Origin of the sequence: Acetobacter sp. DmW_043, from assembly GCF_002153485.1 — a bacterium.
Classification (GTDB): Bacteria; Pseudomonadota; Alphaproteobacteria; order Acetobacterales; family Acetobacteraceae; genus Acetobacter; species Acetobacter thailandicus.
Map to the genome: position 1 here is coordinate 114,406 of NZ_JOMN01000003.1, position 43,401 is coordinate 157,806.

Consider the following 43,401-nt stretch of genomic DNA (forward strand, 5'->3'; position numbering starts at 1 on the left):
CGCTCAATGGCATTGTTTTTTTACTGCTTGGTCTCCAGCTGCCCTCACTTATCGTGCATGCTCAGCAGGTCAGGCTCGATGGTGGATTTTCCCCGTGGGAAATTCCTCTTGCCATCATAGCGCTACAGGTCACCATGAGCCTGATCCGGTTTATATGGGTTGTCCTGTCTGATGGCTGTCAGCACCTTGTCGCACATCTGCGGCAACGCATTTACGCTGTGCTTTCATGGCCCGAAAAACTGGTGCTGGCACTGTCAGGCACGCGGGGAACGATCACTCTGGCCGCAGTGCTTTCTCTGCCGGGAGACACGGAATTTCCTGAACGGGCGTTGATTATCACCATTGCCGCAGGCGTTATTGTTACCTCACTCCTCCTCGCCAGTTTCTCCCTGCCTTATATGCTCAAAATCCTTCCCGCCCAGGGAGAATCCGGCAATGCCGCTCAACAGGAAATAGATGATACCCGCGCGACGCTGGTAACGACAGCAATTACACTCCTGCAACGTGAAGCAACCCGAAACAGCGATAGTGCTAATAAAATCACGCCGGATATGCAGCTGGCTCACGATACAGCCGTTCCTCTGCTTTTACATGAATATCAGGAGCAGCTGCAGTCACTCGACAGCCAGCAGTCTAACCCTGACAAAGAACATGAATTCTCACTGCGCAACCGTCGTGCAGAACTGGCATTACGCCTGATGATTATTCGTGCGCAGCGCGATACGCTTCACCGGCTGCTTCGCAAAGGAAAAATCAATAACTCGACAGAAAGCATTTTTGTTCGTGAAATGGATATCCACGAACAGGAGCTGCATAACGAGGCAAAGGCGCTGCCTCACGCAAGCACACCTTAACCAGGGCTTTACTCAGCCCTGGCCATAAAAACAGTCTCAGACAACACTCAGTTTTACGTCAACATTGCCGCGTGTTGCGTTAGAATACGGGCAGACATGGTGGGCTTTTTCAACCAGTGCCTCAGCTGCCTTACGCTCAACACCAGGTAATGACACAGCCAGAGCAACTGTAATGCCAAAGCCGCCCTCGTCGCGCGGACCGATACCCACCTGAGATGTTACTGACGCATCTGCCGGTACTTTATCACCGTCTTTAGCGGCAACAGCCTTCATCGCACCCAGGAAACAGGCCGCATAACCTGCAGCAAACAGCTGCTCAGGATTATTCCCTGCCCCACCGGCCCCACCAAGTTCTTTCGGTGTTGATAAATCAACCTTAAATGCACCATCTGTCGTTTCAGCATGACCTTCGCGGCCACCTGTTGCCCGTGCCTCTGTACTATAAAGAACTTTGACTGACATAGCTTTTCTCTTTTCAAACAGAATTGAGTGCATAGCGCCTGCACATAGAGGTATCTGAGTTTAAAAACACAGATAGTACCGCTGACAGCAGGATACAGGCCTGAGGGCTGACAAAACAAGCCGCCTCATTGTCAAGATCGTGCGACCTGCCCTGGTGTGGCATAACAGGCCATTTTTACATTATATTATCCGTCCTTCACCTGAATGCAGGGCATAGATTTTTCCTGTAAAACCTGGCAGAGCCCCCTGGCCTGATGGCCATTATTTGCAATCAGCTGTGCACGGTAAAAAGACTTCCCGGCGACTGAGACAGGCATAACCGAAGGAGTAGCCACCACTGAACGGGATGCCAGAACTCTCACACCTTTTTCAGCACTCCGCTTTGCATCAGCATAAGAGGCGAAAGCCCCTATCTGCACCCTGTGGCCCTGCACACCGGCAGTCAGCGCATTATGTGCTGGTAGTGTGGTGACACCAGAGCGCATGGCGGGCGGTGTGGCACTTTTATGCAATGCACCGGCCGGTAACGTCAGCATATGTGGCGCGGGTGACCTGTGCGCACTCGCACCATAAGACACCTCTGCAACCTGCATGGTAGCCGGTGCAACCGGCCGGTAGATAACGGCACGGACAGGCTGCTTTGCTGCGGCTGTTATTGCCGGAGCGTCAAGGTTTGTCTGCGACACAGAGGCCACCATTGCCGGGGCAGCAGGTGCTGCCGGCGCAGTGTCTTCTTCATCAGGCGCGGGGTTCGGGTGTGGGGTGTCACGCTCAACCAGGCATGGTGCGGCAGGGTCATAAGCGGCATTAGCATCACGCAGGCAGCCATCAGCCGTGCGTGTTAACACTGCATTAGTATAGTAAACCTCCGGCGGGCCACTGATGGCATCGGCCTGTGTTGTCGGCCCGGCAACCGAAGCCCACGGGCCGCGCAAAACAACATCACTCCCCAGATTGGGAGTGATAGAAGCTACATAATTCACTGTTTCATCAGGCAGCGGATCACCATTATTCAGGTAAGCTGTCACTCTGTCAGGCCCGGCATTATAGGCAGCAAGAAAACCCGGAGCACCAAATTTGTCATACATCAGGCGGATATAGGCCGTGCCAGCCTGAATGTTGTCATGCGGGTCATAAGGGTCACTGCCCAGACCGTACTGGTCCCGCATATCAGAATATGTGCCCGGCATAAGCTGCATCAGCCCCATTGCCCCGGCATCTGATGTTGTCAGCCCGCCATTGAGATACTGCTGCCCACCTGATTCCTGATGCATGACGGCACGGATCCACTTCTCAGGTAATGAGAAACGCTGCGCCGCCTCCTGTATATAAGGCCCCCACGGGTCACTCGCCGGGCCGGGTGTACTATATGATTTGGTTGCACGTGGCGGATTAATTTCAAACCCTCTCGCTGCCCAGGCCTGTGAAACCGAGCGATAAAGGCGATATGAAGCTGCATCAGCGCTGTCAGAGCCTGTAGCCCACAGCCCGGCACTTACAATCAGAGCAAGCCGGAGCATCAATCTGCACCCGAAAACACTGCCAGACTCTGAAAAATAAGCGCGATATTTCATATGTATATGCCTTACACTCCGACATAACCCGATATGATATTCAGACTATTTTACGGCATAAGTAAGACCGGGTATCTATAAAAATTATGCCATATTCATTTATTTATATAAAATACACACCAAAAAGAAAAATATTATTTATTATTTTACAATAAATAATGATTTATACTTTTACCAGATAAACAGCCCTGCCCCTCAGATGCCCTGCGCCCCCTGAGGCATAAGGCGGAGTATGTGGTTTTTGGCAGGGCACGCCGGTGTTTAAATCATATCCAGAGGCATTTTCCTGACCGGCGGAGGAAAAGCTGCATCCAGCTCAGCAAGGTCATCCTGGGTCAGATTAATCTCCTGCGCTGCGATATTAGCTTTCAGATGCGCAAGAGAAGACGCTTTAGGAATAGCGAGAATATTACGCTGCCTCAGCACCCAGGCCAGGGCAATCTGTGCCGGAGTTGCCGGCCCTGCTGATGTGGTATGCCGTGCAGCAATTTTTTGCAAAGCCGGATGCTGCAGCAGAGCCATCCCCTGCCCCAGGGGAGAGTATGCCATTGTCACAATATTACGAAAACGGCCGGCATCGAGCAGGTCATACTCCACACCACGATGCTCCAGATTATATAAAATCTGGTTAACGGCGCACTCACCCGGGCGGATGTAACGCTCAAGCTCCATCAGGTCATCAACGTCAAAGTTTGAAACACCCCAGCGCTTAATAAGCCCTTTTTCTCTGAGCCGGCGAAAAGCTTCAACCGTCTCGCGCAGGGGCACCGTACCACGCCAGTGCAGCAGATACAGGTCAACACAGCGCAGGCCAAGGCGGCGAAGAGAGGTTGTGCAGGCTGCCTCCATACGTTCAAAAGACGCATTTTCAGGCAGGACTTTGGTAACAACAAAACGGTCAGCTTTGTTGTAGTGCAGCACCTCACCCACAAGACTTTCAGAACGGCCGTGGCCATACATCTCGGCGGTATCAACCACACTCAGACCAGCTTTAAGACCATAACCCAGACTTTCGCGCTCGCGGTCCATCTGCTCACCCTGAATACCCCCCATATTCCATGTGCCCATACCAAGGGCGGGGAGTACAGTGCCGTCAGAAAGTGTGACTGTCCGGGTCATGACGCTCTCTCTTTTGCTCTTCAGGAATGTATCCTGTCACGATAACGCCGGAAATGCTGCTGTATAGGGTACTTTTCAGGTTTTTTCAGGGAGGCTATTTGACTAACACATAATAATCGCTGAACTCCGGCCCGCAATAACAGACCGGAAGACAATAACTCTGCTCATTTTTTTAAATATTTGAAAATACGGCCATCAATAGAGGCAAGACCAAGACCAATGACAGCCATACCCAGTAACGAGCGTGCGGTAATAACCTCCCCCAGTATTCCCCAGCCCAGTAAAAGAGCTGTGACCGGCACAAGAAATGTCACAAGCAAGACGTTTGTTGCACCTGCAACTGCCAGAATATGGAAGAACAGAATATAACCAATAACAGTGCTGAAAAATGAAATGCCGATCAAAGCACCCCATACATCCAGGCCCGGCATGGGCAGCTGCCACGGATGATCAAATAACAAAACAAGCGGCAGCAAAACGAGGGCCGCGCTCGTAATCTGCCCGGTTGCAATTTTAAGGGGCGGTATCGCACTGAAGCGTTTACCAAACACACCGCCAATAGCATAACTTACAGCCGCACCAAGGCTTGCCAGCTCACCCACCAGGCTGTGACCACCCGGCGCGCTAAAGAGGTCACCGCCGACAAGGATCATCACCCCGGCAAAACCAGCCGCAATACCAGCAATTTTAGGCAGAGATAATTTTTCTGTCTCTGTATAAAAATGAGCCACAATAATTGTAAAAACCGGTGTTGTCGCATTCAGAATACTGGCCAGGCCGCTTGAAAGCCTTTGCTCGCCACACACTATCAGCGCAAAAGGCACTGCATTATTAAAAATACCCAGAATAATAAAATCGCGCCACATAGCCCACGAATGCGGCAGCATGTCACGCTTTATCATCAGCCAGATATTAAGAATAAGTGCGGCTATAAACACACGCCCGAAAACAATCAGAAAGACAGGCAGATGAGCCGCAACCATAATCTTGAAAAAGAAGAAGGAAGCACCCCACAAAAAGGCCAGAACAGCGAGCATGATCCATTCACGCCCTCCCATGACAGGCGCGGCAGAAACGCCATTTTCAGGCTGCATACAACACTCCGGACATCAGCTCACTCCCTGAGGGGAACATAAGCCGACGTTCCCCTTTCTTTTCACTGCTCGCCTGCCTACCAGAAGAGCGCGGGCTTTTCATGCGATTTATTTCAGCACAATCCCCTGTTTCATCAGGCCCACACGTGGCATGAGAAGACTCACAGGTCTTTATCAGACAGGGCAGCAAAAGATTTATGACGAAAGTTGGCTTTTATCACCTGACACGCACCAGCGCAGCAGAGGCCCTGCCTCAGCTTTTATCGCGCACGCTTGCCAGTCATAATAAAGCGGCCGTGTGGTGCAGCAGTAAGCCTTTTCTCGAAATGCTCGATAAAGCTTTGTGGGCTGTCTTTACCCCCACATGGCTGCCCCATGGCAAAGCCGGTATTTTAAGGCCCGACCTGCAACCGATATGGCTGACGACCGAAGACGATGTACCCAATGCCGCAAAATTTCTATTTTTGCTTGAAAACCGCACCTGTACAGAAACCACGCCCTTTGAGCGCATTTTCGATCTGTTTGACGGTCATGATGAAAACGCGGTTGCTGCAGCCCGCATACGCTGGAAAACGCTGAAAGACGCAGGACACGAACTCGCCTACTGGCAGCAGCAGGATAAAGGCTGGAAGCAAATGCGCTGAGCCAGAAGGCTCAGCACATAATATGAACTGACGAGATGTATCAGTTCTTTTCGTAATATTTGTGAACCAGAGTGTTCAGCAGGCTCACACCAAAACCGGTTGCGCCCTTAGCCTGGCCAAACTTGCCCTTATCGAGCCATGATGTGCCAGCGATATCAAGATGTGCCCAGGGGGTTTTCTCAACAAAACGGCCCAGAAACTGCGCTGCCGTAATCGCGCCACCTGCACGTCCGCCGATGTTTTTCATATCCGCGATGTCAGATTTAATCAGCGCATCATACTCTTTATGCAAAGGCATACGCCAGACTTTATCACCTGACTTCAGCCCCGCATCAGTCAGCTCAGCAGCCAGCTCATCATTGTTTGAGAACAGACCGGCATATTCTGTGCCCAGGCCCACCACAATGGCACCGGTCAGTGTTGCAAGGTCGATCATGAAAGCTGGTTTCACATGCTCTTCAGCATACCAGAGCAGATCAGCCAGAACCAGGCGGCCTTCGGCATCAGTGTTCAGCACTTCAATCGTTTTACCTGAAGCACTGCGCACAATGTCACCAGGGCGCTGGGCATTGCCTGACACCATGTTTTCAACCAGGCCAACAACACCAACAGCATTAACCGCAGCTTTACGCTCTGCCAGAGCCGCCATCAGACCAACAACGGTCGCAGCCCCTGCCATATCTCCCTTCATCTCATCCATGCCGGCGGCAGGTTTGATAGAGATACCACCTGAGTCAAAGGTTACACCCTTACCAATGAAGGAGAGAGGGGCATCGCCTTTTTTACCGCCGTTCCAGCGGATAATAACGGTGCGGGGAGCATTTGCACTGCCCTGCGCCACGCCCAGAAGCGCACCAAAGCCAAGGCGCTCCATAGCCGGCACATCGAGCACTTCAACCTCAAGCCCAAGGTGACGAAGACCCTGAATGCGTGCGGTGAACTCCTCGGGTGTCAGTACGTTAGCTGGTTCTGTCACAAGGTCACGTGTCAGTGCCACACCATGAGCAACAGCCGCGCGGGCAGCCCATTTTTTCTGCACCTTCTCTGCATCAGCTGTAATAACTGTCACGCTGCTGAGCGCGTGAGCCTTACGGCTTTCAACCGGGTTAAGGTAAACAGAGAAATGATATGCACCATAGGTTGCCCCTAAAGCAACGTCAGCAGCATGAGGCAGCTCACCGGTGGCAATGGTAATTTTCTCGGTTTTTCTGAGAGCTGATGCTGCCAGGCTGCCTGCCTGCTCAGCTTTAAGAGCATCAAAAGCTTCAGCTTTACCCACACCGGCCAGTACAACACGGTCAAACTTACCGCCAGGCGCCAGCACGGTAACAATCTTACCTTCTTTGCCGGTAAATTCTTCTGCCTCTGCTGCCCGGGTGAGAACGCCACCGGTCATGTCATCAACGGTTTTAAACAGCGGAGATGTCGTCTGCCCTTCTGCCACCAGCAGAACAAGCGAACCACCAGGCGCGATTGCCTCGGAAGAAAATGAAATATTCAACATAAAATTAAGGTCCTCATAACGCATAACGGTAGCCCCAACATGGAGATGATCGGCACGACTGACAAGGTACCTGTAAAAACTGTTATCGCCCGCAAACAGCCCCTGATGCAAAAAAGACGACCCGCTTCAGCGCATACCCCAACCCGTTTACCTGACAGCGAAACAGCCTGTGCAAAGGATGAAATATTGTTTGCAGAATGCCCGCACCCGCTTCAGCCAGGCAGAAACCATGAAAGCTGCGGCTCCGCTCTGACTGAGGCTCATACAACGCAGGCTGCCTGATAATCAGATATTCCTGCCGAATTGAGGGCATGACGGTTCGGTTAATTTGCCGTATAACCGCTGGCATGAACACGCACACTGACGCACACCTCCTGGCTCTGGCTGCACAGCTTGCTGAAGAAGCCGCCGACATTATCCGCACAATCCGTGCCCGCGGCTTCGAAATTCAGACAAAGGCTGACACCTCTGTCGTGACCGAAGCTGACCATGCCGCCGAGCGCCATATCCTCAGGGGGTTGCGTGCGGCGTATCCTGATATCCCGGTTATTGCAGAGGAAGAGGTGGCTTCAGGCCTGCATGGTGAGGTCTCCCCCGTATACTGGCTGGTGGACCCGCTGGACGGCACACGTGAATTTGCTGCCGGGCGTGACGACTTTACCGTCAATATTGGTCTGGTACGTGACGGGCAGGCCCACCTGGGCGCAATGGCCCTGCCTGCCTATGACCAGCTTTATACAGGTGGCGTCGGCCTGCCTGCACAGCGTAAAGACAAAACCGGCACACACGCCATACACACACGCCTGCCCCCGGCTGAGGGGCTGCATGTCATGGCATCGCGCCATTATGCTGATGACCCGCGCCTGGCAGACTATCTGGGCGGGCGCAAAGTCGCCTCTGTGCGCAACCTGGGGTCAGCTGTGAAATTTGCCCGCGTTGCTGAAGGCGTAACAGACCTTTACCCCCGCCTTGGCCCGACAATGGAGTGGGACACCGCAGCCCCTCAGGCTATTGTTGAAGCGGCAGGCGGACATGTTACACTGGCCGACGGCAGCCCTCTGCTCTATGGTAAACGCGGCTGGAAGAACCCTGAGTTTTTTTGCACCGGCACAACTGTCTCTTCATAATTTATTTCAGACATTTCAGACACAGCACTTTAAATAAAGCATGACAAAACGTCTTACAGCTAACCAGGCCGGCCTCGAAACTGCTGCGCACATTCTGCGTCAGGGCGGGCTTGTCGCCTTTGGCACGGAAACCGTGTACGGCCTGGGCGGAGATGCCACACAACCTGAAGCTGTATCGCGTATCTTTCAGGCCAAAAACCGCCCCAGGTTTAACCCGCTCATCAGCCATTTTCCCTCCGCCGAAGCGGCTTTTTCTCAGGTTATCGCCAGCCCGCTGGCTCATCTCCTTGCTGAAACGTTCTGGCCTGGCCCATTAACGCTCATTTTGCCACGGGCACCGGGCAGCACCATCTCTGATCTGGCGGCTGATGGCCTCAGCACCCTGGCGGTGCGTGTGCCGCGTGGCGAGCATGTGCTTTCACTCCTGGCGCTTACCGGCCGGCCGGTTGCGGCCCCCTCTGCCAACCGCTCAGGGCGGATCAGCCCCTCAGCAGCTGAACATGTCTTTGACGAGCTTGATGGCAGAATTGATGCGGTTCTTGATACCGGCCCCTGTGCCGTCGGTCTTGAAAGCACCGTAATTGACCTGACTGCCCCTGGCAGCCCTGTGCTTTTACGCCATGGTGGCATTCCGGCTGAAGCACTCGAAAAAATCTGTGGCCCCCTCGCCTTTCCTCAGAGTGAAGCTGACGCAGCCCCCCTTTCCCCCGGGCGCATGCTCTCGCACTACGCCCCCGCTCTGCCAGTGCGCCTGAACGCAACCAGTGTTGAAAAACATGAGGCCCTGCTGGCTTTTGGCCCGACCCCGCTCACCGGGGCGGGGGCGGTATGGAACCTGAGTGAAACAGGCAACCTTGAAGAAGCTGCTGCCCGCCTCTTTCAGGGCCTGCGCTATCTTGACACACTGGGCGCGCAGCACGGCTTTACTGCTCTTGCTGTGCAGCCTGTTCCGGCCAGCGGCATCGGCCTTGCCATACAGGACCGCCTGCGCCGCGCAGCAGCCCCCCGCCCCGGACAACCCCAGGCATGACAGCGTTTGACCCCAAGGAGCTTAAAACGCTCTCTGACATTCTCGCGCTGATTCTTGATGAGGAACAGGGGCAGTCAGCCTCTGCCCTTGATGCCATTAAGGCGCGGGCAAGACGTAATAAAATTACGGGCGGAGCACTTAAAAACCTGTTTCAGACTATCACTGACGATCCTTCATGGCGTAGCAGTTTTAAAAATACGAAAGCACAAACCCAGGATAAGTCAGAAGAGTATCTTGCCCGCCTGGGGCAGATGCGCACCACGCTCAATGAAACCAGCGAAGAGCTGACAGCCACGCGCAATTATACGCACAAGCTGCACGCGCAGCTGCAATATGCCATAAGCCTGCGAAAAGAAACTGAGATGGAGCTGGCGGAGCAGATTACCAGAAGGCACTACCCCAGCAGGGTGATGATCTTTGCTCTTTTTGGTGCTGGTCTTATCGTCGGAGCCGCCACAGCCGAGATCCTTCACGTCCTCCTTCATACAGCAACGCATGTTGTCACAGATAATGCCCGCTATCTCTACTGACTGATTGCCGTAACGTCTCTTTTGCGCATTATGACCCGGCTTTTTTATATTTCTCTGGATTCACTGCTCTTCGACAAGGTTAAACTATGCCTGACTCATCTCTGCCTCCCTCTCTGCATACCGCCCTGAAAGATCTGCTCGGCCCGGCAGGTTTGCTGACCGGAACAGATGATACAGCATCATACTGCACAGACTGGCGGATGCTCTATCAGGGCCGGTGCGCTGCTGTTTTGCGCCCCGCCTCGACCGAAGAGTGTGCAAAAGCTGTTGCTCTGTGTGCAGAGCATGGTGTGCCTATGGTGCCTCAGGGCGGTAATACCAGCATGGTCGGTGGCGCCACCCCTGACGACAGTGGCAGAGCCGTTATTATATCAACCACACGTATGAACCGCATTCGCCACATTGACCACGGCGACCTGACAATGACAGTTGAAGCCGGTGTCACTCTTAAAGCCGCTCAGGAGGCCGCAGCCCGCGAGGGGCTGATGCTGCCACTCTCTATATCCTCTGAAGGGTCAGCTGATATTGGTGGTGTTATCGCCACAAATGCAGGTGGCAACAACACGGTGCGCTATGGCAATGCCCGCGAGCTGACGCTGGGCCTCGAAGTTGTTTTACCCGACGGCAACACACTCAACCTGATGCGCAGACTGCGCAAAGATAATACCGGTTACCCGCTGCGTCAGCTTTTCGTCGGAGCAGAAGGCACCCTGGGGCTGATTACCACCGCTATTATACAGCTGCAGCCCAGCCCCCGCTCGCGTGAGACGGCGCTGTGTGCCGTGCAGAGCCCTGAACAGGCCCTGGCGCTTTTTGCTGCTTTTCGTAAACATGACCCGTCAGCCGTTCTGGCTTTTGAGTATATGTCAGGCACCAGCATGAACCTGGTAACAACACTGATCGATAACTGCACGCTGCCTCTGTCTGAACCTGCACCGGCTTATGCCCTGGTTGAACTGGCCAGCACACGTAGTGATGACAGTCTGCGCACCCTGATGGAGAGTGTGCTTGAACAGGCTTTTGAAGAAGAGCTGATTTCAGATGCTGTGCTGGCTGAAAGTGAAACCCAGCGTCAGTCACTCTGGATGATTCGCGAAGAACATGCTGAAGCACAAAAACGCGCAGGGGCTTCGGTTAAAAACGATGTTTCTGTCCCGCTTTCCGCTATTCCTGCTTTTATCACCGAAGCCACGCAGAGCTGTGAAGCCCTGATCCCTGGTATTCGTGTTGCACCCTTTGGTCATATTGGTGATGGCAACATTCACTTTAACCTGGTGCAGCCTGAAGGCGGAGACTCGCAGGCTTTTCTGAGCCAGGACCACGCGATTATGGACACAGTGGCTGAAATTGTACGCAAATATGACGGCTCATTCTCAGCAGAGCACGGCGTTGGCCAGCTTAAAACCTACATGATGCCGTCATGGCGTGGCGGGGCTGAACTCGCGACCATGGAAAAAATTAAAGCCGCTCTGGACCCGCACAACCTGATGAACCCTGGCAAAATTTTTCCGGCTGCCTGAGGCGAAATATAAATAAAAACAAACATCCCCCGGCCTGTTCTCCCTGACCTGAGGGAGAATAACGCCGGAAAACTGCGCTGCTACGGGCAGTATTACTCACCCCTGATGGGGTCATGGCAGCATTGTTGCGTTTAACGCAAAGGTCATTTACCTCTGATGTGCGTAGCAAAACACTCTGTTGTGACTATGTTTGTTGACGAAATAAACAGACATTCAACAACATTGAAGGTTAGTATGAGCGCATCAGTGAAATCCGACAAGGAAGCAGCCATGGCGCTAGCCGAATCAATTATTGGAACGTGGGAACTCGTTTCATACCAGGTTGAACTGCAGTCAACCGGTGAGTTTATTGACGCTATGGGAGATCATCCCCGCGGGCGTGTTATTTTCACCAATGATGGCTGGGTTGCCTTCAACCTTGAAGGCACCGGGCGCACCCCTGCTCAGACAGACCAGGACCGCGCTAAACTTATGAACACACTGGTGGCTTACATCGGCCGTTACCGGATTGAAGGTAATCAGTGGGTTACAAAAGTGCAGACAGCATGGGCACCTGAGTGGGTGGGCAGCGAACAGCGCCGCACCGTGACACTGCTTGGTGACACTATTCAGGTTGTAACTCCCTGGCGTAAAATGCCAAACTGGGCAAAGGATCAGATGTCACGCAGTATCATTAAATTCCAGCGCGCCAAATAACGTTCGTAGCACGCGCTATGACTTCATCTGACGACATCACACTCTCAGTTGTTAAAGGGGCCGGGCTTCAGTCTGCCCTGGCAGAAATCAGGCCGTTTCTTGCGGCCCGTGATCTGCAGACGGATGAAAATATTGATACTTTTGTTCTGGCACACACTACCGCAGACCACCGGCTTGCGGGCTGTGCGGGCCTGGACCAGAACGTGATAAAATGTGTCTGCACCAGCGAAGAGTTCCGCGATGCAGGCCTGAGTCTGAAGCTTGCAACCGAAGTCATCAAATGTGGCCTCACGGCAGGATATGATGACCTGTTTCTTTATACCAAATATAGTAACATCCGCCTGTTCCGTGGATGGGGATTTTCAACGCTTGTAGAAATCCCGGGTGCTGTAGCCTTTCTGCATTATGACCAGGCTGCTTTCGAACACTATATCGAAGCACTCCGCGCCTTCAGAAAAGAAGGAGCGCTGACCGGCAGCATTGTGCTTAATGCTAACCCGTTTACCAACGGGCACCGTTATCTGGTCGAACAGGCCAGTAAAGACTGTGACATAGTGCATATTTTTCTGGTGAAGGAAGATGTTTCTCTCTTCTCATACCAGGATCGTCTGACACTGGTGCGCAAGGGTGTTGCTGACCTTAAAAACGTGATTGTTCACGAAGGGTCAGACTACATCATCTCTCACGCCACTTTTCCGGGCTATTTTCTTAAAGACCGCGCCGCAGTGAACGAACAGGCCTCTGCGGTCGATGCTCTTATGTTCCGTCGTTATATCGCCCCTGCTCTTAATGTCAGTGTGCGCTATGTCGGTACAGAGCCACTCGATAAAACAACAGCTATGTACAATGTTGTCCTCAGAAAATTTCTGAGCACATACCCCTGCGACAGTAAGCCGGTTGAACTGAAAGAACTGGAAAGAAAGACATGTGGTACTGCTGTTATCTCAGCATCGCGCGTCAGAGAGCTTATCAAAGCCGGTAACTTTGAAGCAATCAAAGAACTGGTTCCTCCATCTACATTTGAATTTATCAGACGTACACACACTCAATCCTAAACGGAGAAGGAGATATCGTTGTGAAAGTCATACAAAAGGGCATGGCCGGCACTCTGGAGTCCAGTGACGTCCTTGTTGTTGTGAGCCCCAACGATGCTGACGACATTAAGCTCTCATTACAGAGCAAGGTCGAAAAGCAATATGGCAACGCCATCAGAAAAGCGATCAGCGAAACTCTGGCGAAATGTGGGGTAACAGGTGCCAAAGTCGACGTCAGAGACCAGGGCGCACTCGACTGCGTTATAAGAGCTCGTGTTGAAGCGGCTGTCTATCGTGCAGCTGATGAAAAAAACGTGAAATTCGGGGGGCAGTCATGAAGCTGCGTCGAAGCATGATGTTCATTCCCGGCTCTAATGCCGGGATGCTGTCTAACTCCTACATTTACAAACCTGACTCTGTCATGTTTGACCTTGAGGATGCTGTCAGTCTGACCGAAAAAGACACAGCCCGCCACCTGGTGTTTAACACATTACAGACGAACCTGTATGACGGCATTGAAACCGTTGTGCGGATCAACGGCGTTGATACACCTTTCTGGGAAGACGACCTCGACATGGCTGTGCGCGGCGGTGTGCAGATTGTGCGCCTGCCAAAAACAGAAAGTGTCGATGACGTTAAAGAAATCGAACAGCGCATTGAGAAAATCGAAAAAGACTGTGGCCGCAAAGCAGGCGACACCAAAATTATGGCCGCTATTGAATCGGCCTGTGGTGTTGTAAACTCGGTTGCTATTGCACGCTCAACTCCCCGCATGGTGGCTATTGCCCTGGCCGGGTTTGACTATCTGGTTGATATGCAGACCTCACGCAGTGCAGGCAGCGAGCCTGAACTGTTTTATGCCCGTGCAGCCGTGCTGCATGCGGCGCGGGCAGCAAAGATTGATGCCTTCGACGTTGCCTATGGTGATGTCAATGATGATGCAGGCTTTCTGCGTGAAGTAGAGATTGCCAAAAACCTTGGCTATAACGGCAAGTCACTCATTCACCCACGACAGATCGACCTTCTGCACAAAGCCTACGCCCCCGCGCAGAAAGATATCGACCATGCCCGCCAGGTTCTTCAGGCCGCAAAAGAGGCACAGGAGAAAGGACTGGGCGTTGTCTCCCTTAACGGCAAGATGATTGACCCGCCCGTTATTCACGAAGCACAACGCGTTATTCTGCTTGCTGAAAACGCCTGAGGGAGGATCCTATGTCATACGATAAAAAACGCGCTCAGGATTATGCCGCACAGCACAACCTTCCCGAATTTGAAGGTGTGTATGCAAAATCCCCTCAGCTGGCGAATACAAACCAGAAATATCACCGCAAGCTGATCCCTTCCCTTGAGGAAGCCATTAAAGCTTCCGGCCTGAAGGACGGTGACACCGTCTCCTTCCACCACGCTTTTCGTGAGGGTGACAAGGTCGTTATGCAGGTGATGAAGACCATTGCTGAAATGGGCTTTAAAAACCTGACTATTGCTCCCAGCTCTCTGCTTAACTGCCATGACGGGCTGCTTGAGTATATCCGTTCAGGTGTCATTACCAAAATCTTTACATCTGGTCTGCGTGGTGAGCTGGGTGAAGCCATCTCTAATGGTGTGATGGACACTCCGGTCCAGATTCACTCACACGGTGGCCGTGTGCATCTGCTGCAGACAGGCGAGCTCTCGATCGATGTGGCTTTCCTTGGGGTTGCATCAGCTGACGAGTTTGGCAATGCAAACGGCAGCCATGGCGCTCTGAGCTGCGGCTCTCTGGGCTATGCCAAGGTTGATGCCCAGTTTGCCCGCTATGTTGTGGTGCTGACGCAGGAACTGATTGACTACCCTAACTACCCCACCAGCCTGTCGCAGGATCAGGTCGATGCAGTTGTTACGGTTGATGAAGTGGGCGACCCTTCTCTGATCAGTGTTGGTGCGGCCCGTCTGACCAAGAACCCCCGCGACCTGATGCTGGCACGTATTGCAGCCTCGGTTATTGAAAACTCAGGTTTTTTCAAGAGCAACTTCTCATTGCAGACCGGTTCAGGCGGTGCAGCAACGGCAACGACGATCTTCCTTGGTGAAAAGATGGTCGAGAAAAACATCAAGGCAAGCTTCGCCCTTGGTGGTATTACCGGGCCGATCGTTGACCTGCTCAATAAGGGCATGATTGAAGCGATTGCCGATGTGCAGTCGTTCGACACCGTTGCTGCTCACTCACTCAGAGACAACACAGCTCATACAGAGATTTCGGCTAACGAATATGCAAATGCCACATCAAAAGGGGCATTTGTTGACCGTGTTGATGTTGTGCTGCTCAGCGCACTTGAAGTGGATACAGACTTCAACGTTAACGTGCTGACCGGCTCTGACGGTATAATGCGCGGCGCTTCAGGCGGGCATTGTGACGTTGCTGCAGCAGCAAATCTGACAGTTATTGTCACACCGCTGCTGCGGGCCCGCATGCCCTGTATCGTTGACAGCGTGAACACGGTTGTTACCCCGGGGCAGACAATTGATGTGGTTGTCACCGACCACGGCATTGCCGTGAACCCTAACAACCCTGATCTTGAAAAACGCCTCCGCGATGCAAAACTGCCGGTAACAACTATCGAAGAGCTGAGAGATCTGGCTATTGCACGGGCCGGCAAACCTGACCCCATCGCTTATACTGACAAAGTGGTCGCCGTCGTGCGCTACCGCGATGGCAGCGTGATGGATGTTGTGCGCCAGGTTGCGCCATAACGAACAGAAAAGGGCCTTCATGCTATGTCACAGGGCCTTGATACTTTTCATACTGTTTTGCGCGCACGGGAGGACCGTGCGCGCAGGCAGCATGAGCTTTTAAACCAGTTTAACCTCCCCCTGATATCTGCAACGGTTGTGGCCCCGGGCCCCAATAAATCAACCGCTTTATACCGCGACGTTCTTGATGTCGCACAGCAGACATTACGCGAGGTCTTCAGCGCCCCCCCCTGGAAAATTGTGCACGAAGAGGCTTATCACAGCCCTGCCGGGCCTGAAGCTTTTTTTGTCATCAGCGGCTCTTCTGCCAGCGATATAAAAAACGCTGTTGTACAGCTTGAAGAAACACACCTCATCGGGCGGTTATGGGACCTGGATGTTATACTGCCGGATATGACCATACTCTCGCGGCAGCAATTCGGCCTGCCACCCAGGCGCTGCCTTGTATGCAACAATGAGGCACTGGGCTGCGCCCGCAGCCGGGCTCATACACTGAGCCAGCTTAAAGATAAAATTAAAAGTCTTTTCGAACTCTACAGAAAAGAGAGGCACATGTGATAAATGCAGCCACTATATCTGACCTGGCACGTTATGCCCTTTTAAGAGAGGTCAGCCTCTCGCCCAAACCCGGCCTGGTTGACCGTTATAATAACGGTGCCCATACCGACATGGATTACGCCCTGTTTCTGCTCAGCATTGATGCTATCAGTCCTTTTTTTAAACTGTTTTATGAGCAGGGTTCTGTTACTGCAAACCTCTCCCCTCCCCTGGCACTTCAGGCATTACGCAAAACCGGCATAGCCTGTGAACAGGCTATGTTCAAAGCCACGGGGGGCGTTAACACACATAAGGGCGCAGTGTTTGCCCTTGGCCTTTTATGCGGGGCCGCAGGCCGCCTTACAGCAAAACACCACACTGTAAATGTTGCTACCTTATGCGCTGAAGTATCAGCCATTTGTCACAACCTGACAGAGAAAGATCTGGGGCAGGCAAAACGTAACAATACTTTAACTGCCGGTGAAAAAATTTATCTGACATATGGCCTCAGCGGTGCACGGGGCGAGGCAGAAGGGGGGTTTGCGACAGTACGCCGCTATGCTCTGCCCGCTTATACCGGGGCTTTAACACAGGGAATGCCCGCTGATCACGCAGAGCTGATTTCCCTGCTCACGTTGATGTCATACAATGAAGACACCAATGTCATTTCGAGAGCGGGACTATCTGGCCTGAAATTTGTTCAGCAGCAGGCGCAGAAGATTTTGTTCGCCCTGAAGGAAGAAGGAGATTTTGACCTCAGACATCAGACAGAAGCTCTTAATGCTGCTTTTACCAGCCAGGGCATAAGCCCCGGCGGAAGTGCCGACCTTCTGTCTGTTATGTTATTCCTTTACTATATACAGGTCGCATTCTCTAAAGGAGAGGGCGCATCAGCTGAAAGAGAAAGCGTATGTTAGAGACTATTTGCGGGGCAATTTTTCCCGTAGTTTTGTCAATGATGCTCGGATATCTTGGCGCTTACCTTGGAATGTTTAACCGGGACCAGGCAACCGCTATTAACCGTATGGTCCTGAAATTTGCCTTACCTATGGACCTTTTTGTTGGCATTGCCCGCATTAATCGTGACCAGATTCTGAATTCAGGCCGTTTTGCCTCCATTATTATTGCCTGGATGATTCTCAGCTTCCTGCTGACTTACTGGTTCTCACGCTTTGTCTTTAAACGCTCGGTCTCCCTCGCTGCCCTTCAGGCTATGGCTGTGGGTAACCCTTCCGTGCCTTTTGTCGGCTCAGCCGTGCTTGGGTTTCTCTTTGGTGGACAGAGCGCGCTTGCCGTATCACTGGCCAGCCTGACAATTAACGTTGTGCTCATCCCTATCCTTTACTTCCTGCTTGCCAGCGACAATCCAGAAACCATGGGGCAGTCAGACAACTGGATGTCACACCTGGTACAGGCCGGCAAACAGCCTGTGGTTCTTGCCCCTCTGGCTGCCTTTGTGTGGGTTCTCTCAGGTTTTCATATCCCTCACCTGCTCACCACATCGTTTGTTATGCTGGGCAAAACAACCGGCGGTGCAGCCATGTTCGCCGCAGGTATTCTGCTCTGCCTCATGAAACCTGTTCTGAACTCTATGGTGCTGACCTCTGTTACCATCCGTAACATTATCGCACCGGTTGTCGCATGGGGGCTGGCTATCGCAGCACATCTGTCACCGTTCTATCTGCGTGAAGTTGTCCTGACATTTGCTATGCCTTCTGCTTCTGTCATTGTTATGCTCTCAAGCCAGATCAAAAAAGGAGAGAGAGAGGCTGCTTCAACGGTCTTTTTCTCGACGGTCGCGTCCGTATTTACGATGGGTGCCCTGATCGCACTGACAGCGGAGTAAAACGCTGTGCAGCCCCTGTCACACCAGTGACAGGGGCCAAACTACCCTGATTATAAAAAATCTTATCTGACTTCTGGCCATATTGCGCAGTTAGCAACTGATCAGACCCTCTCAAGCCCGACAGCAATTCCCTGCCCGTCATCAGTTTCTGTCGCTGCCAGAGCCAGTTTACCAGCCATCAAAGAAAGCTCTAAGGCAGCAGTGCCGACAAGTCTGGCACCTGACATGCCTGGCGAATGCCCCATAGCAATCGCGCCACCATTGGGGTTAACCCGCAAATCATCATCAGCGATCCCCATAACGCGCAATGTCGCCAGCGCCTGAGAGGCAAATTCTTCATTAATTTCTAAAAGATCAAGCTCGGTAGGATTCCAGCCCAGCCGCTTCAGAAGTTTTTTTGCGGCACCAGCGCCGCCGGCTCCTCCCGCCCGGAAAGAAGCACCCGCAGCAAAAGCCCCGGTTATGCGCGCCAGAGGGGTAAGAGCATATTTTTCTACAGCATGTTCTGACGCAATCAGTAAAGCACATGCACCATCACTCAAAGCGGCTGAGTTCCCTTCGGTAACGGTTGCGCCCTCGCAGCTGTTAACAGGTTTCAGCCCCGATAAAAAATCCTGGCTGACCGGATGCGGCATTTCATCTTTGACGATGACATGAGCCCCCCCGCCTTTTTGTCGCACTGTGACAGACACTGTTTCTTTAAGCAGGCGCCCCGTTGTCTGTGCCACAGCTGCCTTAATCTGGCTTCTGACAGCAAAGCCGTCCTGATCCGCGCGGGGGATATGATAATGAAGAGCAACTTTATCAGCGGTAACAGAAGAAATAAAATCTCCGTACATCTGACTGATTTTCGGATTAAGGAAACGCGAAGCCAGACTGATGTCGTGTTTTTCGCTGCGCGGAAATATAATATCTGCCTCCGGGAGCAAAAGAGCTGCACGGCTCATACTATCAACACCACCGGCAATAATCAGCTCCGCCTCTCCCGCCTTAATCGCCCGGGCTGCAGCCATGACAGCCTCCATCCCTGAGCCAGACAGCCGGTTCACTGTCGTGCCACTAACCTCCACAGGTAAACCTGCCAGCAGCAAAGCCAGGCGGGCAATATTACGGCTGCTTTCACCCGTCTGACTGGCACAACCTGTAATCACATCATCAACGGCCGCCCAGTCGACTGTCTTATTACGAGCGGTAAGAGCTGCGAGCGGAACAGACGCAAGCTCATCAACTCTGACACAGGATAATACGCCCCCAAAACATCCGACAGGTGTACGCACATAGTCACAAATAAAAGCCTGGGCCATCACATTATCCATCACACTTACACCAGAGGAGCACGTAGCTGTGTAAACAGCCCTTACCGGCGCCCCTGCACTATAGTAAAATCTATAATATAATTTTCAAAATAAATAACGAAAATAAAATAACAAATAAAACAACTATAAGTATTATTTATATAATTATTTATGTTAGCATAAACATAATTTTTTATAATTATTATTAAAAAACAAGCACATTTTATTATTTTCTCTTACGCATAAAATCAGGAGTGTAACAATAACGCACTCTGTCTGTTTGATTTTAATGCAGAGACATGCTGCGAGGTGAGAAGCTCTCAGGCCTCTGATACCCTCGGCCCTGATGGCCGAAAGCCTGAAAATATGCGACTGTGCACCGAAGTGATTAAACGCTGACAGGCCAGAGACAGCATGTTCTCTGACCCGTCAGCTCATGATAAAACCTGAAAAATTATGACAGCTGTGTTGCTGCCAGTCGCTCGCGCGCTTCACCGATGTGTTTACGTTTTAATGTAAGAAACACCAGAGCCGTTACCGGCGGTGCGATAAAGCAACCAATATCAATACCGTTAAAGAGATGTGCCAGCGGGCCAGAGAAAAACGCATTACTGGTCACTGGCAGCTGCACAACGACGCCCGCAAGAAAAGCCAGACAGGCAGGCACATCAAACAAACCGTAAATGCCGCCATCTGCACGGAAAAAGGAATCAATATCGTATGATCCTTTTTTAACAACATAGAAGTCGAGAATATTCACTGTCACCCAGGGGACCAGCACACTGAGCAAAGCAACCACGATATTAATAAAAGTAGAAACAATGTTTTTTTCAAACACAGTCGCTACAGTCAGGCAGCCTGTCAGCACAACAGCTGACATAATCACCCGGGCCATACGCTTAGGCTGCCACGAGGCAGAGAATGTCTGAATAATTGTAATCAGTGTGAGCACACCACCATACACATTCAGCGCGTTATGACTGATAATATTAAGCACAAACAGACACAGCAGAACTGAACCAAGACTACCGCCAAGAGCAGCCACAGCTGACATCGGGTCAGACGACGCATAACTGCTTGCTGCCAGCACTGCCCCGAAAACAAATGTCACTGATGCACCAATAGCTGCACCGGCAAGACTGGAAATAAAGGGACGTTTCAGCCCGACTGTCTCAGGAAGATAGCGTGAGTAATCAGACGTATAACAGGCGTAAGATGTGTTCCAGACTAAAGCCGTGGAAAAGCATAGAAACCACCCGAAAAGATTGCATGGCCCGATTGTCCAGACCGTATCAGGCAGACTATGCACCGCCTCAACAAAAGCGATGAGGATAGCTGCCCCCATAAACCACATACCAACACGGTTGAGAAAATGAATGGTATTATAACCAAATATACCAATAGCAACCGCAGCAAGCGCTGCAATGGCTGCACCATAACCAGGGTCAATCTGCGGTATCAGACCATGCAGAGCCCGCCCGCCAAGAGCTGTATTGGATGTAAAAAACCCAAGATAGAGAAGAGAAGAAATTAAAACAATCAGCAAAGCACCATAGCGCCCAAACTGGCCACGGCTCTGAATCATCTGGGGCAGCCCCATACGTGGCCCCTGCGCTGAACAGGCTGCCAGAACACAGCCTCCCAGAAAATGCCCGCTGAAAATAGCACTGGCGACCCAGAATAACGACAAATGGGAGGTCACTGCGATTGAAGCCCCGGTTACAATCGGCAAGGGGGCAATGTTGGTTGTAAACCACAGGGTAAAAAGGTCTGAAACCCGGCCATGGCGTGCACTGAGTGGCACATAAGAGGCACTGTTTTCTTCGATAAGCGCACTGTTATCTGAAAGATCATGAGCTGCTTCGGTCATGACTTCACCTCACTTTCGAGAAAAGGCATGCCTTTCATAATCTTATTATCCATCGTCTCTATATGCGCCTGAAGACGTGGTATGAACGCCGCCCATTGCGGGTCTCGCGCCAGGGTATCCCGGCGCTTTTCACGGTCATCAAGAGAAGTAAAGGCCCATATATGAACAATCTGATTAAGCTGGCCTATTTCAGAAAAATAATAGCCGATAAGTGTTCCAAGATGTTTCTTCTGAATGGCAATGCCTTCTTCTGTTACATCTTTGATGTAAGCTGGTAGTGATCCGGTCCTGAGCCTGTAAGTCCGAATTTCATAAAACATGCTACACCTCACCTCATGACAAAGGGGTCACCGATTGGCTCATCCGATGTGTAGATCCACACTGATTTCGTACGAAGGTAGTCATAAATGGAGGCAACGCCTCCCTCCCGGCCGTAGCCGGTATCGCCGTACCCGCCAAAAGGCATAGAAGGTGCAATAACCCTGTAGGTATTGACCCAGACAATGCCTGCTCTGATACGTTTGACCATACGACTGGTACGACCAATATCACGCGTAAACAAACCCGATGCGAGACCGAAACGAGTTGAATTCGCCTGTGCAACTGCATCATCTTCATCATCGAACACGGAAACCGCCAGAACAGGGCCAAAAAGCTCTTCTGTCAGGGCTGATGCTGACGTGTTGCGACAATCAAGAATAGTGGGCAGATAGTAATTGCCCTTTTGTGGCATATCCTGCGGCACAGCCCCACCAGTAATCAGTGTGGCACCGGCTTCGAGGCTTTCTGCCACCACGCGCTCAATTTTATCGCGCTGCTGACGCGTCGCCAGGGGGCCCATCTCTGTCGCAAAATCTGACGGCACACCAATGCGAATACGCTTTGCTTTTTCGACAATGCGCGCCAGCAGGTCATCATAAACGCCACGCTGAATAAGCAGACGTGAACCCGCTACACAGCTTTGCCCGGTTGCTGCAAAAATACTGGCAATAATCGCATTAGCTGCACTGTCCAGGTCTGCATCATCAAAGACCATGACAGGAGATTTTCCACCCAGCTCAAGAGTCAGGTGAGCAAAATTGTCTGCTGTATTACGCACGACATGACGGGCTGTTTCTGGTCCGCCGGTAAAAGCTACGCGTGCCACCAGCGGGTGAGACGTCAGAACACGCCCGCACTCTGCACCAAAGCCGGTGATGATGTTAATAACACCGGGCGGAAAGCCTGCTTCATGCACCAGCTTTGCAAAAGCCAGAAGCGGTGCCGGGGCTTCTTCTGATGCTTTGAGCACAACCGTGCAGCCTGCTGCAATTGCGGGTGCAATTTTAACAGCTGAGAGAAAAAGCTGCGAGTTCCACGGGACAATAGCAGCAACAACCCCGATAGGCTCATTATGCGTTGTGGCATCCATGTCTTTTTTATCGACAGGAACCACACGCCCTTCAATTTTATCAGCAAGACCTGCAAAATATCTGTAATATTCAGCAACATAAGCAATCTGCGCTTTTGTCTCGCGCACAATTTTTCCGGTATCCTGCGTCTCCAGATCAGCAAGATCAGAAGCATGCTGCTCTATCAGGTCACCAAGGCGATAAAGCAGTTTGCCACGTGCCGCAGCGGTAAGACCACGCCAGGCCGCGTCATTTAACGCACGGTCAGCAGCTCTAACAGCCCGGTCAGTATCAGCCGTGCGGGCTTCTGGCATATTTGCCCAGACTTCACCGGTTGAAGGGTCAACACTGTCAAAGCGTGCCTCCCCATCTTCAAACCGCCCGTCAATATAATAATGAAACGTCTTCATCAGGTCAGCCCTTATGCTGCAAATGCAGGCATCACGTCGCGCACAAACCGCTCAAGAGAGGCTTTTTTGCGCTCGAACGGCATCAGGCTGTCAATCCAGAAGCTGAACTGGTCATAGCCCATTTTTTCATATCCGCGAATGCGCTCAATCACCTCATCAGGGGTGCCCACAACCAGATTTTTCTTCATATTCTCTGGTGTATAGCGAGGGTGAGAGGCAATATGCTCTTCGCTCAGTGCTTCGATAAAACCATTTTTAATCGGGGCTTTATTCTGAAACCATGATTCGAAATAACAATAGAATTTAGCAAGGTCTTTGACAGCTGCTTCTGTGTCTTTTTCATTTTCAGCCACATAACCATGCATCAGCAGCATAATGTCAGGGCGGGGCACATCGGGGCTGTTCTGACAGGCCTGGTTAAAACGCTCCATGAGCGATTCAACTTCTTCATCACCTGCGGCAAGCGGGGTCACCTGCACATTGCAGCCATTGGCCACGGCAAATGCATGAGAATTGGGGTCACGCGCGGCAACCCATACCGGCAGCTCGGACTGAACAGGTTTTGGCACTGACGTAGAAGAGGGGAAACGCCAGAATTCACCCTCATGCGTCACGTCACCTTTCCACAAAGCGGGCAGAAGCGGCACCATTTCGCGCATCTTTTTGCCGGCTTCCATAGCATCAAGACCGGGAGAGAGGCGTTCATATTCAAACTGGTAAGCACCGCGTGCAATGCCAAGGTCAAGCCGCCCCTGGCACGCAAGGTCAGCCAGAGCGGCCTCACCTGCCAGACGGAGCGGATGCCAGAAAGGCGCAACAACCGTGCCCGTACCCAGCCTTATGCGCTTCGTTTTTGCACCAAGATAAGCAATATTAATAAAAGGGTTGGGTGCAATAGTGAACTCCATACAATGATGTTCACCAATCCACGCTGTTTCCATTCCGCCGTCTTCAGCGATTTTCACCAGCGTTTCGAGTTCGCTGAACAGCTCACTATGCGACTTTTCAGGAGCCGTGCGCTCCATATGCACAAAGAGTGAAAACTTCATAAACTCCAATCTCCTTAATGGGATTGCTCATTTTCGTCCGTCTTATGAAAAGAGGAGTATGTGCAATCAGTCAGTCATGGACGCGGCATCCACCTGAGCGAAAAATTGTGAAAGAACGGCATCGGTCGCGGCCGGAGAGATAAAGCTCATCATATGGCGCTCCCCTGGCAGAGAGACGGCGTAACCCTGCGGGGCAAGACGTGCCATAGCCTCTGACATAGCCGGGGTAGAATTCGGGTCGAACTCACCGGTCAGAAAACAGGCCGGCATAGCAAGATGTTTAAGACCAGCGGCATGCACCTCATCAGAAGTCGCAAAAAGTGCGTAACTTCTTGAATAGCCAACCGGATTAACCTGCTCCAAAGCCTGTTTGAGTGCCGTAAAGGCCTCTGTCGCCTCAGGAGCCGGCACATCACCAAACCAGCGCTTTAAGGTGACAGACACATCAAGGCGGGCCTCGCCACTATTGAGTTCGGCCAGTCGTTTCAGCACAGCCGCTTTCTGGGCTGCACTGCGCTGAAAAACTGCATTCATGGGCACAATACCCGCAGCACGCTCTGGTTTGGTCAGGGCATACTGCAATGTAACAAGCGCACCCATAGAATGGCCGACGATAATCGCCTTCTCAAACCCGTTTGCATCAAGCACACGATCGAGCTGAGTGGCGTAGTCCTCCAGCTTTGCCTTCTCAGGCGGCAGAGGACTTTCCCCATGACCAAGCATGTCATAGGCAACACAGCTCCGCTGACCGGCAAAAGCCTTCATCTGCGGAGCCCAGAAACGATGAGACATTCCTACTCCGTGGATGAACACCACAGGCAATGCACCCTGAACTTCAGACCGCTCTGCCTGACAGCATGTACCATCCTTAAGGAAGAATGTTTCAGCCATTTGTGCTGCCTAACTCTTTAAGATCAGCATAACGGTCACCGATACGATGATGCGGACGACCACCAATTGAAGCGCCAAGGGCGACAACGATCTCGTCAGGTGCCGGGCTGTCGTTAATAGCAAACTGAAGGGTCAGATAATGTGAGCGGCGGCCCTCATCAGCTTTATCCATCAGCGGAATAGAAATAGGGGCATTTGGCCCGCCACGTGTGTTGGTAAAGGCCAGGTATGACTTAGCACCAACAGCTGTGCGGAAATGATTGCCAAATCGTAACGTATGGATCAAAGCAGAAGCATGTTCAACTTCACCGGCAGTGCCCACAATGGCTGCTTTGCCATATGCCTCAACCGCATCACCACTGCCTGCCATAGCAATGATCTCAGCAGTCAGCAGCTTGCCAAGCTCAGGGGCAATGGCATGAATTTCAGGTTTAAGGTCTTCAACATAACCACGGCCATGCCATGGGTTGGTCAGCACTGCAGCCGCACCGAACATCTGCAGTGGCTTTGGGGCAGAACGCCCGCCTTCGATAAAGGTCGTCTCTGAATAACGAACCACTTTGCGTAATGACAGCATTATCGCACTCCCCTGTGTTTTGATGACTGGCACCAGAATTCGTTACTGGTTCACAATAATATGGTATACCATAGTATCGACGATAAAAAAGCAACCTTCTTTGAGATATATTCGACTAAAATTTAGGAAAGCTGATAAATCACATAATCAACAGATTTATTTATGCTTTTCATAAGTAAATATGATAACCATGGCACCCGAAATGAATACAGAAACAGACCTCGCATTTGCGCCTCCCCCCTTGCCTGATGAGCCATTTATCAAGCCTGTGCCTCGCATTCAGCGCACATTACGCGAGATAGCAGCCGAGCATTTGCGCGAAGCCATTCTGCGCCTTGAGCTGCGCCCGGGTGACAGGCTTGTTGAAAGAACCCTTTGCGAAAAACTCAATGTCAGCAGATCAATTATCCGAGAGGTACTGCGTGAGCTTGAGGGAGAGGGGCTGGTCAGCAAAGATAATCGTGGCCCTATTGTCAGACAGCCCACCCGTGAGGAACTTGAACAGATTTATGAACTGCGTGCCCTGCTCGAAGGCACAGCCGCGGCACACTGCGCCAGCCGTGCCAGCACGACACAGATAAAAGAACTTTCAAAATTTCTGAAAAATATAGAAATTTCTTATAAAAAACAAAATTTCGTCTCGGTTATTGAGCAAACCGATTCTTTTTACCGGCAGATGTTTCTTGCCGCACAATGTGATGTTGCCTGGGAACTTGTGCAAAAACTCAAAGGGCGCATCAGTGTCTATCGTGCCATAACGATTGCTTCAGCCGACAGGCAGACAACGGGCCTGGCAGAAATGCATGCTATTTTAGAGGCTATTAAAAACAAAGATGCCGCAGCGGCCTCTCTCGCCTCATCCCGGCATGTGCAGAGTGCGGGGCGCATTGCCCTCTCCAGACTCGGCCCGTCTTCTCCGCTGGCAAATAAGAAAAACCCCTGAAAATTACAAAAAAAAGCCGCCCCTGTTGCATAAACAAACAGAGACGGCCTTTTGTAATCTCAATAATTACGAAAACGTAACAAATAGATTAGCAGTCAAGCGTTACAGCTCTCTCCCACTCAGAGAGATGGCTGCAATGTGCATCCCACTCACCCTGTTTAAGCTGCAGGTAAGGGTCAACAACACCATCGCCAATAACACTGCGCAAACCTTTATCTGCGTCGAGTGCGCGCATCGCATCAAGCAGGTTCAGAGGCAGTTTTTTCGCGTCTTTAACCAGGTGACCTTCGGTATACATGTTGATATCGAGCGGCTCGCCGGGGTGGATCTTCTGCTCAATGCCATTCAGACCTGCTGCCAGCAAAGAAGCCTGAAGCAGATAAGGGTTAGCTGCACCATCTGGCAGACGCATTTCAAAACGACCTTTACCAGGTACGCGTACCATGTGCGTTCTGTTATCGCCCGAATAAGTGACTGAGTTAGGAGACCACGTTGCACCTGACACTGTGCGCGGTGCGTTAATACGCTTGTAGGAGTTTACAACCGGATTGAGGAACGCACACAGGGCATCCGCATGATGAATCAGACCACCAACAAAGTGATATCCTTTGTCAGACAAACCAAGTTTGTCATTCGCATCATAACAGACGTTTGTTTTACCATCCCACAATGAAATATGGGCGTGGCAGCCGCTGCCTGTCAGGTTCATAAAGGGCTTAGGCATAAAGGTTGCGCGCAGACCATGCTTTTCAGCGATGGAGCGGGCCATAAATTTAAAGAAGACATGACGGTCAGCCGTAATCAGGGCGTCGTCAAAAATCCAGTTCATTTCAAACTGGCCATTCGCGTCCTCATGGTCGTTCTGGTAGGGCTCCCAGCCGAGGTCGAGCATCGCGTCACAAATTTCTTTAATGACCTCATAACGGCGCATCAGTGCTGAAGCATCATAACAACACTTGGCTGCGTTATCGTGCTCGTCAGATACCGCTTTCCCGTCGGGAGTAACCAGAAAGAATTCACACTCTACGCCGGTTTTAACTGAAAAACCTGCATCGGCAGCGCGTTTGACCATGCGTTTAAGGGTGTTACGCGGCCCCTGGTCAATATACTCGCCGTGCATTTTCAGGTCAGAAGCCAGCCAGCCTACTTCGGGCTTCCATGGCAGCTGAATAAGTGTTGAAGCATCAGGCACAGCAACGAGGTCGGGGTCAGCGGGGGAGAGCACAAAGCTCGCAGCAAACCCGGCAAAACCTGCGCCGTTTTTTTGCATACCGGCAATAGCTGCAGCCGGCACCAGCTTTGCTCTCTGCACACCCAGAAGGTCTGTATAGGAAATCAGAAAATACTTAATTCCACGCTCAGCAGCGATCGAGGCAAGATCAGGAACGGTAGTGGTCTGAGACATGTCTTGAATCCTGTCAGTCATAACCTGAAAACAAAAAGTCCCTGACGCGCATCAGCGCCAGGGATACGCTTTAAATCAAAAACCGCCTTTGCCAGGGTACCAGTCGGTGCCTGCCAGTGGGATTTTGGTCATAGCGGCGGCTTCCATCGTCAGAGAGACGAGGTCTTCCGGCTCAAGGTTATGAAGGTGGCTTTTGCCACAGGCACGAGCAATGGCCTGTGCTTCCATTGTCATCACTGACAGATAGTTCGCAATACGACGCCCGCCCAGAATGGGGTCAAGACGTGCGGCAAGCTCCGGGTCCTGCGTGGTGATGCCCGCCGGGTCACGGCCTTCCTGCCAGTCGTCATAAGCGCCGGGCACTGTGCCCAGTTTTGCATATTCAGCAGCAAGATCTGGGCTCTGATCGCCAAGAGCGATAAGTGCTGCCGTGCCAATAGCAACAGCATCAGCCCCCAGGGCCAGTGCTTTGGCCATGTCAGCACCGCTGCGGATACCACCAGAGACAATCAGCTGAACCTGACGGTGCAGGCCGAGGTCCTGCAATGCCTGAACGGCTGAACGGATAGCAGAGAGAATGGGCAGGCCGACATGCTCAATAAAGACTTCCTGCGTGGCAGCCGTGCCGCCCTGCATACCGTCAAGCACAATCACGTCTGCACCGGCTTTAACAGCCAGAGATACGTCATAATAAGGGCGGCTTGCACCAACCTTAACGTAAATCGGCTTTTCCCAGTTGGTGATTTCACGCAGCTCTTCGATCTTGATTTCAAGGTCGTCAGGGCCGGTCCAGTCAGGGTGACGGCAGGCTGAGCGCTGGTCAATACCTTCTGGCAGGTTACGCATTTTTGCAACGCGCGGAGAAATTTTCTGCCCCAGCAGCATACCGCCGCCGCCTGGTTTTGCCCCCTGCCCCACAACAACCTCAATCGCATCAGCACGGCGCAGATCATCAGGGTTCATACCATAACGTGATGGCAGATACTGATAAACCAGTGTTGAGGAATGACCACGCTCTTCAGGTGTCATACCGCCGTCACCTGTGGTGGTTGATGTGCCAACAGCACTTGCACCACGGCCCAGAGCTTCTTTTGCCTGAGCGGACAATGCGCCGAAAGACATACCCGCAATAGTGACAGGTGTTTTCAGGCGAATTGGCTTTTTGGCAAAACGCGTGCCAAGCACAACATCTGTGTCACAGCGCTCACGATAGCCTTCAAGCGGATAACGTGAAACAGATGCACCCAGAAACAGCAGATCATCAAAATGAGGCAGCTTACGCTTTGTGCCTGCACCACGAATATCATAAATACCCGTGGCAGCAGCGCGCTGGATTTCAGAAATGGTGTTAACGTCAAACGTTGCTGAAAAGCGTGGTGCTGTGCGCGGAGGAGAGTTTTTATTCTGTGACATTATAACCTCAGTAGGCTGAAGCGTTATCGACATTGAAGTTATACAGACGGCGGGCTGAGCCATAACGACGGAAGCTCTCAGCCGGATAGTCTGTAATGCCGGCTTCTTTCAGCAGGTCTTTCAGAATAGCCAGATCTTCATCTGTCATTTTCTTTTCTTCGCAGTCTGCACCAAGGCTTTTCACTGTGCCACGCACAAACAGACGGGCTTCATACAGGCTGTCACCCAGGGCTTCGCCCGCATCGCCACACACAACGAGATTGCCAGACTGCGCCATAAAGCCGCTCATATGCCCGACAGAACCGCGAACAACGATGCTGACACCTTTCATAGAAATACCGCAACGTGCACCGGCATCCCCGTCGATCACCAGCAGTCCGCCCTGTGCCGTTGCACCGGCAGCCATACTGGCGTTGCCTTCAACATGCACTGAACCGCTCATCATGTTTTCAGCAACACCCGGGCCGGCATTACCTTTAATGACAACATTAGCACGCTGGTTCATACCGGCTGCATAATAACCAGCCTGCCCGTCAATCGTGACATCAAGCGGTGCGGTCAGACCAACTGCCAGGGAATGGCGTCCTTCAGGGTGAAGGATAGTCCATGCGCCTGTTACATCTTCTGACTGAAGGGTTGAGTTCAGGACACGAACGGTAGAGGTGTGCAGGTCAATAACCTGTTTTTCCAGGGTCGCGCTCATGCTGCATGCTCCCAGTGGTAAACGCGCTGTGGTTCAGGCTCAAAAACGGTTGCTTTTTCAATACCTGGCAGACCGGCAAAAGCACGATATTCAGAGGCAAAAGCAACGTAATCTTCTGTCTCAGCCATAACAGCAGGCTTACAGGCGACCGGGTCGCGCAGCACAGCAAAACCATCACGTGTGCCAACCACAAAAGTGTAAAAACCATCGAGGTCAGAAAGAGAAGCTGTCAGTGCTTCGTCAAGGCGTTCGCCTTTTGACAGACGCCATGAAAGATAACCGGCTGCAACTTCTGAGTCGTTTTCGGTTTCAAAGCTCAGGCCATCACGCACCAGCTGACGACGCAGGGTGTTGTGGTTTGACAGTGAGCCATTATGCACCAGACACTGGTCAGGGCCGGTTGAGAACGGATGCGCACCAGCCGTTGTAACAGCTGATTCAGTTGCCATACGTGTGTGACCAATAGCATGAGTGCCGGTCATTTCTGAAAGACCGAAGCGTGCTGCCACATCTTCAGGCAGACCAACGCCTTTATACAGCTCAATGCTGTCACCGCTGGAGACAAACACAACACCGTGGCCAAAACCTTCAACAAAGGCGCGCACAGCTGGCTCAGCCTCGTCAGAGCAGGTGATAATGGCGTGGTCGTCACGAAAAACAAAAGTTGCTTTTTGTGAAACTGCAAGAACACCAGCCTCAAAATCCTTACGCTGGATTTCTTCAAGGCCGCGTACCGTAATTTTAGACTGACCATGCTGTGCACCACCATAAACAGCAAAACCTGCGCTGTCGGGGCCACGTTCTGTCATGGTTTTAAGCATCTGCGCTGTCAGAGCGCCGAGCTGAGGCTGAAGCCTGGGATTTTTAAGAAATAATCCAACAATGCCGCACATCGTACTTCTCCGCGACGAAAGGAAATGATGACCTTATAAAGCTCACCATCCTCTCCATAAGTCAACGGAAAAGAATATTACTTTCTTCTTAGGAAAGTCTTCTGAGGTCGGTATATGCCGCCTCTCACTCGTTTTCTGTGTCGCGGGGATAAATGATAATAGACAGGTAACGCATTGGTTTTTCTAATAATTCTTCAGGTCCATGTGGTGCCTGGCTATCAAAAAGAAGTGTATCACCGGCTGACATGTCATATCGTTCATCTCCGTGACGGTAGATGACTCGCCCGCTCAGCATGTAAATCAGTTCGACTCCGTTATGACGGAAACTGCTATACGGCTTTGCCTCTTCGTGCAGGGTAATCATATAAGGCTCAACCACGTTTGGCCCGCCCAGCAAATGACCTAACAGCTCATATTCGTGCCCGGCTTTTGTGCCGCGCCGCTCTATCACCACACCCCGGCCTGCTTTGACAAAAGAGCAGTCACGCTGCTCCTCAAACGTTGCAAAAAGCTGACTCAGCTGCACATTCAGCGCACGGCACACAGCCTGAAGCGTTGCCAGAGAGGGTGAAATCTGCCCGTTTTCAATTTTTGACAACATACCAAGAGAAATGCCCGCAGCACTGGCCAGGTCTGCCCCTGTCAGCTCGAGCTTGCGGCGCATCAGCCTGATCTGCGCACCCAGCGATTCCTCAAGCGTCAGCTCCCGTATCGGGGCTGCGGTAGACCCTGTTTGCAGGTCTTCAGATGCTGCATCCTGCTCAGCAGCAGATACTGTGCGCGGTCCGGCCAAAACACTTACTCCATATTGTATAAAAAATGCTGCATAAAACAGCAGATTCCACCATTTTCTCAGGTCAGTACAGTCATCTCATCAGCAAACGCGGCAAAACGCTGCCTTAACAGGGGCAGGCACTCCTCTTTCAGCACAGCACGCAGAGTCTCGGCAAAATCGAGCGGCAGGCGGCCAAATTCACGACGACGCGCCACAAGCGTTAACCGCCGGCGAAAGGCCCCCAGAGGCAGCGGGTGCACTGCCAGCCCCATACCAGGCTCGTAGCCTGCCTCGCTCAGGCAAAGCGGTGTCGAAATTGCCACCCCGCCATTGCGACACCCGGCCAGCACACCCTGCGGCAGATCGAACTCCTGCCCGGCGGGCAGTTCAATACGCACACGCCGCAAAAACCGTTCAATCTCAGCACCTGAGCGCGACCGCAGGGTAAAACGAATAAACGGTAGTGATGTCAGTGTTTTTTCAAGTTCATCGCGGTTTTTTGGCGCTTTAACTGTGTCAGGGCAGACCAGAAAATAAGGCTCCTCAAACAGGGGCCAGCGCTCAAGCCCCGCGACATCCTCAAGGTCATCAACACCCAGGATAAAATCGATTTTACGCGTCAGCAGTGCTGTTGCATGAGATTCGGTCAGCCCGGCCAGCACCACAAGATGCTCAACCCGCCCGTGCATAAAAGACGCCGTCTCCTGCATCACAGCGCGCGAGAGAGAATCGACAATACCAATACGCAGATGCGATACACGACCGCGCTGCATTTCACGCAGGCGGCCTGAAATCTGTGCCATGTCAGAAATAAGATTTTCAGCAAACTGTCGTAACACTGTGCCGGCCGCGGTCAGCGCCAGTGGTCGCACAGCGCGGTCAAACAGGACAGAGCCTATGCCGGCCTCAAGGTCAGCAATGGTTTGTGACACGGCCGGCTGCGTGATACCAAGATGGCGACCTGCCGCAGCCATACTGCCATTTTCACAAACAGCAAGAAACGCCCGAAGCGCATTAACATCGAAGGGAAGAGGTTTGATTGCCATACTCACACCATAAGTAATATTTATACTATCGCCAGCTATGGCCACCTTATGCTGACCTCATTAACCGGATGAAGAGTCAAAATGTCCAGTAAGCATTACTCACTTTTTTCTCTTTTGCGTGAAACCCTTCGCGGTAATACAGGCTGGAAACCGGCCTGGCGCAAAGCATCTCCTCAATCCTCCTATGATGTCGTCATCGTGGGCGGTGGCGGGCATGGTCTGGCGACAGCCTACTACCTTGCAAAACGCTACGGCATGCGCCGTATCGCCGTGGTGGAGAAAGGCTGGATTGGCGGCGGCAATGTAGGGCGCAATACAACTATTGTGCGCTCGAACTATCTGCTGCCAGGCAATGTGCCTTTCTATGAATGCGCCATGAAGCTGTGGGAAGGGCTCGAGCAGGATATCAATTATAACGCGATGGTCAGCCAGCGCGGCATCCTCAACCTCTTCCATAATGATGCGCAGCGTAATGCCTATATCCGGCGCGGCAACTCCATGCGCCTGCACGGAGTTGATGCAGACATACTCGACGCGGCGGCTGTCAGAGAGAAACTGCCTTTTCTCAATTTTGATAATGCACGCTTTCCCATTCAGGGTGGCCTGCTGCAACAGCGCGGCGGCACGGTGCGGCATGATGCCGTCGCCTGGGGCTATGCCCGTGCTGCTGACCAGCTCGGTGTAGACATTATTGAAAACTGCGAAGTGACCGGTATCCGCATCGAAAACGGGCGCACAACCGGGGTTGAGACCTCACGCGGGTTTATTGGTGCGGGTAAGGTTGGCCTCGCCTGTGCAGGTAACTCCTCACGCGTGGCCGCTATGGCCGGGCTGCGCCTGCCGATCGAAAGCCACGTTCTCCAGGCGTTTGTCAGTGAGGGACTGAAACCCTTTATCGACTGTGTGGTCACTTTTGGTGCCGGTCATTTTTATGTCAGTCAGTCTGACAAAGGTGGCCTGGTGTTTGGTGGTGATATTGACGGCTATAACTCCTACGCTCAGCGCGGCAACCTGCCTGTGGTTGAGGATGTTATCTCCGGCGGCATGGCCCTTATGCCCCGCATCGGGCGTGTGCGCCTGCTGCGCCACTGGGGCGGACTGATGGATATGTCGATGGATGGCAGCCCCATCATCGACAAAACGCCTGTCGAACAACTCTATCTTAATGCCGGCTGGTGCTATGGTGGCTTTAAGGCCACCCCGGCATCAGGGCTGTGCTTCGCACACCTCCTCGCGCGTGATGAACCGCATGAGGTCGCCACCGCCTTCCGTCTCGACCGTTTTGGTCGTGGCGCGGTTATTGACGAAAAAGGTATGGGCGCACAGCCCAACCTGCACTGAGGTTCTCGCCATGCGTATCACCTGCCCTCATTGCGGCTCACGCGGTCTGGAAGAATTCACCTACCGAGGTGATGCCACCGTGCGCCGCCCTGCACCCGACGCCCCTCATGACGCCTGGGTTGACTATGTGTACCTGCGCGACAACCCCGCCGGCCTGCACAAAGAGCTCTGGTATCATGGTAATGGCTGCCGCTCCTGGATTGTGGCTGAGCGTAACACCATCACGCATGAGATTCACAGCACGAGGCTGGCCACCGAGGCTCTGTCAGAAGAGAAGTCCGGATCATGAACACTCCCTCAAAGCTTTCCCCGCCAAAGCGCACACACGCGAACGGGGTCGATACGAGCAAAGCGCTCACCTTCACGTTTGATGGCCGCGCCTATACGGCTTATGAAGGAGACACCCTGGCCTCAGCCCTGCTGGCAAATAATGTCAGGCTGACAGGCCGGTCATTTAAATATCACCGCCCGCGTGGCATTCTCTCTGCCGGGCCGGAAGAGCCAAATGCTCTGATGGAACTGCGTACCGGCGCACGCCGCGAGCCCAACAGCCGCGCTACGGTGACTGAAGTTTTTCATGGTCTTTCAGCTGCCAGCCAGAACCGCTGGCCCAGCCTGGCGTTTGATGCGCTGGGGGTGAACGGCCTGCTCTCACCTGTTTTCACCGCAGGGTTTTACTATAAAACCTTTATGTGGCCGGCCTGCTTCTGGGAAAAAGTCTACGAGCCCATGATCCGCAATGCGGCTGGTCTTGGCCGTGCTGCCAAAGAAGCAGACCCCGACCACTATGAACAGGCTAATGCTTTTTGCGATGTGCTGGTTGTGGGCAGCGGCCCGGCCGGTCTTGCCGCAGCTCTGAGCGCTGCTGAAACCGGTGCACGGGTTATTCTGTGCGAGCAGGATTATCTGACCGGCGGCCGCCTGCGCGCAGAAAATATTACACTTGATAACAAACCCGCATGGCAGTGGGGCGAAGAGGTGACTGCGCGTCTGCGCGCTATGCCCAACGTGCGCCTTATGACCCGCAGCTGTGTGTTTGGCCGCTATGACGGCGGCACATTCGGTGTGATCGAACGCGTTGCAGACCACCTGCCGCAGCCAGAAGAAAACCAGCCCCGCCAGCGCTACTGGCGCATTGTGGCAAAACAGTGCGTTGTGGCCACCGGGGCTATTGAACGCCCTGTCGTGTTCCCCAACAATGACCGCCCCGGCGTGATGCTTGCTGGTTCTGTCCGCACCTATATTAACCGCTATGGTGTAGCACCCGGCCGCAAAGCTGTAATCTATACCAACAATGATGACGGCCTGCGCACCGTTACCGACCTTTACCAGGCCGGTGCTGACATTGTGGCTATTGTTGATGCCCGCCCTGTGCCCTCACCTCTCGCACAAAGCCTGGCACAGCAAACGGGGGCTTTCCTCTTCCCTGGCGGGCGCATCAGCAACACGCTGGGTCGCCTTGGTGTTGCGGCTGCCGTTATTGGTAACAAAGCCGGCAAAGACCAGCGCTTTGCCTGTGACCTGATTGCTGTCTCCGGCGGGTGGAACCCCGACCTGGCGCTGACAACGCATCATGGCACACGCCCTGTCTATAATGAGCAGATCGCTGCTTTTGTGCCCTCCATTAAAGCACATGACCTGCATATTGCAGGTATGGTAGCCGGCACACTCACCACGCGTGACACCCTGCATGAAGGGGCCGAAGCTGGCCGCAAGGCTGCTGCTGCCTGTGGGTTTGACAGTGCGGGTACAACTGAGCTGCCCTCTGCCGGAGTGGATGAGACCTATGCCATTCACCCCACCTGGTCAGGTATTGATCAGACCGCGCCTCAAAAAGCTGGTAAAGCATTCATCGATTTTCAGAATGATGTGACCGCTAAAGACGTTAAACAGGCCGCGCAGGAAGGGTTCCGCTCTGTTGAGCACCTGAAACGTTACACCACACTGGGTATGGCAACCGATCAGGGTAAAACCTCGAATGTAAACGCCCTGGCAATGCTGGCTGAGTTTACTGACCGGACTATTCCTGAAACCGGCACAACCCTCATCAGGCCGCCGGCACAGCCCGTCACCCTGGGGGCTATTGCCGGCCCCAACCGCGAAAAACACTTTAAACCCACCCGCCTGCCCCCGACCCACCAGTGGGCAACGGAGCAGAATGCTGTCTTTACCTCTAACGGGCTGTGGCAGCGTGCGCAGTGGTATCCACGCGCGGGGGAAACGCACTGGCTTGAAACGGTAAACCGTGAAGTCAACACTGTGCGTAATGCCGTCGGGTTTTGTGATGTTACGACTTTAGGTAAAATTGACATTCAGGGGCCTGATGCAGCCAGCTTCCTTGAGAAGCTTTATGTTAATGCCTGGCAGAAACTGGCCGTTGGCCGGGCCCGCTATGGCCTGATGCTCAGGGAAGACGGTTTTGCCTTTGATGACGGCACAACTGCACGCCTCAGCCCCACCCATTATGTCATGACCACAACCACCGCCAATGCCGGCCCTGCTATGCAGCACCTTGAGTTCTGCCATCAGGTGCTCTGGCCTGAGCTGGATGTGCAGTTTATCTCAGTGACAGACGAATGGGCACAGATTGCTGTAGCCGGCCCGAACTCACGCGAGGTTATCCGCCAGCTGGTCGACCCCGCGTTTGACATCTCAAACGAAGCGTTTGGCTATATGGCCGCAGCAGAAATAACCATCTGCGGCGGGCAGCAGGCCAGGCTGTTCAGGCTCTCTTTCTCCGGTGAGCTGGCCTATGAGCTGGCAGTGCCCGCACGCTTTGGCGATGCGCTGGCCCGCAGGCTGATGGAAGTGGGTGCCCCTTATGGCATTGCCCCCTATGGCACAGAGGCCCTGGGTGTGATGCGTATTGAAAAAGGCCACCCTGCCGGGCCTGAACTCAATGGCCAGACCACAGCTCATGACCTTGGTATGGGGCGTATGCTCTCATCCAAAAAAGAGTTTATTGGCAAAGCCATGGCGGCCCGCCCGGCACTGACAGACCCACGACGCCCCACACTGGTTGGCCTGCGCCCTGTTGTCGCAACAGACGCACTGGTTGCAGGCTCGCACCTGCTGCCAAAAGGCAGCCCTGCCAGTGCAGAATACGACCAGGGGTGGATCTCCTCCTCCGCATGGTCGCCCACCTGCAACAGCTGGATCGCTCTGGGCTTCCTGTCTGAAGGGCCTTCGCGCCATGGTGAGATTATTGCCGTGCACAACCCGCTGAGTGGCACTGTCACAGAAGCGGAAATTGTCTCTCCTGTTTTTGTTGACCCCGAAGGGAAGCGTCTCCATGCCTGATCGTCTTCTTGCTACTTCGGCTCTGCCTCAGGAGGCTTACAGGGTCAACGGGATGATGCTCTCCCTCGCGCCACAGCGGGTGACGGTCAGCATCGGCCCGTTTGCCGGCCGCCTGGGTGAGCTGAACGCCGCCCTGAAAAAAGCCTTTAAGGTTACTCTGCCTGAAGACTTTATAACTGTTGCCGGCCCTGATGGCCTGTTATTTACCCGCGCAGCCCATAACCAGTGGCTGTGCAGCGCCCCTGAGGGGACAGACCTGCTGGCCACGCTCAGCACGGCCTGTCAGTCACTTGCCGCCCTGACAAACCAGAGCGACAGCCGCGTTACCCTGACCCTCTCAGGTAAAGGGGCAGAGAGCATTGTGGCCAAACTGGTCGCACTTGATCTGCACCCTTCAGTTTTCGTACCAGGACAAACTGCCCTGACCCTCGCCGGGCATGTGCCGGTCATTCTGACCCGTCATACAGACGCGACTGCATACGACTTTACCGTTTTCCGCAGCCTGGCACAGAGCCTTCACCATGACATTTTTGCCGCTATGAACGGTGGCATCCCGACTTCGGAACGAGTGTGTCCATGATTCGCTTTTCCCATACCAACTTCACCTTCATCCTCACTCTCAGCTGCCCTAACCGGCCTGGTATTGTTGCTGCCATCAGCAAAAAGCTGTTTGATATAGGCGGCAATATCACTGAAGCCCAGCAGTTCGACTATACTGAAGGCGGGCAGTTCTTCATGCGTATTGTCTTTGACATTCCAAAGTCAGAGACAATTCAGAACAGCATTGAAGCCGAAATGGCACCTTTGTCAGAAACATTCAAAATGGAATGGACTCTGACAAATATGGACAAGCCCCAGAAGGTGCTTATCCTCGTCTCTAAATTCGACCACTGCCTGGTTGACCTGCTGTATCGCTGGCGCATCGGGGAGCTGGCCATTGAGCCGGTTGGCATTATCTCAAACCATCCGCTCGAGACCTATAAAGATATCGAGTTTTATGGTGTGCCTTTCCATCATCTGCCGATCACAAAAGACACCAAGGCGGAGCAGGAAGCACGCATCTGGGATATTTTCGAGAAAAGCGGCGCTGAGCTGGCTATTCTGGCACGCTATATGCAAATTCTCTCCAACGAATTTTCTGCAAAGCTGTCGGGGAAATGCATTAACATTCACCACTCTTTCCTGCCTGGCTTTAAGGGCGCACGCCCCTACCACCAGGCATTTGAGCGCGGCGTGAAGCTGATCGGAGCCACGGCCCACTACGTTACCAGTGACCTCGATGAAGGCCCGATTATTGAGCAGGATGTTGAGCGTATCTCTCATGCTGACACGCCAGACGACCTTATTCGTAAAGGGCGTGATATTGAGCGGCGTGTGCTGGCCCGTGCAGTGCGTTCACATATTGAGCGGCGTTCGCTCATTAACGGTAAAAAAACCATCGTTTTTAACGACTGATGAACATGATCACTCCCCTGGCCCCGACCATCATTGATGGTAAAGCCGAAGCCGCTGCGCTGACGCAGCAGGTTGCAGCCGAGACCCTGGCTCTGCGGAGCCAGGGGGTTATTCCCGGTCTTGCTGTGGTTCTTGTCGGAAGCGACCCTGCAAGCGCCATTTATGTGCGCAGCAAAGTACGCAAAACAGAAGCTGCCGGCATGAAGTCTTTCAGCCACACCCTGCCTGCTGAGACAAGCGAGGAAGAGCTTCTGACCCTCATCAGGCAACTGAATGCTGACCCTGAAGTGCACGGTATTCTGGTGCAGCTGCCCCTGCCCGCACATATTAACCGCGATGCCGTGCTCGACACGATCTCTCCTGATAAAGATGTAGACGGCTTTCACACCGTTAATGCGGGCAAACTCGCTGTTGGCCGCACAAACGGGCTTATTCCTTGCACACCGGCAGGCTGCCTCATCCTTCTTAAGCGGGTCATCCCCTCTTTTGCCGGGCTGCATGCCGTTATTATCGGGTGCTCTAACATTGTGGGGCGCCCCATGGGGCGGCTGCTGCTCAATGAAGGGTGCACCGTGGTCATGACACATCTTAAAACACGGGATGTCGCAGCAGAGGCAAGGCGGGCCGATATTCTGGTTGTTGCCGCAGGCCACGCACATCTGGTGCGTAAAGACTGGGTAAAACCTGGTGCTGTGGTAATTGATGTGGGCATTAACCGCATTGACACCCCCGATGGCCCTAAAATTACCGGTGATGTTGCCTTTGATGAAGTAGCCGGGCATGCTGCAGCCATCACACCCGTACCAGGTGGCGTTGGCCCTATGACCATCGCCTGCCTGCTTAAAAACACCTTACAGGCTGCCAGAGCCCTTACAGACAAGGAGGCATCATCATGACAGAACAGGCGCTCTTTCGTGAAGCTATGTCACATGTTGGCGCAGCCGTCAGCATTATCACCACTGACGGCGAAGCTGGCAGAGCCGGCATGACGGTCTCTGCCGTATGCTCAGTCACTGACACACCCCCCACTCTGCTGGTGTGCATTAACCGCAACAGCCGCTCGCATCAGACATTTGTTCAGAATGGTGTCATTTGCGTGAATGTGCTCAACACCACTCACCAGGAACTCTCGGGCCTGTTTGCCAGCAAGGCAGATCAGGAAACCCGCTTTGCTCACACAACCTGGCATACAGGTAAAACTGGCGCACCGGTGCTTGAGGATTCAGTTGTTTCCTTTGACTGCACTATCGACAGTATTTCAGAAATCGGCACGCACAGCGTTCTTTTCTGCAAAGTTAAAGACATTACTATCAAAGCTGACTGTAAGGCTCTGGTCTATTTCCGCCGGGAATACCACGCCCTTGGTGCGGCCTGAACAACACTGAAAGCTCCGCCATCAGCTGGTGGAGCTTTTATGTTTTTACGTTATTTGCACACCATTAATCTTCTGATGGTCTTATATTTTTTACCACGTAATCAGAAGAGTGTTTCTAAAACCTCCCCTCACTAAGTTGTGACTTTCAGGAAACAGTTCCTCTGTTTTTTTGTTAAAATAAACAAAACTGCAACCTCTGCCATTGTCGCAGCACCTCATGTCTGCCAGTTACGCATCTGTAAAATATAACTAAAATACAGATTGGCTTAGAAATGTCAGGTAAAGTTTTAAAAGCATCTCTTATCGGAACTCTGCTGCTACCACTTCTTTCTGGTTGTGCGAGCATTGTAAGCGGTAGTCACCAGACCATTAAAATTTCAACTAATCCAGCCGGCGCAAAATGTTCTGTTTATCGTGACGGCATGGAAATCGGTTCAGTTCAGTCCACCCCAGGCACAGTCACTGTGCACCGCAGAAGTGGTGATATTATTGTAGGCTGTATCAAACAAAACTACGATTTCAGCAAAAAAGAAAATGCCTCTGACCTTAATGGCTGGGTTATAGGTAATATCGGGTTTGGCGGGCTTATCGGCCTTGTTGTCGACCTTTCAACAGGCGCAAACCACGCCTACGACCACAAAATGAAAATTACCCTCACGCCTCTGCCAGAGGGCGTCGCACCGCCAACTGGTCTGCCTGATATCTATCCCGGGCCAATCACCCGCGCTGCTCAGCCAGAAAATCCTCCTGTAGCAACTCTGCCCGGTGCGTTATTACCTGATCATGTTAATGTTAAGGCTGTTACACCGGATACTAAAACAAAAATCACACCATAAATAACCTTCATATCCGTTGCTGTCATAGTGCAGCAACGGACAAGGCCTTTTCCTTACACCGCCATATCAGCAGGCGATGCTCAGATTTTACGCCCCGCCTGGCAGCCATGCCATTTGCGCTATATCAAGGACAAATTAAAAACATAGAGTTATGCCTGAGTTTCATCCGTTTTTCATTCATACGGAAAGGCATATATCATGTTCAGCAGGCAGGCTCGGGTCTCTGGTTTCGGAGCAAACCGTAAAATTGCAACAACGGCGCGCGGCTATGATGTTCTGCGTGACCCCGCACTTAACAAGGGCACTGCCTTCACTCAGCATGAGCGCGATGCGCTGGAGCTGAACGGCCTTCTTCCCCCCGTTATCACAACGGAGATAGCGCTACAGCTTGAACGCGCCTATGCAGCCTATCAGAATGCGCCTGACGACCTGTCAAAGCACATCTATATGTGGCGCCTGCATGATAACAATGCCACCTTATTCTATGCTCTTTTGCAGCACCATATGCTTGAAATGCTGCCTGTTGTCTATGACCCTGTTGTGGGCCAGGCCATTAAAAACTACAGCGAAGTGATGACACGCCCGCGTGGTGTCTTTTTAAGCATTGACGACCCGGACAGTGTTGAACGAAAGCTGGCTGCTTTTGGCGCAGATGCCGACGATATTGACCTGCTTGTTGCCAGCGATGCGGAGGAAATTCTGGGCATTGGTGACTGGGGGTCAAACGGCGTTGACATCTCCATCGGCAAGCTGGCTGTTTATACTGCCGCAGCCGGTGTCGACCCGCACCGTGTTATTCCTGTTATCCTTGATGTTGGCACCGACAACGAAAAACTGCTCAATGACCCGCTATATATTGGCTACAAACATAGTCGTGTGCGGGGCAAACGCTATGATGACTTTATTGATGCATATGTCAGTGCGGTAAAAAAACTCTTTCCTAAAGCCATGCTGCACTGGGAGGATTTCGGGTCAACCAATGCAAGGCGCATTCTCGACCGCTATCGCTCTGTCGTTCCGACTTTTAACGATGATATGCAGGGTACCGGCTCAATTGTTCTGGGAGCTTTGCTAAACGCTGTTGCACGCAGCAAAACACCATGGAGCGAGCAGCGCGTTGTTGTGCTGGGCGCAGGCACTGCCGGTGTCGGTATTGCTGATCAGATACGCGACCAGATGGTAAGACATGGCGTAAGTGCTGAAGAGGCCACACGGCGCATATGGCTGGTTGACCTGCCCGGCCTGCTGACCGAAAGCATGCACGATGATCTGCTCGATTTTCAGCGGCCTTATGCCCGCCCTGATGCTGAAGTCGCCGGCTACACCCGCACAGCCTGCGAAACCCTGCCCGCAGCCGAAAGCCGCTGGCCTGCTATGTCGACCCTGCGCGATAAAGCTGCTGCCCATGATGGTATTATTGACCTGGCAACTGTTGTCAGCAACGTGCACCCGACCATTATGATTGGCACCTCTACCATGCCACATCTGTTCACAGAAGAAATTGTGCGCGATATGGCAGCCCACACCGAAAGGCCCATTATCTTTCCGCTGTCAAACCCGACAGAACTGCACGAGGCAACACCCAGACAGCTGATTGAATGGACGGACGGCAAAGTCTTCGTCGCGACCGGGGCCCCTTTTGACGACGTCTCATATAAAAATGTGACCTATAAAATTGGCCAGGCCAATAATGCAGCCCTCTACCCCGGCCTTGGATTTGGAGCGATTGTGGTACGCGCAAAAGCCGTGTCAGATGACATGATTTTTGCCTCCGCCCAGGCTGTGGCCGGCCAGGCGACCGACACCACCGAAGGGGCTCCTTTACTGCCCCCTAACGACAAACTGCGTGAGACATCAGCCGTTGTCGCCGTTCAGGTTGCCCGTAAAGCCATTGAACAGGGGCTGGCGCAGGTGCAGCCTGAAAATGTGGTTGAAGCTGTGAGAGAATATGCCTGGTGGCCGGTCTACTCACCTGTTGAAGCGATTTAAAAAGTATCATACCCCCTCACAGATATCTGTGAGGGGGATGTCATTTACTTTCTGATACGGTGTAGGTCAGCGATATTGAGGCCTGGGTTAAGCTCGAACGTGAAGGTCAGACCGGCCTGTATAGCGTGAGTGATATGAGGGCG

General features: G+C 52.7%; 43 protein-coding genes (1 of these 43 only partly in view). 25 read left to right on the top strand and 18 right to left on the bottom strand.

Going from position 1 to position 43,401, the window contains the following annotated elements:
* A protein-coding gene (locus HK11_RS00820) for a Na+/H+ antiporter (protein WP_086553435.1) crosses the window boundary here: on the top strand, positions 1–854 show its 3' portion. The gene continues 832 nt to the left of window position 1, outside the view; the window shows 854 of its 1,686 coding nt (coding positions 833–1,686); the start codon falls outside the window, past its left edge; the stop codon is at positions 852–854.
* A 36-nt stretch (positions 855–890) separates the two neighbouring features.
* Here the strand turns inward: HK11_RS00820 and HK11_RS00825 are convergent, their stop codons facing one another.
* The 4 genes from HK11_RS00825 to HK11_RS00840 form a co-directional block, all read right to left on the bottom strand.
* Entirely contained in the window at positions 891–1,316 is a 426-nt protein-coding gene (locus HK11_RS00825; protein ID WP_086553486.1) for an organic hydroperoxide resistance protein, read from the bottom strand.
* Between the two features lie 185 nt (positions 1,317–1,501).
* Entirely contained in the window at positions 1,502–2,836 is a 1,335-nt protein-coding gene (locus HK11_RS00830; protein WP_086553487.1) for a lytic transglycosylase domain-containing protein, read from the bottom strand.
* Between the two features lie 315 nt (positions 2,837–3,151).
* Positions 3,152–4,009, bottom strand: coding sequence for an aldo/keto reductase (locus HK11_RS00835; protein ID WP_086553436.1), 858 nt, complete (start codon positions 4,007–4,009; stop codon positions 3,152–3,154).
* Between the two features lie 164 nt (positions 4,010–4,173).
* Positions 4,174–5,103 (bottom strand): DMT family transporter, encoded by a 930-nt coding sequence (locus tag HK11_RS00840; RefSeq protein WP_233127600.1) that lies wholly within the window; start codon positions 5,101–5,103, stop codon positions 4,174–4,176.
* A gap of 197 nt (positions 5,104–5,300) precedes the next feature.
* Between HK11_RS00840 and HK11_RS00845 the strand changes: the two genes are divergently transcribed.
* Positions 5,301–5,747, top strand: coding sequence for a DNA polymerase III subunit chi (locus HK11_RS00845; protein WP_086553437.1), 447 nt, complete (start codon positions 5,301–5,303; stop codon positions 5,745–5,747).
* Between the two features lie 40 nt (positions 5,748–5,787).
* Here the strand turns inward: HK11_RS00845 and HK11_RS00850 are convergent, their stop codons facing one another.
* On the bottom strand, positions 5,788–7,251 hold the full coding sequence (locus HK11_RS00850) for a leucyl aminopeptidase (RefSeq protein ID WP_086553438.1): 1,464 nt from the start codon (positions 7,249–7,251) through the stop codon (positions 5,788–5,790).
* Positions 7,252–7,290: 39 nt separating this feature from the next.
* Between HK11_RS00850 and HK11_RS00855 the strand changes: the two genes are divergently transcribed.
* The 13 genes from HK11_RS00855 to HK11_RS00915 all read left to right on the top strand — a co-directional run bounded on the left by HK11_RS00855 (position 7,291) and on the right by HK11_RS00915 (position 18,301).
* Entirely contained in the window at positions 7,291–7,533 is a 243-nt protein-coding gene (locus HK11_RS00855) for a hypothetical protein (protein ID WP_086553439.1), read from the top strand.
* Between the two features lie 65 nt (positions 7,534–7,598).
* Positions 7,599–8,378 carry a 3'(2'),5'-bisphosphate nucleotidase CysQ gene (locus HK11_RS00860; protein ID WP_086553489.1) on the top strand — a complete coding sequence of 260 codons (780 nt, stop codon included), beginning with the start codon at positions 7,599–7,601 and terminating at the stop codon, positions 8,376–8,378.
* Between the two features lie 40 nt (positions 8,379–8,418).
* Positions 8,419–9,408, top strand: a complete 990-nt coding sequence (locus tag HK11_RS00865; protein ID WP_086553440.1) for an L-threonylcarbamoyladenylate synthase — start codon at positions 8,419–8,421, stop codon at positions 9,406–9,408.
* Positions 9,405–9,938 carry a hypothetical protein gene (locus tag HK11_RS00870; protein ID WP_086553441.1) on the top strand — a complete coding sequence of 178 codons (534 nt, stop codon included), beginning with the start codon at positions 9,405–9,407 and terminating at the stop codon, positions 9,936–9,938. The genes HK11_RS00865 and HK11_RS00870 overlap by 4 nt, the downstream gene beginning before the upstream one ends.
* A gap of 86 nt (positions 9,939–10,024) precedes the next feature.
* A complete protein-coding gene (locus tag HK11_RS00875) occupies positions 10,025–11,458 on the top strand; it encodes an FAD-binding oxidoreductase (protein WP_086553442.1) in 1,434 nt (477 codons plus the stop codon).
* Between the two features lie 270 nt (positions 11,459–11,728).
* Positions 11,729–12,154 (top strand): lipocalin-like domain-containing protein, encoded by a 426-nt coding sequence (locus tag HK11_RS00880; protein WP_233127598.1) that lies wholly within the window; start codon positions 11,729–11,731, stop codon positions 12,152–12,154.
* Positions 12,155–12,171: 17 nt separating this feature from the next.
* Positions 12,172–13,209, top strand: a complete 1,038-nt coding sequence (gene citC / locus HK11_RS00885) for a [citrate (pro-3S)-lyase] ligase (RefSeq protein WP_086553443.1) — start codon at positions 12,172–12,174, stop codon at positions 13,207–13,209.
* A gap of 20 nt (positions 13,210–13,229) precedes the next feature.
* Positions 13,230–13,526: a citrate lyase acyl carrier protein gene (citD, locus tag HK11_RS00890; RefSeq protein WP_086553444.1), complete on the top strand. Its 297-nt coding sequence runs from the start codon at positions 13,230–13,232 to the stop codon at positions 13,524–13,526.
* Entirely contained in the window at positions 13,523–14,389 is an 867-nt protein-coding gene (locus tag HK11_RS00895; RefSeq protein WP_086553445.1) for an aldolase/citrate lyase family protein, read from the top strand. Before citD ends, HK11_RS00895 begins: the two co-directional genes overlap by 4 nt.
* Positions 14,390–14,400: 11 nt before the next feature.
* A complete protein-coding gene (gene citF / locus HK11_RS00900; protein WP_086553446.1) occupies positions 14,401–15,918 on the top strand; it encodes a citrate lyase subunit alpha in 1,518 nt (505 codons plus the stop codon).
* A gap of 24 nt (positions 15,919–15,942) precedes the next feature.
* Complete coding sequence (gene citX / locus HK11_RS00905) at positions 15,943–16,476, top strand: citrate lyase holo-[acyl-carrier protein] synthase (RefSeq protein WP_086553447.1); 534 nt, start codon at positions 15,943–15,945, stop codon at positions 16,474–16,476.
* On the top strand, positions 16,473–17,372 hold the full coding sequence (gene citG / locus HK11_RS00910) for a triphosphoribosyl-dephospho-CoA synthase CitG (protein WP_086553448.1): 900 nt from the start codon (positions 16,473–16,475) through the stop codon (positions 17,370–17,372). Before citX ends, citG begins: the two co-directional genes overlap by 4 nt.
* A complete protein-coding gene (locus tag HK11_RS00915; protein WP_086553449.1) occupies positions 17,366–18,301 on the top strand; it encodes an AEC family transporter in 936 nt (311 codons plus the stop codon). The genes citG and HK11_RS00915 overlap by 7 nt, the downstream gene beginning before the upstream one ends.
* Before the next feature lie 101 nt (positions 18,302–18,402).
* Here the strand turns inward: HK11_RS00915 and HK11_RS00920 are convergent, their stop codons facing one another.
* From HK11_RS00920 to HK11_RS00950, 7 genes are all read right to left on the bottom strand, one after another.
* Positions 18,403–19,605: an acetyl-CoA C-acyltransferase gene (locus HK11_RS00920; protein WP_086553491.1), complete on the bottom strand. Its 1,203-nt coding sequence runs from the start codon at positions 19,603–19,605 to the stop codon at positions 18,403–18,405.
* A 445-nt stretch (positions 19,606–20,050) separates the two neighbouring features.
* On the bottom strand, positions 20,051–21,466 hold the full coding sequence (locus HK11_RS00925; protein ID WP_086553450.1) for a cytosine permease: 1,416 nt from the start codon (positions 21,464–21,466) through the stop codon (positions 20,051–20,053).
* The gene (locus HK11_RS00930; RefSeq protein WP_086553451.1) at positions 21,463–21,786 is read right to left on the bottom strand and encodes an NIPSNAP family protein; all 324 of its coding nucleotides are present in this window, start codon (positions 21,784–21,786) and stop codon (positions 21,463–21,465) included. Before HK11_RS00930 ends, HK11_RS00925 begins: the two co-directional genes overlap by 4 nt.
* A gap of 8 nt (positions 21,787–21,794) precedes the next feature.
* Complete coding sequence (locus tag HK11_RS00935) at positions 21,795–23,267, bottom strand: aldehyde dehydrogenase (protein ID WP_198943198.1); 1,473 nt, start codon at positions 23,265–23,267, stop codon at positions 21,795–21,797.
* Between the two features lie 11 nt (positions 23,268–23,278).
* A complete protein-coding gene (locus HK11_RS00940; protein ID WP_086553453.1) occupies positions 23,279–24,316 on the bottom strand; it encodes an LLM class flavin-dependent oxidoreductase in 1,038 nt (345 codons plus the stop codon).
* Positions 24,317–24,382: 66 nt separating this feature from the next.
* On the bottom strand, positions 24,383–25,207 hold the full coding sequence (locus HK11_RS00945; RefSeq protein ID WP_086553454.1) for an alpha/beta fold hydrolase: 825 nt from the start codon (positions 25,205–25,207) through the stop codon (positions 24,383–24,385).
* Positions 25,200–25,787, bottom strand: coding sequence for an amino acid synthesis family protein (locus HK11_RS00950; RefSeq protein ID WP_086553492.1), 588 nt, complete (start codon positions 25,785–25,787; stop codon positions 25,200–25,202). Before HK11_RS00950 ends, HK11_RS00945 begins: the two co-directional genes overlap by 8 nt.
* Before the next feature lie 199 nt (positions 25,788–25,986).
* On the opposite strand from HK11_RS00950, the gene HK11_RS00955 reads away from it, so the two are divergent.
* Positions 25,987–26,727 carry a GntR family transcriptional regulator gene (locus tag HK11_RS00955; protein WP_158092771.1) on the top strand — a complete coding sequence of 247 codons (741 nt, stop codon included), beginning with the start codon at positions 25,987–25,989 and terminating at the stop codon, positions 26,725–26,727.
* Between the two features lie 88 nt (positions 26,728–26,815).
* Here HK11_RS00955 and glnT read toward each other — a convergent pair whose 3' ends face one another.
* The 6 genes from glnT to HK11_RS00985 form a co-directional block, all read right to left on the bottom strand.
* Complete coding sequence (glnT, locus tag HK11_RS00960) at positions 26,816–28,132, bottom strand: type III glutamate--ammonia ligase (RefSeq protein ID WP_086553456.1); 1,317 nt, start codon at positions 28,130–28,132, stop codon at positions 26,816–26,818.
* A gap of 75 nt (positions 28,133–28,207) precedes the next feature.
* Positions 28,208–29,545, bottom strand: a complete 1,338-nt coding sequence (locus HK11_RS00965; RefSeq protein ID WP_086553457.1) for an FMN-binding glutamate synthase family protein — start codon at positions 29,543–29,545, stop codon at positions 28,208–28,210.
* Between the two features lie 7 nt (positions 29,546–29,552).
* The gene (locus tag HK11_RS00970) at positions 29,553–30,248 is read right to left on the bottom strand and encodes a protein glxC (RefSeq protein ID WP_086553458.1); all 696 of its coding nucleotides are present in this window, start codon (positions 30,246–30,248) and stop codon (positions 29,553–29,555) included.
* Positions 30,245–31,141: a glutamine amidotransferase family protein gene (locus HK11_RS00975; RefSeq protein ID WP_086553459.1), complete on the bottom strand. Its 897-nt coding sequence runs from the start codon at positions 31,139–31,141 to the stop codon at positions 30,245–30,247. Before HK11_RS00975 ends, HK11_RS00970 begins: the two co-directional genes overlap by 4 nt.
* A gap of 124 nt (positions 31,142–31,265) precedes the next feature.
* The gene (locus HK11_RS00980; protein WP_086553460.1) at positions 31,266–31,934 is read right to left on the bottom strand and encodes an XRE family transcriptional regulator; all 669 of its coding nucleotides are present in this window, start codon (positions 31,932–31,934) and stop codon (positions 31,266–31,268) included.
* 59 nt (positions 31,935–31,993) lie between these two features.
* Positions 31,994–32,962, bottom strand: coding sequence for a LysR family transcriptional regulator (locus HK11_RS00985; protein WP_086553493.1), 969 nt, complete (start codon positions 32,960–32,962; stop codon positions 31,994–31,996).
* Positions 32,963–33,043: 81 nt separating this feature from the next.
* Here HK11_RS00985 and HK11_RS00990 point away from each other — a divergent pair, with 81 nt between their 5' ends.
* The 9 genes from HK11_RS00990 to HK11_RS01030 all read left to right on the top strand — a co-directional run bounded on the left by HK11_RS00990 (position 33,044) and on the right by HK11_RS01030 (position 43,258).
* Positions 33,044–34,303 (top strand): sarcosine oxidase subunit beta family protein, encoded by a 1,260-nt coding sequence (locus HK11_RS00990; protein WP_086553461.1) that lies wholly within the window; start codon positions 33,044–33,046, stop codon positions 34,301–34,303.
* A gap of 10 nt (positions 34,304–34,313) precedes the next feature.
* Positions 34,314–34,592 carry a sarcosine oxidase subunit delta gene (locus HK11_RS00995; RefSeq protein ID WP_086553462.1) on the top strand — a complete coding sequence of 93 codons (279 nt, stop codon included), beginning with the start codon at positions 34,314–34,316 and terminating at the stop codon, positions 34,590–34,592.
* Complete coding sequence (locus HK11_RS01000) at positions 34,589–37,603, top strand: sarcosine oxidase subunit alpha family protein (protein WP_086553463.1); 3,015 nt, start codon at positions 34,589–34,591, stop codon at positions 37,601–37,603. Before HK11_RS00995 ends, HK11_RS01000 begins: the two co-directional genes overlap by 4 nt.
* A complete protein-coding gene (locus HK11_RS01005; protein ID WP_086553464.1) occupies positions 37,596–38,183 on the top strand; it encodes a sarcosine oxidase subunit gamma in 588 nt (195 codons plus the stop codon). Before HK11_RS01000 ends, HK11_RS01005 begins: the two co-directional genes overlap by 8 nt.
* Positions 38,180–39,058 (top strand): formyltetrahydrofolate deformylase, encoded by an 879-nt coding sequence (purU, locus tag HK11_RS01010; RefSeq protein ID WP_086553465.1) that lies wholly within the window; start codon positions 38,180–38,182, stop codon positions 39,056–39,058. Before HK11_RS01005 ends, purU begins: the two co-directional genes overlap by 4 nt.
* Positions 39,058–39,954 carry a bifunctional 5,10-methylenetetrahydrofolate dehydrogenase/5,10-methenyltetrahydrofolate cyclohydrolase gene (locus tag HK11_RS01015; RefSeq protein ID WP_198943199.1) on the top strand — a complete coding sequence of 299 codons (897 nt, stop codon included), beginning with the start codon at positions 39,058–39,060 and terminating at the stop codon, positions 39,952–39,954. The genes purU and HK11_RS01015 overlap by 1 nt, the downstream gene beginning before the upstream one ends.
* Complete coding sequence (locus tag HK11_RS01020) at positions 39,945–40,433, top strand: flavin reductase (protein WP_198943202.1); 489 nt, start codon at positions 39,945–39,947, stop codon at positions 40,431–40,433. The genes HK11_RS01015 and HK11_RS01020 overlap by 10 nt, the downstream gene beginning before the upstream one ends.
* 272 nt (positions 40,434–40,705) lie before the next feature.
* Entirely contained in the window at positions 40,706–41,269 is a 564-nt protein-coding gene (locus HK11_RS01025) for a hypothetical protein (RefSeq protein WP_086553467.1), read from the top strand.
* A gap of 198 nt (positions 41,270–41,467) precedes the next feature.
* Positions 41,468–43,258, top strand: a complete 1,791-nt coding sequence (locus HK11_RS01030) for an NAD-dependent malic enzyme (RefSeq protein ID WP_086553468.1) — start codon at positions 41,468–41,470, stop codon at positions 43,256–43,258.
* Positions 43,259–43,401 lie beyond the last annotated feature (143 nt).

What these genes read in the sequence shown, in the direction of transcription:
- HK11_RS00825 (WP_086553486.1), bottom strand. Translation starts at nt 1,316, where the DNA reads ATGTCAGTCAAAGTTCTTTATAGTACAGAGGCACGGGCAACAGGTGGC.
- HK11_RS00830 (WP_086553487.1), bottom strand. Translation starts at nt 2,836, where the DNA reads ATGCTCCGGCTTGCTCTGATTGTAAGTGCCGGGCTGTGGGCTACAGGC.
- HK11_RS00835 (WP_086553436.1), bottom strand. Translation starts at nt 4,009, where the DNA reads ATGACCCGGACAGTCACACTTTCTGACGGCACTGTACTCCCCGCCCTT.
- HK11_RS00840 (WP_233127600.1), bottom strand. Translation starts at nt 5,103, where the DNA reads ATGCAGCCTGAAAATGGCGTTTCTGCCGCGCCTGTCATGGGAGGGCGT.
- HK11_RS00845 (WP_086553437.1), top strand. Translation starts at nt 5,301, where the DNA reads ATGACGAAAGTTGGCTTTTATCACCTGACACGCACCAGCGCAGCAGAG.
- HK11_RS00850 (WP_086553438.1), bottom strand. Translation starts at nt 7,251, where the DNA reads ATGTTGAATATTTCATTTTCTTCCGAGGCAATCGCGCCTGGTGGTTCG.
- HK11_RS00855 (WP_086553439.1), top strand. Translation starts at nt 7,291, where the DNA reads ATGGAGATGATCGGCACGACTGACAAGGTACCTGTAAAAACTGTTATC.
- HK11_RS00860 (WP_086553489.1), top strand. Translation starts at nt 7,599, where the DNA reads ATGAACACGCACACTGACGCACACCTCCTGGCTCTGGCTGCACAGCTT.
- HK11_RS00865 (WP_086553440.1), top strand. Translation starts at nt 8,419, where the DNA reads ATGACAAAACGTCTTACAGCTAACCAGGCCGGCCTCGAAACTGCTGCG.
- HK11_RS00870 (WP_086553441.1), top strand. Translation starts at nt 9,405, where the DNA reads ATGACAGCGTTTGACCCCAAGGAGCTTAAAACGCTCTCTGACATTCTC.
- HK11_RS00875 (WP_086553442.1), top strand. Translation starts at nt 10,025, where the DNA reads ATGCCTGACTCATCTCTGCCTCCCTCTCTGCATACCGCCCTGAAAGAT.
- HK11_RS00880 (WP_233127598.1), top strand. Translation starts at nt 11,729, where the DNA reads ATGGCGCTAGCCGAATCAATTATTGGAACGTGGGAACTCGTTTCATAC.
- citC (WP_086553443.1), top strand. Translation starts at nt 12,172, where the DNA reads ATGACTTCATCTGACGACATCACACTCTCAGTTGTTAAAGGGGCCGGG.
- HK11_RS00895 (WP_086553445.1), top strand. Translation starts at nt 13,523, where the DNA reads ATGAAGCTGCGTCGAAGCATGATGTTCATTCCCGGCTCTAATGCCGGG.
- citF (WP_086553446.1), top strand. Translation starts at nt 14,401, where the DNA reads ATGTCATACGATAAAAAACGCGCTCAGGATTATGCCGCACAGCACAAC.
- citX (WP_086553447.1), top strand. Translation starts at nt 15,943, where the DNA reads ATGTCACAGGGCCTTGATACTTTTCATACTGTTTTGCGCGCACGGGAG.
- HK11_RS00915 (WP_086553449.1), top strand. Translation starts at nt 17,366, where the DNA reads ATGTTAGAGACTATTTGCGGGGCAATTTTTCCCGTAGTTTTGTCAATG.
- HK11_RS00920 (WP_086553491.1), bottom strand. Translation starts at nt 19,605, where the DNA reads ATGGCCCAGGCTTTTATTTGTGACTATGTGCGTACACCTGTCGGATGT.
- HK11_RS00925 (WP_086553450.1), bottom strand. Translation starts at nt 21,466, where the DNA reads ATGACCGAAGCAGCTCATGATCTTTCAGATAACAGTGCGCTTATCGAA.
- HK11_RS00930 (WP_086553451.1), bottom strand. Translation starts at nt 21,786, where the DNA reads ATGTTTTATGAAATTCGGACTTACAGGCTCAGGACCGGATCACTACCA.
- HK11_RS00935 (WP_198943198.1), bottom strand. Translation starts at nt 23,267, where the DNA reads ATGAAGACGTTTCATTATTATATTGACGGGCGGTTTGAAGATGGGGAG.
- HK11_RS00940 (WP_086553453.1), bottom strand. Translation starts at nt 24,316, where the DNA reads ATGAAGTTTTCACTCTTTGTGCATATGGAGCGCACGGCTCCTGAAAAG.
- HK11_RS00945 (WP_086553454.1), bottom strand. Translation starts at nt 25,207, where the DNA reads ATGGCTGAAACATTCTTCCTTAAGGATGGTACATGCTGTCAGGCAGAG.
- HK11_RS00955 (WP_158092771.1), top strand. Translation starts at nt 25,987, where the DNA reads ATGAATACAGAAACAGACCTCGCATTTGCGCCTCCCCCCTTGCCTGAT.
- glnT (WP_086553456.1), bottom strand. Translation starts at nt 28,132, where the DNA reads ATGTCTCAGACCACTACCGTTCCTGATCTTGCCTCGATCGCTGCTGAG.
- HK11_RS00965 (WP_086553457.1), bottom strand. Translation starts at nt 29,545, where the DNA reads ATGTCACAGAATAAAAACTCTCCTCCGCGCACAGCACCACGCTTTTCA.
- HK11_RS00970 (WP_086553458.1), bottom strand. Translation starts at nt 30,248, where the DNA reads ATGAGCGCGACCCTGGAAAAACAGGTTATTGACCTGCACACCTCTACC.
- HK11_RS00975 (WP_086553459.1), bottom strand. Translation starts at nt 31,141, where the DNA reads ATGTGCGGCATTGTTGGATTATTTCTTAAAAATCCCAGGCTTCAGCCT.
- HK11_RS00985 (WP_086553493.1), bottom strand. Translation starts at nt 32,962, where the DNA reads ATGGCAATCAAACCTCTTCCCTTCGATGTTAATGCGCTTCGGGCGTTT.
- HK11_RS00990 (WP_086553461.1), top strand. Translation starts at nt 33,044, where the DNA reads ATGTCCAGTAAGCATTACTCACTTTTTTCTCTTTTGCGTGAAACCCTT.
- HK11_RS00995 (WP_086553462.1), top strand. Translation starts at nt 34,314, where the DNA reads ATGCGTATCACCTGCCCTCATTGCGGCTCACGCGGTCTGGAAGAATTC.
- HK11_RS01000 (WP_086553463.1), top strand. Translation starts at nt 34,589, where the DNA reads ATGAACACTCCCTCAAAGCTTTCCCCGCCAAAGCGCACACACGCGAAC.
- HK11_RS01005 (WP_086553464.1), top strand. Translation starts at nt 37,596, where the DNA reads ATGCCTGATCGTCTTCTTGCTACTTCGGCTCTGCCTCAGGAGGCTTAC.
- purU (WP_086553465.1), top strand. Translation starts at nt 38,180, where the DNA reads ATGATTCGCTTTTCCCATACCAACTTCACCTTCATCCTCACTCTCAGC.
- HK11_RS01015 (WP_198943199.1), top strand. Translation starts at nt 39,058, where the DNA reads ATGAACATGATCACTCCCCTGGCCCCGACCATCATTGATGGTAAAGCC.
- HK11_RS01025 (WP_086553467.1), top strand. Translation starts at nt 40,706, where the DNA reads ATGTCAGGTAAAGTTTTAAAAGCATCTCTTATCGGAACTCTGCTGCTA.
- HK11_RS01030 (WP_086553468.1), top strand. Translation starts at nt 41,468, where the DNA reads ATGTTCAGCAGGCAGGCTCGGGTCTCTGGTTTCGGAGCAAACCGTAAA.